This is a genomic window from Leptolyngbya sp. FACHB-60 (assembly GCF_014695775.1).
GTDB lineage: Bacteria > Cyanobacteriota > Cyanobacteriia > Phormidesmidales > Phormidesmidaceae > Nodosilinea.
In genome coordinates, this window is sequence record NZ_JACJOX010000028.1 from 57,672 (window position 1) to 115,342 (window position 57,671).

General features: G+C 52.7%; 53 protein-coding genes (2 of these 53 cut by a window edge). 38 read left to right on the top strand and 15 right to left on the bottom strand.

The features are described 5' to 3' along the window. The 27 genes from H6F57_RS11410 to H6F57_RS11540 all read left to right on the top strand — a co-directional run. Positions 1-930: the 3' portion of a glycosyltransferase gene (locus tag H6F57_RS11410; protein ID WP_199289885.1), read on the top strand. The gene continues 258 nt to the left of window position 1, outside the view; only the last 930 of its 1,188 coding nucleotides appear in the window; its start codon lies beyond the left edge, outside the window; the stop codon is at positions 928-930. Between the two features lie 37 nt (positions 931-967). Beyond that, positions 968-2,086, top strand: coding sequence for a glycosyltransferase family 1 protein (locus tag H6F57_RS11415; RefSeq protein WP_190629847.1), 1,119 nt, complete (start codon positions 968-970; stop codon positions 2,084-2,086). Positions 2,087-2,091: 5 nt separating this feature from the next. After that, on the top strand, positions 2,092-3,333 hold the full coding sequence (locus H6F57_RS11420) for a glycosyltransferase (RefSeq protein ID WP_190629846.1): 1,242 nt from the start codon (positions 2,092-2,094) through the stop codon (positions 3,331-3,333). Then, on the top strand, positions 3,321-4,493 hold the full coding sequence (locus H6F57_RS11425) for a glycosyltransferase (RefSeq protein ID WP_190629845.1): 1,173 nt from the start codon (positions 3,321-3,323) through the stop codon (positions 4,491-4,493). The genes H6F57_RS11420 and H6F57_RS11425 overlap by 13 nt, the downstream gene beginning before the upstream one ends. Before the next feature lie 22 nt (positions 4,494-4,515). Then, positions 4,516-5,922, top strand: a complete 1,407-nt coding sequence (locus tag H6F57_RS11430; RefSeq protein WP_190629844.1) for a hypothetical protein — start codon at positions 4,516-4,518, stop codon at positions 5,920-5,922. Between the two features lie 151 nt (positions 5,923-6,073). Next, positions 6,074-6,682 (top strand): hypothetical protein, encoded by a 609-nt coding sequence (locus H6F57_RS11435; protein WP_190629843.1) that lies wholly within the window; start codon positions 6,074-6,076, stop codon positions 6,680-6,682. Positions 6,683-6,779: 97 nt separating this feature from the next. Then, complete coding sequence (gene crtC, locus H6F57_RS11440) at positions 6,780-7,706, top strand: cyanoexosortase C (RefSeq protein ID WP_190629961.1); 927 nt, start codon at positions 6,780-6,782, stop codon at positions 7,704-7,706. A 275-nt stretch (positions 7,707-7,981) separates the two neighbouring features. Next, positions 7,982-8,686 carry a PTPA-CTERM sorting domain-containing protein gene (locus H6F57_RS11445; RefSeq protein WP_190629842.1) on the top strand — a complete coding sequence of 235 codons (705 nt, stop codon included), beginning with the start codon at positions 7,982-7,984 and terminating at the stop codon, positions 8,684-8,686. A 780-nt stretch (positions 8,687-9,466) separates the two neighbouring features. Then, positions 9,467-12,043: a DUF4347 domain-containing protein gene (locus H6F57_RS11450; protein ID WP_190629840.1), complete on the top strand. Its 2,577-nt coding sequence runs from the start codon at positions 9,467-9,469 to the stop codon at positions 12,041-12,043. Positions 12,044-12,259: 216 nt separating this feature from the next. After that, positions 12,260-12,883: an HpsJ family protein gene (locus tag H6F57_RS11455; protein ID WP_190629838.1), complete on the top strand. Its 624-nt coding sequence runs from the start codon at positions 12,260-12,262 to the stop codon at positions 12,881-12,883. 154 nt (positions 12,884-13,037) lie between these two features. Then, positions 13,038-14,546, top strand: a complete 1,509-nt coding sequence (locus tag H6F57_RS11460) for an NAD(P)/FAD-dependent oxidoreductase (RefSeq protein ID WP_190629836.1) — start codon at positions 13,038-13,040, stop codon at positions 14,544-14,546. 23 nt (positions 14,547-14,569) lie between these two features. After that, positions 14,570-15,712 (top strand): glycosyltransferase family A protein, encoded by a 1,143-nt coding sequence (locus tag H6F57_RS11465; protein WP_190629834.1) that lies wholly within the window; start codon positions 14,570-14,572, stop codon positions 15,710-15,712. A gap of 51 nt (positions 15,713-15,763) precedes the next feature. Next, positions 15,764-16,582 (top strand): ABC transporter permease, encoded by an 819-nt coding sequence (locus H6F57_RS11470; RefSeq protein ID WP_190629833.1) that lies wholly within the window; start codon positions 15,764-15,766, stop codon positions 16,580-16,582. A gap of 12 nt (positions 16,583-16,594) precedes the next feature. Further along, on the top strand, positions 16,595-17,881 hold the full coding sequence (locus H6F57_RS11475; RefSeq protein ID WP_190629830.1) for an ABC transporter ATP-binding protein: 1,287 nt from the start codon (positions 16,595-16,597) through the stop codon (positions 17,879-17,881). 76 nt (positions 17,882-17,957) lie between these two features. Then, complete coding sequence (locus H6F57_RS11480; protein WP_190629829.1) at positions 17,958-18,884, top strand: class I SAM-dependent methyltransferase; 927 nt, start codon at positions 17,958-17,960, stop codon at positions 18,882-18,884. A 16-nt stretch (positions 18,885-18,900) separates the two neighbouring features. Beyond that, positions 18,901-19,968: a glycosyltransferase gene (locus H6F57_RS11485; RefSeq protein ID WP_190629827.1), complete on the top strand. Its 1,068-nt coding sequence runs from the start codon at positions 18,901-18,903 to the stop codon at positions 19,966-19,968. Continuing rightward, a complete protein-coding gene (locus H6F57_RS11490) occupies positions 19,965-20,909 on the top strand; it encodes a glycosyltransferase (RefSeq protein ID WP_190629825.1) in 945 nt (314 codons plus the stop codon). The genes H6F57_RS11485 and H6F57_RS11490 overlap by 4 nt, the downstream gene beginning before the upstream one ends. Before the next feature lie 68 nt (positions 20,910-20,977). Continuing rightward, positions 20,978-21,982: a glycosyltransferase gene (locus H6F57_RS11495; RefSeq protein WP_190629823.1), complete on the top strand. Its 1,005-nt coding sequence runs from the start codon at positions 20,978-20,980 to the stop codon at positions 21,980-21,982. Then, on the top strand, positions 21,979-23,067 hold the full coding sequence (locus H6F57_RS11500; protein WP_190629821.1) for a Gfo/Idh/MocA family oxidoreductase: 1,089 nt from the start codon (positions 21,979-21,981) through the stop codon (positions 23,065-23,067). The genes H6F57_RS11495 and H6F57_RS11500 overlap by 4 nt, the downstream gene beginning before the upstream one ends. 4 nt (positions 23,068-23,071) lie before the next feature. After that, positions 23,072-24,235 carry an NAD(P)-dependent oxidoreductase gene (locus H6F57_RS11505; RefSeq protein ID WP_190629819.1) on the top strand — a complete coding sequence of 388 codons (1,164 nt, stop codon included), beginning with the start codon at positions 23,072-23,074 and terminating at the stop codon, positions 24,233-24,235. After that, a complete protein-coding gene (locus tag H6F57_RS11510) occupies positions 24,225-25,163 on the top strand; it encodes a glycosyltransferase family A protein (RefSeq protein ID WP_190629817.1) in 939 nt (312 codons plus the stop codon). The genes H6F57_RS11505 and H6F57_RS11510 overlap by 11 nt, the downstream gene beginning before the upstream one ends. Next, on the top strand, positions 25,160-26,104 hold the full coding sequence (locus H6F57_RS11515) for a glycosyltransferase family A protein (protein ID WP_190629815.1): 945 nt from the start codon (positions 25,160-25,162) through the stop codon (positions 26,102-26,104). The genes H6F57_RS11510 and H6F57_RS11515 overlap by 4 nt, the downstream gene beginning before the upstream one ends. A gap of 26 nt (positions 26,105-26,130) precedes the next feature. Then, complete coding sequence (locus tag H6F57_RS11520) at positions 26,131-26,889, top strand: methyltransferase domain-containing protein (RefSeq protein WP_199289883.1); 759 nt, start codon at positions 26,131-26,133, stop codon at positions 26,887-26,889. A gap of 74 nt (positions 26,890-26,963) precedes the next feature. Continuing rightward, entirely contained in the window at positions 26,964-27,914 is a 951-nt protein-coding gene (locus tag H6F57_RS11525; protein WP_199289882.1) for a polysaccharide deacetylase family protein, read from the top strand. Between the two features lie 214 nt (positions 27,915-28,128). Then, positions 28,129-29,064, top strand: coding sequence for a glycosyltransferase family 2 protein (locus H6F57_RS11530; protein WP_190629813.1), 936 nt, complete (start codon positions 28,129-28,131; stop codon positions 29,062-29,064). A gap of 6 nt (positions 29,065-29,070) precedes the next feature. Continuing rightward, positions 29,071-30,342: a glycosyltransferase gene (locus tag H6F57_RS11535; protein WP_190629811.1), complete on the top strand. Its 1,272-nt coding sequence runs from the start codon at positions 29,071-29,073 to the stop codon at positions 30,340-30,342. 27 nt (positions 30,343-30,369) lie between these two features. Then, positions 30,370-31,314 carry an NAD-dependent epimerase/dehydratase family protein gene (locus tag H6F57_RS11540; protein ID WP_190629809.1) on the top strand — a complete coding sequence of 315 codons (945 nt, stop codon included), beginning with the start codon at positions 30,370-30,372 and terminating at the stop codon, positions 31,312-31,314. Positions 31,315-31,353: 39 nt separating this feature from the next. Here H6F57_RS11540 and H6F57_RS11545 read toward each other — a convergent pair whose 3' ends face one another. The 3 genes from H6F57_RS11545 to H6F57_RS11555 all read right to left on the bottom strand — a co-directional run bounded on the left by H6F57_RS11545 (position 31,354) and on the right by H6F57_RS11555 (position 34,962). Further along, positions 31,354-32,364, bottom strand: coding sequence for a bestrophin family ion channel (locus H6F57_RS11545; RefSeq protein ID WP_190629807.1), 1,011 nt, complete (start codon positions 32,362-32,364; stop codon positions 31,354-31,356). Positions 32,365-32,646: 282 nt separating this feature from the next. Further along, the gene (gene hflX, locus H6F57_RS11550; protein ID WP_190629953.1) at positions 32,647-34,332 is read right to left on the bottom strand and encodes a GTPase HflX; all 1,686 of its coding nucleotides are present in this window, start codon (positions 34,330-34,332) and stop codon (positions 32,647-32,649) included. A 429-nt stretch (positions 34,333-34,761) separates the two neighbouring features. Next, the gene (locus H6F57_RS11555; protein ID WP_190629805.1) at positions 34,762-34,962 is read right to left on the bottom strand and encodes a chlorophyll a/b-binding protein; all 201 of its coding nucleotides are present in this window, start codon (positions 34,960-34,962) and stop codon (positions 34,762-34,764) included. A gap of 799 nt (positions 34,963-35,761) precedes the next feature. Here H6F57_RS11555 and H6F57_RS11560 point away from each other — a divergent pair. Together H6F57_RS11560 and H6F57_RS11565 are read left to right on the top strand one after the other, a co-directional pair. Beyond that, positions 35,762-36,196 (top strand): CAAD domain-containing protein, encoded by a 435-nt coding sequence (locus H6F57_RS11560; protein ID WP_190629804.1) that lies wholly within the window; start codon positions 35,762-35,764, stop codon positions 36,194-36,196. Positions 36,197-36,395: 199 nt separating this feature from the next. Continuing rightward, positions 36,396-37,694 carry a hypothetical protein gene (locus H6F57_RS11565; RefSeq protein ID WP_190629802.1) on the top strand — a complete coding sequence of 433 codons (1,299 nt, stop codon included), beginning with the start codon at positions 36,396-36,398 and terminating at the stop codon, positions 37,692-37,694. An 82-nt stretch (positions 37,695-37,776) separates the two neighbouring features. On the opposite strand, the gene H6F57_RS11570 is transcribed toward H6F57_RS11565, so the two are convergent. The 7 genes from H6F57_RS11570 to H6F57_RS11600 all read right to left on the bottom strand — a co-directional run bounded on the left by H6F57_RS11570 (position 37,777) and on the right by H6F57_RS11600 (position 44,875). Then, positions 37,777-39,045, bottom strand: coding sequence for a serpin family protein (locus tag H6F57_RS11570; protein ID WP_199289881.1), 1,269 nt, complete (start codon positions 39,043-39,045; stop codon positions 37,777-37,779). A 102-nt stretch (positions 39,046-39,147) separates the two neighbouring features. Next, positions 39,148-40,266 carry a tRNA (guanine-N1)-methyltransferase gene (locus H6F57_RS11575; protein WP_190629800.1) on the bottom strand — a complete coding sequence of 373 codons (1,119 nt, stop codon included), beginning with the start codon at positions 40,264-40,266 and terminating at the stop codon, positions 39,148-39,150. After that, positions 40,263-40,562 (bottom strand): DUF2103 domain-containing protein, encoded by a 300-nt coding sequence (locus H6F57_RS11580; RefSeq protein WP_190629799.1) that lies wholly within the window; start codon positions 40,560-40,562, stop codon positions 40,263-40,265. Before H6F57_RS11580 ends, H6F57_RS11575 begins: the two co-directional genes overlap by 4 nt. A 38-nt stretch (positions 40,563-40,600) precedes the next feature. Next, on the bottom strand, positions 40,601-40,918 hold the full coding sequence (gene clpS, locus H6F57_RS11585; RefSeq protein WP_073608360.1) for an ATP-dependent Clp protease adapter ClpS: 318 nt from the start codon (positions 40,916-40,918) through the stop codon (positions 40,601-40,603). Positions 40,919-41,212: 294 nt separating this feature from the next. Beyond that, a complete protein-coding gene (locus H6F57_RS11590) occupies positions 41,213-42,484 on the bottom strand; it encodes an ATP-binding protein (RefSeq protein WP_190629797.1) in 1,272 nt (423 codons plus the stop codon). 169 nt (positions 42,485-42,653) lie between these two features. Next, positions 42,654-43,664, bottom strand: coding sequence for a thiamine-phosphate kinase (gene thiL / locus H6F57_RS11595; protein ID WP_190629796.1), 1,011 nt, complete (start codon positions 43,662-43,664; stop codon positions 42,654-42,656). Positions 43,665-43,753: 89 nt separating this feature from the next. Continuing rightward, positions 43,754-44,875: a peptidylprolyl isomerase gene (locus H6F57_RS11600; RefSeq protein WP_190629794.1), complete on the bottom strand. Its 1,122-nt coding sequence runs from the start codon at positions 44,873-44,875 to the stop codon at positions 43,754-43,756. 242 nt (positions 44,876-45,117) lie between these two features. On the opposite strand from H6F57_RS11600, the gene efp reads away from it, so the two are divergent. The 4 genes from efp (at position 45,118) to H6F57_RS11620 (ending at position 47,661) form a co-directional block, all read left to right on the top strand. Further along, on the top strand, positions 45,118-45,675 hold the full coding sequence (gene efp, locus H6F57_RS11605; RefSeq protein WP_073608364.1) for an elongation factor P: 558 nt from the start codon (positions 45,118-45,120) through the stop codon (positions 45,673-45,675). Positions 45,676-45,764: 89 nt separating this feature from the next. Then, positions 45,765-46,256 carry an acetyl-CoA carboxylase biotin carboxyl carrier protein gene (accB, locus tag H6F57_RS11610; protein ID WP_190629792.1) on the top strand — a complete coding sequence of 164 codons (492 nt, stop codon included), beginning with the start codon at positions 45,765-45,767 and terminating at the stop codon, positions 46,254-46,256. Between the two features lie 32 nt (positions 46,257-46,288). Next, positions 46,289-47,014: an orotidine-5'-phosphate decarboxylase gene (gene pyrF / locus H6F57_RS11615; protein WP_190629790.1), complete on the top strand. Its 726-nt coding sequence runs from the start codon at positions 46,289-46,291 to the stop codon at positions 47,012-47,014. Next, positions 46,990-47,661, top strand: a complete 672-nt coding sequence (locus tag H6F57_RS11620; protein WP_190795005.1) for a hypothetical protein — start codon at positions 46,990-46,992, stop codon at positions 47,659-47,661. The genes pyrF and H6F57_RS11620 overlap by 25 nt, the downstream gene beginning before the upstream one ends. Here H6F57_RS11620 and cofH read toward each other — a convergent pair. From cofH to H6F57_RS11635, 3 genes are all read right to left on the bottom strand, one after another. Beyond that, positions 47,559-48,770, bottom strand: a complete 1,212-nt coding sequence (cofH, locus tag H6F57_RS11625) for a 7,8-didemethyl-8-hydroxy-5-deazariboflavin synthase subunit CofH (protein ID WP_206753716.1) — start codon at positions 48,768-48,770, stop codon at positions 47,559-47,561. The genes H6F57_RS11620 and cofH overlap by 103 nt on opposite strands. Positions 48,771-48,925: 155 nt before the next feature. After that, on the bottom strand, positions 48,926-49,984 hold the full coding sequence (locus tag H6F57_RS11630; RefSeq protein ID WP_190629784.1) for an NAD-dependent epimerase/dehydratase family protein: 1,059 nt from the start codon (positions 49,982-49,984) through the stop codon (positions 48,926-48,928). Beyond that, positions 49,981-51,039 (bottom strand): Gfo/Idh/MocA family oxidoreductase, encoded by a 1,059-nt coding sequence (locus H6F57_RS11635; protein ID WP_190629783.1) that lies wholly within the window; start codon positions 51,037-51,039, stop codon positions 49,981-49,983. Before H6F57_RS11635 ends, H6F57_RS11630 begins: the two co-directional genes overlap by 4 nt. A 416-nt stretch (positions 51,040-51,455) precedes the next feature. Here H6F57_RS11635 and H6F57_RS11640 point away from each other — a divergent pair, with 416 nt between their 5' ends. The 5 genes from H6F57_RS11640 (at position 51,456) to H6F57_RS11660 (ending at position 56,886) form a co-directional block, all read left to right on the top strand. After that, positions 51,456-52,568 carry a polysaccharide biosynthesis/export family protein gene (locus H6F57_RS11640; protein WP_190629780.1) on the top strand — a complete coding sequence of 371 codons (1,113 nt, stop codon included), beginning with the start codon at positions 51,456-51,458 and terminating at the stop codon, positions 52,566-52,568. A 23-nt stretch (positions 52,569-52,591) separates the two neighbouring features. Next, entirely contained in the window at positions 52,592-54,772 is a 2,181-nt protein-coding gene (locus H6F57_RS11645) for a tyrosine-protein kinase domain-containing protein (protein WP_190629778.1), read from the top strand. A 62-nt stretch (positions 54,773-54,834) separates the two neighbouring features. Further along, a complete protein-coding gene (locus tag H6F57_RS11650) occupies positions 54,835-55,545 on the top strand; it encodes a pyridoxine 5'-phosphate synthase (protein ID WP_190629776.1) in 711 nt (236 codons plus the stop codon). A 114-nt stretch (positions 55,546-55,659) separates the two neighbouring features. Beyond that, on the top strand, positions 55,660-55,992 hold the full coding sequence (locus H6F57_RS11655) for an MgPME-cyclase complex family protein (protein WP_190629773.1): 333 nt from the start codon (positions 55,660-55,662) through the stop codon (positions 55,990-55,992). Between the two features lie 189 nt (positions 55,993-56,181). Beyond that, positions 56,182-56,886, top strand: coding sequence for a hypothetical protein (locus H6F57_RS11660; protein WP_190629771.1), 705 nt, complete (start codon positions 56,182-56,184; stop codon positions 56,884-56,886). A 154-nt stretch (positions 56,887-57,040) separates the two neighbouring features. Here H6F57_RS11660 and H6F57_RS11665 read toward each other — a convergent pair whose 3' ends face one another. Continuing rightward, on the bottom strand, positions 57,041-57,496 hold the full coding sequence (locus H6F57_RS11665; RefSeq protein ID WP_190629770.1) for a divergent PAP2 family protein: 456 nt from the start codon (positions 57,494-57,496) through the stop codon (positions 57,041-57,043). A gap of 14 nt (positions 57,497-57,510) precedes the next feature. Beyond that, positions 57,511-57,671, bottom strand: partial view of a geranylgeranyl diphosphate synthase CrtE gene (gene crtE, locus H6F57_RS11670; protein ID WP_190629768.1) — the end only. 769 nt of this gene lie beyond the right edge of the window; only the last 161 of its 930 coding nucleotides appear in the window; its start codon lies off the right edge, out of view — the gene reads right to left on this strand; it ends in the stop codon at positions 57,511-57,513.

Genomic DNA, 57,671 nt, shown 5'->3' on the forward strand with positions numbered 1-57,671 from the left:
CGAGCCGGGGCCCACTTTTACCCACCCCAAGCGATCTCAAAAACCATCCGTGATTTTAAGCCCGACATCATTCAGGTTGAAGAAGAGGTGTTTTCGCTGGTGGCGCTAGAGGTGGCCTTTTGGGCAAGGCGCTACCGCATTCCGGTGGTGCTGTTTGGTTGGGAAAACCGCGATCGCCAGCTGCCTGCTCCTCGCCGCTGGATGCGGCAGTACGTGTTTAACAGCACCCAAACTATTTTGGCGGGTAACCACGACGGGGCCGAGCTAGTTAAACAGTGGGGCTATCTCAACCCCGTAGAGGTCATGCCTCAAATGGGTGTCGACACCGAGTTATTCTCGCCCCGGCTGCGGCCGCAAAAGCCCAGCGATGCCCCCCTCGACATTGGCTTTGTAGGCCGCATTGCCGCCCATAAAGGAATTGACACCCTCATTGAAGCGGCCCACCTGCTAAGGCAGCAAGGGCTAGAGTTTTGCATTAGCCTGTGTGGCTCTGGCCCGGACGAGGCCCAGTTTAAGCAGCTCGCCCACAACTACAACCTCGACGATGTTGTGGTTTGGACCGGGGGGGTGCGCCACGACGAAGTGCCCCAGGCTATGGCTAAGATGGATGTTTTGGTGTTGCCCTCGCGCACCATACCCACCTGGAAAGAGCAGTTTGGCCACGTGCTGATTGAGGCGATGGCCCTGGGCCTGCCGGTGGTGGGGTCAACCTGTGGCGAAATACCCAACGTAGTGGGTGAACCAGAGCTGGTGTTCCCTGAGGGCGATGCCGCTGCCCTCGCTAGCATCTTGGCTCGGCTGATTACTGATCAGCCTTGGCGACAGACCATGGCTACCCACAGCCTAAACCGGGTAGACGAACACTACAGCCACCAGCGCATTGCCGAACGCTCAATTGAGCTGTGGCGGTCGATTGTGCAGGCGGGCTAGAGACTGTCTTTACTTAGCGTCTTTATTACCTAGTGCTATGCGTATTGCTATTGTTCGCCGCGCCCTAGGGGCCTCGTTTAGCATGGATGTCTACGCCGACGGCCTAGTCGGTGGGCTGCGGCAGGTGCGCCCCCACTGGGACGTCGTCGAGATCATTCCTTCGTTTTTAGAGTATCAGGGCTCGGCGCTGAGTCGGGTGGGCAAATACTACCGCCGCTATGGACAGTTTCCCCGTCAGGTGCGGCGGCACACCGATGTAGACCTGTTTCACATCGTTGACCACAGCGATGGGCACCTGTGCTATACCCTGGGCCGGGCCCAGCGCCCCGTAGTGGTTACCTGCCATGACCTAATTAACTACATTCAGCCTGAAAACATTAGCACCCAGACCAGGGCACCCCTGGTCAGCACCTGGATTTGGCGCTACGCCGTGCAGGGCATTGCCCTGGCTGACCACATTATTGCGGTGTCTGACCACACGGCTAAAGATGTGATGGCTACCTTTGCGGTAGAGCCAACCCGAGTGACTACGGCTCACAATGGTGTTGATCCAGCCTTTCGCCCGTTGCCCCCAGCCGCCGTTGCAGCGGCGCGATCGCGCTACCAGCTGGCCCCTGACACCCTTTGCCTGCTCAATGTCGGCTCTAACCACCCGCGCAAAAACTTGGTTGCCGTGCTCAAAGCCCTAGCGGTGCTGCACCAGCAGGGGCTGCCTGTGCACTTGCTCAAGGCTGGGGCCGACTTTACCGCTGACCAAAAAACCTACCTTCAGCAGCAAAACCTGACGGATTGTGTGACCTACGTTGGTAAACCTGAGCAGGCGGAGTTAGTTAAGCTGTACAACGCTGCCGATATTTTGGTCGCGCCCTCCCTCTATGAAGGATTTGGCATTACCCCTGCCGAGGCTATGGCCTGTGGCACCCCTGTCGTTGTGGCCAATGCCACGGCGCTACCTGAGGTGGTCGGCTCGGCTGGGCTGCTGGTGCCGCCTGAGGATATTGGCGCGATCGCCGCGGCGATTCGGCAATTGCATGAGCAGCCCGACACCTACCAGCACCTGGTTAAAGCCGGATGCGATCGCGCTCAGAGGTTTACCTGGGCGGCCCATGCAGAGCACGCAGCCCTGTTGTACGAAAACCTGGTCAAACCCCACTAAATTCTATGAAGTCGCTCAATATATTAATTTCGGCCTATGCCTGCCAGCCCCACATGGGCTCAGAACCTGGCGTCGGTTGGCATTTGGTTCAAGAATTAGCTAAACACCATCGGGTTTGGGTGCTAACTCGCAGCAGCAACCGGGCGGCCATTGAGGCCGAGCTTGCCCAAAATGCGATCGAAACCTTGACCTTCCTCTACTGTGACCCACCGGGGCTAGCCCAGCGGTTGCCGCCTGCCCAGGTGCCTCACTACTATCTGTGGCAAGTGGGGGCCTACTTTGTCGCCAAGGCCCTGCTTGAAACCGTCAACATCGACTTGATCCACCACGTTACCTACGTTCGCTACTCTACCCCCAGCTTTTTGGCGCTGCTGCCGGTGCCCTTTGTCTGGGGGCCGGTGGGCGGTGGAGAAATGGCTCCCAAGGCGTTTTGGGGCGACTTCAGCCGCCGAGGACAAGCCTATGAGGTGGTGCGCAGTCTGGTGCACCGCGCCGGCGAGCTAGACCCTTTTACCGCCATGACGGCCCGCCGAAGCGCCATCGTTAAAGCCACTACCCCCGACACGGCGCGACGGCTTCAACCGTTGGGGGCGACTAATCTTCAGGTAGAGTCTGAGTCAGGGCTGTCGACTGAAGAGATTGAGCGGTTGAGCCAGTGCTCTATTCCTGCTCCGGTGCCGTTTCGATTTATCAGCATGGCCCGGCTGCTCCATTGGAAGGGGCTACATCTGGGCATTCAAGCCTTTGCCTCAGCCCAACTGCCGCCCGACACTGAGTACTGGATTTTGGGCGAAGGGCCAGAACTAGCTAGCCTACAAGCCTTAGCTAAACGGCATGGGGTCGGCGATCGCGTTAAATTTTTAGGCCGTCTGCCCAGGGCTGAAACGCTGCAACGCCTAGGCCAGTGCCACACCCTAGTCCATGCTAGCCTCCATGACTCAGGCGGCTGGGTCTGCCTAGAGGCGATGGCCGCCGGTCGCCCGGTTATTTGCCTCGACCTCGGTGGCCCCAGCGTGCAGGTGACCCTAGAAACAGGCTTTAAGATACCGGCCCACACCCCTGCTCAAACCATTGAGCACTTGGCAACGGCAATGGAAAAACTGGCCTTTAACCCAGAGCTATGTCAGCAGATGGGCACAGCTGGCCAGCAGCGCGTACAAAAACACTTCTCTTGGGAAGCTAAAGGCCGAGAATTGAGCCAGCAATACGCCGTACTTTGTCACGAGGTCGCCCCATGCGCATCTTAAGTGTTCACAACACCTACCAAATTCGAGGGGGCGAAGACGAGTCTCGTGAGTCAGAGGAACGGCTGCTGCGCGACCACGGCCACGAAGTCGATGTCTACGAGGCATCAAACGATCGCATCGGAGATTTAAACCCGGCCCAGCTAGCCTTAAGAACGATTTGGTCTCAGCCCGCCTACCGAGACATTAGCGATCGCCTGGCTCAAAAACCCTACGACATCGTCCATATTCAAAACTTCTTTCCGCTGATTTCTCCGTCCGCCCACTACGCGGCTAAAGCGGCGGGGGTGCCCGTAGTGCAAACCCTGCGAAACTATCGATTGCTGTGCCCCAACGGCCTGTTTTTTCGCAATGGGCAGGTGTGCGAAGACTGTATGGGCAAGCCCATTCCTTACCCAGGTGCCCTCCACGGCTGCTACCGGGAGAGCAAAGCCGCCAGCGCCGTCGTTACCGCCATGATTGCGACCCACCGAGCGCTCAACACCTGGTCTAGGGCTGTGGATGTGTTTATCACCCTGACCGAGTTTTCTCGGCAAAAGTTTATTCAGGGCGGCTTTGCGCCAGAGCAACTGGTGGTCAAACCCAACTTTGTCGCCCCTGACCCTGGCGTAGGCACCGGCACCGGCAACTACGCCCTCTATGTCGGCCGCTTATCGGTCGAAAAGGGGCTAGATACCCTGCTCGATGCCTGGGAACAACTTGATACCCCCATTCCTCTAAAGATTGTGGGCGATGGTCCCCTCAAAGAGATGGTTGAAAAAGCTGCCTATAAACAGCCCCAAATCGAGTGGCTCGGGCGACAGCTGCTGCCAGAGGTCCATCGCCTCATGGGTGAAGCCAAATGCTTAGTTTTCCCATCTAAATGGTATGAAACCTTTGGCCGGGTGGCGGTAGAAGCCTTTGCTAAGGGCACGCCCGTCGTGGCCGCTAAAATTGGAGCCATAGAAGAGCTCGTGGGTGGCAGCAACACCGGCATTCTGTTTGAACCCGGCAATGCGTCAGACCTGGCCAATCAGCTCAGCCGATTTTGGTTTGCTTCGGCGGCTGAGCACAGCGCTATGCGACGGGCCGTTCGAGCAGAGTTTGAGCAAAAATACACCGCCACCGCCAACTACAAAGCGTTGATAGATATTTACACTAAAGTGTGTTCAGTTGCGCACTAGGCTTAATCGTTAAGAGCAAGCTATGACCTGTCCCTATCTCTATAAAAGTGCTACCCAGTCGGGTGTAGTCAGCAGTGCTACTCTGCTACTGATTGCTTTTTCGACAGTATTTTTTCCGCGTATTATCAGCTCGTTTGGCGCTCCCTCGCCCATTAATTTTATTCACTTTTTAGTCGTTCCTGGTATCTGCCTATGGGCCTTGGTTAAGAGTTCGCCTAGCCGATCCAGTCGCGTTACTGTAAACCTGCTACTGATTGTGCTGTTTGCACTTTTACTTGTTGAATTTTTTAGTGCTTTTATTAACAGTGCCGCGTTTATTAATGTTGGTTTGTCGTACATGCTGCTGGCAGAGCCAGCTATGTTTTTGGCGGGCATGGTCGGATCAGAATTTGCAGAAAAAGATTTTGTTTTTTTTAGAGCGTGGATCATTAGATTTTCGCTGATTAACCTGGCGATCGCGCTCATGCAGGCCGCTATGTTAGCAGCTGGCCTACTGCCGGTTAGTAGCATGAGTGTCCCTCAAGACAATATTCAAGGCGTTTTCTACTTAACCGGCGGCGGTCACAACGTGTCTGCCTCGGTTTCTATGAGCTTTGCTATTTATTACTTGGTTAGTGCTCGCAATCCCTTTGGGGCCAAAAAAGCCCCGATTTGGCTGATCTATACCCTTTTAGGAGCAGGCTTTTTTCAGCTGTTATACGCCGACTCTAAGCAGACAATGTTGGTTATTATGGCAGCCTGGGGCATATTGGCAGCCACCAAGTTTAAAAAAATAGGCACACTGCTAAAGTATGCGATCGCCATTGGAGCCATTGTCTATTTTATGCTGTGGGCGATCGACAACATCTCTCTGTTTAGAGCATTTGGCACCTGGCTAAGACCTGAGATATATGGAAGAGACGGCGTTGCTACACAGCTCAAGATTGCCGCTTTTCCAATCGTTACCTCGCACTACGATTCGCTATTGAACTGGTTTGTGGGGCTGGGCCCTGGCCACACCGTCAGCCGCCTGGGGGGCTGGATTTTGCCCGAATACTGGTCTTTGCTTAGGCCTTTAGGGGCAACTATTCACCCCGCCAGCGGCGAAGCCTGGAATAGGGTCTCCTCTGTGTGGATTGGCTCTGCCTCCAGCATGTTTTCGCCCCTGTTTGGCTGGGCGGGCATTTGGGGAGATTTAGGCGTTCTCGGTCTGGGGGTATACCTGGCCATTGGCTACGTAGTTTGGAAAAAGCTATGCCTCGACGACTTCTCTCGCTTCACGCTGCTGTCGATTATGATGCACGGCTTAATCTTCAGCCAGATGGAAGAGCCAGGTTTTATGCTTCACTGCATGGCCCTTATCTTTCTGCGCTGGAAAGAACTAAAGTTTAAGGCATTAGAGCTTAGACCCCGATACTCCCAGGCACCTGCGATCGGGGCTTTAGGCTAAGCCCCTTAAAAGTGACAGCATAAATATAAATTTTCTGTGCAGCAAGCCCTTACCAACAATAAGCATCCGGTTTTCGCTACTGTCCGTAGAAAGCAGTAAGAGGGCCTCCTCCGTGCCCGCCAGCCAGTAGATCTATCAGTGTTTATTTGTTATGACCAGCCTTTCCGGTTCTTCGGCGTTTGACTCTTTGCCTAGTCCGCCTGCGGTCAACCACATCTTTTTGATCGTTGGCCTGGCCTGCCTTCTTGGCTTTGTCATAAATCTTCTGACCGCTGCCCTTCCTCCCGACCTCATGGCCCTAGAGTGGCGGATTGGCTTTATGCAGCAGGTGAGCAGTCGCAGCGTTTCGCTATTTCTTGGTTTGGCTATGGTCGTCTACGGCAGCTTGACATGGCGGGTCCTGTCTCGCTATCTAGCGCTGGCTTGCCTGGTAGGGGGCATTTTGTTTCTGCTGTCGGGGGTAATTGTTATTCGCGATGGCTTAGTGCTGCAAAACCAGGCCCTTGGCACCATTGAGAGCGAGGCCACAGAAATCAGATCTCAGCTACAAACCGCTCAGGTTAATCCCAATCTACCCCCCGAAGTTACCCCTCAGCGGATTGGAGAAGCCCTGAGCCAGCTCGAGGTGCAGGCCGAAGCACTCAGTCAAAATGCTCGCAGCAGCGCCACTCAGTCAATGATGTCAATGCTGAGTACCCAGGTTGTCACTGGTATAGGGCTGCTAGCGCTGGGCAGGGTTGCCATCAAGCACAATTCCTAGAATTTTGGCTCTCTAAATGCGAAAGAGCTAGGTGAAGACGCAGATAGCGATCGCTCCTCTCCAGCTTCTTTACGGCACCGTAACGTTACTTACAACTATGGCCGCCCCCACCTTAAACCTCAAACCTCACCTACAAACTGCCTGGAGTTGGATAGCTGCTTTAGCTAAAGACTTCCACGGGCGTATTGTGCTATTAGGGCTGACGGTGGGGCTGATTTACCTGCCGGTGTGGTTGGGCTACTTAGTGCCAAGAGCCCTTAAAGGCAAAGTTGGCTGGTTCTTGGTGCTATGTATGTTGGGGTTAGCTGCTGCTGAACTGTGGAACCGCCGTTCTGTTCTTAAAGCCCTAAGAGCTTCTGAAGAAGATCGTCTGCTAGGGCAATTATTGATTGTGGGCGCAGCGGTGCTGTTTCCATTTTGTCGCTTTGCAATTTGGCCTCAGGCCTTTTTGTGGTTGGTAATTTTAGCGGGCATTGCTTGTAGCACCTGGGGAGTCAGCTTTTTTGGTCGGTTCATGGTACCTGCGGCTTTAATTGGCCTCACTACATACCCGCGCATTGGTTTTATTTCTCGCTTTATCTGGGATTTTTTTGCCCCTTATCAGTTTTTAGAAATCAAGATGGCCGAGGTGAGCAGTGCGGCTATGCGGGCCATTGGTTTCCCGGCGGTGCAGGAGGGGGTTTTTATTACCTTTCCGGAAGGTGCAGTAGAAGTAGGCTGGGGTTGCAATGGGCTAGACATGGCTCTCTCTATTGCCGCCACCGGTTTTTTTATGGGAATTCTATACAAGCAAAAGCCACGCCAAATGGCAATGTTAATCGGCATTGCGGTACTCATTTCACTACTATTCAATATTCCTAGACTTATGCTGGTCACCATTGCCCATGTGTATTGGGGTAAATGGTGGTTTGATTTTTGGCACGGTTTTTGGGGTGGTCAAATCTTTGTAGGCGTACTTCTCACCGCTTACTATTATGCCATGATGGCCTTGATCGAAAAATCCGATAAAAAGAGCAGAACATAACACCAGTTCTATTTCTAATGCCGTTGTGTTTTTTATATAAATTTGAATTTTTACTTATTAAAATTATGCTTTATATCCTATACTTGTTTCAGGGAACACAACCGTATAAGTTCAACCTTCTATGGTTTCAAATGCTACCATGAGCTTTGCCAAAGGCTTTTTTGGATGTACCTAAAGTCTTATACATCCATTACTTAACTCAGGAATCATTGCTCTACCGATATTTTGGCTTTCATTCTAAAAGCTTGTCTTGAAAGTAATTCGCACGAACAGCAATGAACAGAAATTTTATCAATTCCGGAATGATGCTGGCCACCGTTTTGGGAGCTGCCGTGGTTGTGGCATCTGCACCCGCACATGCATTTTCTTTTACCTTAGAAGGGAGTGATAATGTCGGCTCAAATCCACTTAAGGTTTTGGTAGATATCACGCAATTGGGCGGCAATATCCAATATAAGGTAGACATTCTGCCAGAAACCGTTAATAGTACGAATAACATTGGTGACCTGCGCGGATTCTTCTTCGATGTTGCCGATGAATCTTTGTTGTCGCTTTTGAAAATTGTTAATAGCAGTCGGGCTATTTATAATGAAACGTTTAGTGCTAATAATGTCATCAACTTAGGGCAAGGCGTCAACTTTAATCCTGATCCTGGCAAGCCAGCTGTTGCTCGCTTTGATGCTGGCTTTCGGATCGGTGAAAATGGTACTGGTGTTAAAGGCGCTGACGATATCCGCAGCATTATGTTTGAGGTTGCCCGTACAGATGGACTTGCTTTGAGCCTGAGTGATTTTGACCGCAAGGTTTTGCGAGTTGGAGTTCGTGCTACCTCTGTTGGCCCTGAAGACGGTGTCCGTGGTGGTAGTAGTGGCAAGATTGTGGGAGAGGTTCCTACTCCTGCACTGCTGCCTGGTTTGATTGGCTTAGGTGTAGCTGCTCTACGCAAAAAGCAAGAGAACGAAGTTGCGGAAGAGGTTTAATACTAAATCCGAATCACATAACCCCGATTCCCAAAAGGCCAAGCCGTAGGGGCGAATTGCATTCGCCTTACTGAGTCGGGGGCAACTAAGCAGGATCTGGTATAACCTCTTTTTGCTTTATCCTGCCTGAAAGTCAATTACTCTCCAAAGTGATATCTCTTCTCAAGAAGAGATATCACTTTTCTATATAGTTAACCTTTCGGTTAACTGGAAAAGTTTTTTTGGCCTCCTAAGTATTTGAGGACGGATTTTGGAGTAGCCTAAAAAGAAAAATGGTAGGTAACTTTACGGAAGACGAAAAAAGTTTGTAAAGTTAAGGTATGGTTGTTGGGGTGATTGAGTAATTAAACGTTCGTTTTTACAGCATACTCAGCACATTGGGTATTGCCTCAAGAGCATATCTACCAATCTTTTTCGGCCGTCTTTTTCTCTTGTTCAACGTTTCTCTGTTTTTGAGCATAGCTAATTCTGGCTTTAAGGCTACGTTGTTTTTCTTTCAAGATATATGAGAGCTGTGTCTTATGTGTCTTGCACACAGGATCTTAGTAGTAAGCCACTCTGCAAACGGCTGATGTATTGCACTATTCCTGAAGTGCTTGCAAAAGCTGTTTCCTAGAAAGATGCTGCCAATTAGATAATGCTTTAGAAGCTTTGGATCATAGCACGCGAGTAACTACAAAACCTAAAACGGAGACCAATTTGGCAACGGAACCTCAATCATCTTGAGGCTCTAGAACAAGGCTTGAGACGGCATTTGCCCCCTGTAGTCTGGAGATATAAATGACGACTCAAAGTGTTCCTTCCCTAGTCAAGGGTATTGTTTTTCTAGATGACTCGGTTGCTGATGCAGACACACTGCTGGAGGGGCTTAACCCTAACCTCGGCGTTATTTTTCTCGACTCTGCCCAAAATGGCATAACTCAAATCACTAATGCCTTGGAATTGTTTTCTGGCTTAGAGAGCATCCATATCATTTCCCATGGTGAAGCAGGCGGTTTGACGTTAGGTTCAACCGATCTCAACAACAACACTCTAGACAGCTACGGCAGCTACCTAACCCAATGGCAAAAGGCCATGACCAGCACAGCAGATATTTTGCTGTATGGCTGCAATGTAGGATTTAGCCCCAGCGGTAAAAACTTTGTCGATCGCTTGAGTCAGTGGACCAAGGCAGATATTGCGGCCTCTGACGATATTACTGGCAGCGCAGGTGACTGGGATTTTGAGCTGGTTACTGGCTCCATTGAAGCAACTCTAGCGGTAGGTGCAGAGGCTCAGGCAAGCTATGCCAGCAACTTGAATATTATTACCGTGACTAGCTCAGCCGACAGTGGAGCTGGTTCTTTGCGGGCGGCTGTTGCCGCGGCCCCTGCCGGTAGCATTATTCGCTTTGCCTCTACCCTGGCTAACAAGACTATTGCCCTAACCAGCGGTGAGATATTTCTTCAGCAGGATATAACGATTGATGCAACCGGAGTTGCCAATCTAACTATCAGCGGCAGCAACAAGAGCAGAATGTTTCAGGTGGGAACATCTCAAAAAGCAGTTAGCGCTACGTTTAAGAACCTTACCCTGATCAATGGTAATGCCCAGGGTACTCAGGTACCCGGCATGGGAGGTGCTGTTAATTCAGCAAATTTCTGCACGGTTACTCTGATGGACTGCCGGCTCAATAACAACAAAGCTGAGCGCGGTGGAGCCTTGCAAACGGGTTCGGGAGCTAAGGTCACTATTCTTGGTAGTAGCTTCGATGGCAACGACGGTACGCTCACCAATAATGGTAAAAGTGGGGGCGCGATTTCTACTAATAGTGCTGGTGGGGCTGGCGGCACAGGATTTTTAACGGTTGAAAACTCCCGATTCACCAATAACCGGGGATTTAACGGTGGCGCTATCTATGACATTTCCACCCCAACCACCATCAGAAACTCTGTGTTCACTAACAACACAGCCATAGGCGAAGGGGGGGGAGCGATCTTCACCGATGGAGCTGGCCCCAGCGGGCCGGGAACCGTGAGCGGCGGCACTATTCGCATTGAGGGAAGTTGGTTTGAAGGCAACAAAGCCAAAAGTGGCGGCGGTGCTCTCTATATTTGGGGCTATGGCAGTGACAAGTTGGTGGTTAAGGACAGCACGCTGGTCGGCAATACCGTATCTTTAGGCGCCACCAATCTGGCTCGTGGGGGTGGTTTAGAGGTCAATGGCGGTCAGGTGACACTGCAAAATATCTCTGTCGCCAACAATGCGGCTGAAAAGCAAGGGGGTGGCCTGTGGGTGCAGACCAGTTTGCCGGTCGATATTACCAACAGCACTTTCTCAAGTAATCGGGTTAACCAAGATGCTGGTGGTGCCATGTTCTTAAATACGGACGCTTTAACACCGGTCAAAATCACCAATTCCACCATTGTCAACAACTTTGCTGGACGCGCTAATGGGGCGCTGTGGATGAACGGCAGCAACAAAGACTCAATTACACTACGTAACTCGATTGTCGCTTTTAATAAAGCGGTTGACACGAGGCAGAACCAAGTCGGCTACACTCCCCGCGATGGCGGCGGCAATATTGAGTTTCCAGCGCCGGTAAATTCTGGCCCGCGTGTGGCTGCCAACAGTCGTATGGTTGATCCACTGCTGGGGCCGCTAATGAAGATTGGCGATGACCTGGTACATCCGCTGCTATCTGGTAGCCCAGCGATTAACACGGGCGTGAAAGGTACTGGCGTACCCACTCAAGACCAGCGCCAGTTTACTCGTGACTCTTTACCCGACGTAGGAGCTTTTGAACGGGGCGGGTTACTAGCTTATGGCGGTAGCGGTAACGATATGCTTTTGGGCAATTCAGCAATCAATAGTTTTTCTGGGAGCAGCGGCAACGATACCCTTTTGGGGCTAGGTGGAGCCGACACGCTAACTGGTGGTACTGGGGCCGATCGCATCGTCTATACCGGGCGATCGCAGGCTGAGGCCTTTAGCCAGTCAACTCTAGCGTCGCTCGATCGCATTGTGGGCTTTGATGCTACCCAGGGCGATCGCATTCAGCTCGACTACAACAACAATTTGCTCACCTCTGAGCGGCCAGTGGGCCTATTTAATGCTGGCTTGAAGACCGGCACGACTTTAGATCAGGCCGCTCTGGCCGCCTACCAAGATAAAAATCAAGCCTCTAGTGGAGCACAAGCCATGGCGGCAAACCAGGCGGTGTTTTTCCGCTGGGGAGCCCGCACGTTTCTATCGGTTAACGACGGTAATGCTGCCTTTTCTAAAGGCACAGACCTAGTGGCCGAAGTCACGGGCCTACGCATGGCCGGGAGTGATTCTACCGCTGGGACTTTAACGGTGACCAACTATTTCGCGTAAAACGACGCTCTTTAACCAGTAAGCCTGCAAAGCCCCGGCCATACGGCCGGGGCTTTGCAGATCAGGGCGGCCTAATTATAAACATCCAGTGAAGTTAGATAAAACTGGGCGGAAACCACCGTCATTCCCTGAATAGGGTTGAAGTAAGCCTGTACCCTGGCAGGGGTGAGCGTGCGCTCCACCCTAGCAAGCATTTATTGATCCGGAGTTTTATCTATGGTTGGTGCTTCAAATCCGCTCTCATCCCCCTCTCTCAGCGGTCAGGCGATCGCCCGTGTTGTCGGTCTGACCTGCATCTTTGGCTTTCTTGTCGACATGACTGCCCTCACCTTTCCCCTAGAGGAGGGGACAGCCTGGCGGGTGGGATTATTACAGCAAATGGGCGATCGCAGCATTGTGCTGCTCATTGGTGTTGCCCTACTGATCTACAGCGCTTGGGAGAACCAAAGCCTACGAAAGACGTTGGGCCTCCTAGCGATGGGGCTAGGCGCTCTTTTTCTGCTGATTTGTATGTTTGTAGTGCGCGAAAGTTTTCTACTTCACTCTCAAGCAATCGACAACATCGGCAACCAGGTTTCGCAGTTACAGACTCAGGTTGAAGCAGGGCGCTCTAACCCGGAAGTTACAGCCAATACCACAGAGGATGATTTTGCCAATGCCCTACGGGCTATTGATACCCAAGCTGAAACCCTGAGGCAAAATGCGAAAACCACCATTACCAGAAGTGCTGTTGCCAGCACCAGTAACTTTGCGGTAGTAGGCATTGGTTTATTGAGCCTAGGCCGCCTCGGCTCAACGGGAAAATATAGGGGCCGAAGCGCTAAAAAGACACGGAAATAAGACGCCTTTCACTTTGCCACAAAAATCGGTGCCAAATCAACCGGCACTAAATTTGTCGGCTCACGTCCTTAGAGAATGACTCTCTTCGCTTACCCATGGCTAGCCTTTTTAAGATTACGATTTAGCAATTAACCAACCTTTTGCAGCGAGCTATATGAATGATTATCCCGTTGTCATTATTGGGGCAGGGCCAGCGGGCTTGACTGCTGCCTACGAACTGCAGAAGCATGGCCTCAAGTCTGTAGTACTTGAGCAGGCAGATCGAGTAGGCGGCATTTCCCGTACCGAGACTTATAAAGATTATCGGTTTGACATCGGTGGTCATCGCTTTTTTACTAAGGTTGACGAAGTTAATGCGCTTTGGCAAGAAATTTTAGGTGATCAATTCATTCGGGTGCCCCGATTATCACGAATTTACTACGATGGTAAGTTCTATGACTATCCTCTTTCTCTTCTTAAAACCCTGAATAATCTGGGTTCACTGCGGAGTCTGCTGATTTTAATCAGCTATCTCAAAGCTAAGTTCAAGAAATATCTACACCTCAATACAGAAGCTGAAACTTTTGAGGAGTGGGTTGTTGACTGCTTTGGTAACCGGTTATATCAAACTTTCTTTAAAACCTATACCGAAAAAGTCTGGGGCATCCCTTGCAATCAGATTCGGGCTGACTGGGCAGCACAGCGCATTAAAGACATGTCGCTTAAGCGAGCCGTAATCAACGCCCTGTTTGGCAGCCAAAATGCTAAAAGCCTTATTAAAGAATTTGACTATCCACGCCTGGGTCCCGGCATGATGTGGGAGCGCTGCCAGGAAATCGTTGAAACCCAGGGTTCTCCCGTTTATCTCAACACTAAAGTGGTGCAGGTTGAGCGAGAGGACCGTCGCGTTACTAAGGTGATTGCCGAGCAGGGCAGTAAAACCCTCGAATTCACCGGCGAACATTTCATTAACTCTATGCCAATCGCAGCTTTTGTTCATCGTCTGCACCCTCTGCCTCCGGGGGAAGTACTGGCCGCAGCGCGAGGGCTGAAGTATCGAGATTTCTTAATTGTCTCGCTGATTATTAACCGCGACCAGCTTTTTCCCGATAACTGGCTCTACATCCACAGTCCTGACTTTCAGGTAGGGCGCATCCAAAACTTTAAGAATTGGAGTCCGGCGATGGTGCCCGACCCCAGCAAAACCTGTCTGGGGATGGAATATTTTTGCAACGAGGGCGATGGCCTTTGGGAAATGTCGGAAGTGGAGCTAGTTGAGCTGGCTACCAAAGAAATTATTGGGCTCAGCCTGGGGGTGAAGCCTGGGGACGTGGAGGATGGCTGCGTGATTCGTCAGCGAAAGGCTTATCCGGTCTATGACGGGGAGTATCGTCAACACCTGCAGGTGCTGCAAGACTACGTGATGACCCTTGAGAACCTGCAAACAGTGGGTCGCAACGGCATGCACCGCTACAACAACCAGGACCACTCAATGTTGACGGCTCTGCTGGCGGCAAAGAATATTTTGGGCGAGGACCACGACCTATGGAATGTGAACGTGGAGCGATCGTACCAGGAAAACTTTACCGATGAAGAGTGGAACCGACGACAACATCCCCAAAAAATTGTAGATGTTCCGGTTCAATCGGCAGTGGCTATTTCCCCATCAACCTTGTCCTCTTAGTTATGAAAGGAAAGGTAATACAGATGGCTATTCAATCAATCGATACTTTACCTTCTAAAAAGCAGCCTCTGGTTTCAGTTATTATCCCTGCCTATAATGCAGAAAAGTTTATTGCCAAAACCTTAGAATCAGTACTGGCTCAGACTTACCACAACATTGAAGTGATAGTAGTGGACGATGGGTCAGAAGACAGAACAGCTCAAATTGTCCAATCATACATGGAGAGAACCTCCCAACTAAAACTACTTAGCCAAAAAAATTTAGGGGTTGCAGCTGCGCGTAATTTGGGCATTCATCAAGCTAAAGGCAAGTTCATCGCCCCTCTGGATGCAGATGATATATGGTATGAACAAAATATAGAACGGCAGGTACATGCTATTTTATCAGCAGAAAAAAATGTTGGGCTTGTATATTCATGGTCAATAGATATTGATGAATTCGGTCAGCAATTGGGTTGCGTACGTGCCTCTCGAATTGCGGGCCGTGTTTATACAACTCTGTTACTCCACGACTTCATCGCTAACGCTAGTTCTGTCCTAATTCGTAAAGATTGCCTTGATCAGGTTGGGGGATATGATCCTACCCTAAAGCAGCAAAATGGCCAAGGCGGGGAAGATTGGGATATCTATTTACGCATTGCTGAACACTACGAATTTCGGGTCATTCCTGAAGTCTTAGTGGGCTATCGTCAGTTAGCTAATAGTATGTCCGCAGATAGCTATCAGATGGCCCGCTCTAGGTTTCTAATTTGGCAGAAAATTAGACAGCAGTACCCCCGCATTCCCACGTCTATTGAACGCTTATCTAACAGTAGTTTCTATCTTCATCTAGCCGATCAAGATTATCGCGCTACTGAATACAGAACCGCACTAGACTGGACAATAAAAGCACTTAAAATTGATCCTTTAACTCCGTTTTTGCGTCTAGGTCTATACAAAACTGTGGTTTTTTTCTTGCTGAGCAAGCTTAGTCGACGAGCTCCATCAGTGAAAGCGATCAAAAGTTATAGGCAGATAAAATCGAAAAACATTCATAGCACTTCTCATGAGACTCTATTTTTGCAACGCCAAAAGCCACTATTTTTCTGCCAGCCTAAGTTTTTTGCAGAGTTGCTGATCCATCAGTTAGCATCTTTCATATTCGGCAGCTCGAAAAAATGGACTTAAAGAAGTGTTTATATTTACACACATAATCTTAAACAGTAAGTTTTACAATTAATGAAAGCATTAGTAATCAAAGCAGGACAGAGCAATAAACAGTATTGGCAAGATTTGTGGCGTTACCGTGAGTTGCTGTATTTTTTGGCTTGGCGTGATATTTTGGTGCGCTACAAGCAAACTACTGTAGGTCTTGCCTGGGCATTGTTGCGGCCATTCATTTCTATGGTGGTGTTCACCGTAATTTTTAGTGGTGTTGCTCAATTGCCCTCTGATGGAGAACCTTACCCTATTTTGGTGTTCTCTGCTATGTTACCCTGGCAATTTTTCTCTAGTGCTTTGACTGATTGTAGTAATAGTTTGATTAATGACTCTAATTTGATTTCTAAGGTTTATTTCCCTCGCCTCCTGGTTCCGATGGGTTCTGTTGCTGTCAACTTTGTAGATTTGCTCGTCTCTGGCATGATCTTACTAGGGCTGATGGCTTGGTACAGCTTTATTCCCACTTGGCATATTTTGCTACTGCCCGTCTTTGTTGTCTTGGCAATTATGATCAGCATTGGAGGTGGCCTGTGGTTTGCCGCCTTAAATGTAGAGTATCGCGATTTTCGCTATGTGGTGCCCTTCATTGTGCAATTAGGTTTTTTTGTATCGCCAGTTGGTTTTAGGAGCAATCTAGTGCCCGATCAATGGCGTTTGCTTTACTCTCTCAATCCCCTAGTGGGAATTATTGATGGTTTTCGATGGGCCATTTTAAGCGAAGCGGATCAACTCTACTGGCCGGGTTTTTTGCTCTCATTAGGTATTGTGCTGGTCGTTCTCTCTAGTGGAGTGTATTACTTCCGGGCTACTGAGCGCAAGTTTGCGGATGTGATCTAAGCAGGTGCAACTATGGCTGATACCGTCATTCGGGTCGAGAACCTAAGCAAGAAGTATATAATTGGCCACCAGACTGCTGGTCACTCTACCTTGCGAGACAAGATTACGGATGGTGCTAAAGCTATTGGCCAACGGCTTATTCACGGTAAGAAGGTGAAAGACACTACCCGAGAAGAGTTTTGGGCTTTGAATGATGTTTCGTTTGAAGTGAAGCAAGGGGATCGGTTAGGTATTATCGGTCGTAACGGAGCTGGTAAATCTACTTTACTCAAAATTCTCAGCCGCATTACAGAGCCTACTTCAGGGCAAATTACTATTCACGGCAGAGTTGCTAGCCTGTTAGAAGTTGGCACAGGTTTTCACCCCGAGCTCACTGGGCGAGAAAATGTGTTTCTCAATGGTGCCATCTTAGGCATGAGCAGGGTTGAAATTCGTAAGAAGTTTGATGAAATTGTTGACTTTGCAGAGATTGAAAAGTTTTTAGATACTCCAGTAAAACGTTATTCGTCGGGAATGTATGTCCGTTTGGCTTTTGCTGTCGCGGCGCATCTAGAACCAGAAATTTTAATTGTGGATGAAGTCTTGGCAGTTGGAGATACTAGCTTTCAGAAGAAATGTTTAGGTAAGATGGATGATATTGCTGACCAAGGTCGAACGATTGTATTAGTTAGCCACAACATGCTAACGATACAGGATCTATGCCAAAAGTCGATCTGGCTTCATCATGGCAAGTTAGTGGATTATGGGAATTCCCAGAAAATCACTTCTAATTATCTTCAAGCTTCTCTTGAAACCTCAACTCAAAGAAGTTGGGAGGATTTAGAAACAGCACCAGGTAATGAAACAGTCCGTTTACAGCGTGTCTGTATACAGCCAATGAGTAATGTACCAAATACTCACATTACTGTTTGTGATCCATTCTTGATAAAGGTTCAGTTTCACAACTTTAAACCAGATGCTTACTTAAATGTTAGTCTGCAAGTTCACAACGAATACGGAATTTTGGTATTTGAGTCTGCTCCAGTCCATGAGACTGGTTGGTTAAACCGTCCTTTTTGCACTGGAATTTTTAGTTACAAGTGCCATATCCCAGGCAACTTATTAAATAATGGCTCTTATCAATTAAATCTTTCTATAACTGAAAATCAAGATATTTTATTGGTAAAGTTAACCAACGCTTTGACCTTTGAAATAGCAGATTCAATGGAAAATCGTGCTGGATGGCATGGTGCTTGGGATGGGGCCGTACGACCTATTCTAAAGTGGGAAACAGATTTTGTCTCGGAGCACAAAGTGTGAAATCTAGATAAAATCTTATAGAATTCATTGATTGTAAAGACAAATTCTAAAGTAACTTACTGGCAAAATTGGGGTAATGAATTATTCAACCAAATTTCACAATTCAGAGCCAACAGGAGGCTTGAATAGGCTCAAGCCATCTTTAGTGTGTCCAGGGTGCAAGCAAAAACTTTACTACAGTGACAAATACAATTGGTGCAGTGCTTGCGGTGAAAGTTTTCCCCAAGTGAGCAAAAATTGGATTAACTTATTCTCTGAGAAACTGCTTAAAGATGACCAAAAATGGGCTTCAAGGCAGCAGGAGATGGAGATCTGGTATCAGAATTTGATCGTTTCTCCAAAACAGGCTAGTTATTGTTTGTTAAATGACTATGTACCATTTGAGCCTACTCTAAATTCTATGTCTGGTAAAGTGCTAGATGTTGGGGGAGGCGTGGGACTAGTTAGGCACTACTTGCCTTCCAATACTCAATACATCGTGCTCGATCCTAGTCTTGATTGGCTCAAGATAGAGTGGAAAACGCTATCTGATATTTTCCCTTGTTTAGCTACACCACCCTCTTTTGTAAGAGGTGTGGGAGAGTGTTTACCATTTTCTAATTGTTCTTTTGATGTGGTGCTTTCTTTTTGGAGCATAAATCATACGAGCAATCCTAAACAGGTTTTTGAAGAGATGGAAAGAGTTTTGCAGCCAGGAGGGAAGTTGTTTATTGTATTCGAGGATATGTCACCCATTTGGAGTGACATAATTGATAAAAAATTTCCTGCTGAAAAGGTTTTTCTTAGCTTTTTTGGCATTGATAAAGAAGCTTCAAAGTTTGCTAGATCGAAGCTCATGGCCCGTCTTTTGCTGGGACTGAAATTCCCACTTCAGCCTGATCATATTCGAATTGAGGAAAACGACGTTTTTAATTGGAGCAAAGATGGCTTCGAGTTAATTGAAAGATCTTGGATTGGCCAGTTTCTAGCCCTTGAGTTTAAAAAGAATTCTTTATGTAAGTGAACTTAAAAGTAGTTTTATGCAAGAATCTAATGCCAACTTCTGTGATACCCAGACTCCAATTAAAAATGGAAAAATTTCAGTTATTATTCCTTGCTTCAAGCAAGCCCACTATTTAGGGGATGCAATTAGTAGTGTTCTAACTCAAAGCTATAAGAACTTTGAAATTATTGTTGTTGATGATGGTTCTCCGGATAACACGCAGGAGGTTGCTTCTCTCTATTCTACAAATTATATTTACCAAGAAAATCAGGGCCTATCTGGAGCACGAAATACAGGATTACAAGAGAGTAAGGGTGAGTACTTAGTGTTTTTGGATGCGGACGATCGTCTTACTCCTAATGCTCTAGAGGATGGCTTGAACTGCTTTAGGTCTCATCCACACTGTGCTTTTGTCTCGGGACACCATCGCTATATCAACATTGATGGATCCTTACTTAACGAACATCCCCCAGAACCTATTGATGGTGACTATTACATGGCATTATTAAGGCGAAACTATATCGGCATGCATGCCACGGTAATGTATCAGCGATCGGTGTTTGACGTTGTAGGAGGATTTGACACCTCTCTGAAGTCCTGCGAGGACTACGATTTGTATTTGAGAATTGTCAGCAGATTTCCTGTCTATCGCCATCACAACGTCACGGCAGAGTATCGTTGGCACGACTCGAACATGACTCATAACTCTAGCCGTATGCTAAATGCGGGATTAACAGTACTGCGATCGCAGTGGCCACAGATTCAGAAAACCCCTCATTATGTTCGAGCCTATTGCGCTGGGTTACGGTTTTGGCGCACTTATTTTGGCCAGCAACTGATTGACCGAACTGTAAATAGTTTTATGTCAGGAGAAATAACGCAGACAATTAAAAGCTTAGAACAGATTCTAAAATTTCTGCCCTTATGGTTGTTGTCTGTTTGGCTTGAACTGCAAGGATTGTTCTACGCAATTATTTTAAAGCTTAAACTACAGAAAACACCTATTCATTTAGAAGAAATGCATCCGAATGAATCAGCCGTAGATAAATTAAAACTTGTGAATAAAACCGTCACTAAACCTCTTTTAAATCCTAAGTCAAAATGAAAGTTAGTGTACTGGTAATAACTTATAACCATATTAGCTTTATTGCAAAAGCACTGGACAGTGTGTTAATGCAAGACGTTAATTTTGATTATGAACTACTAATTAGCGAAGACTGTTCCACAGACGGAACTCGGGAAGTAGTTTTAGCTTACTATAATCGGTTTCCTGATAAAATTCGCCTGTTGCTATCTAAAAAAAACATACGTAGTAACCAAGTTGTCGCCAGAGGAATCAATGCAGCCAAAGGACAATATATTGCCTTGCTCGATGGAGATGATTATTGGATATCTCCTCACAAGCTACAAAAACAGGTTGACTTTTTAGATCGGCATTCTGAGTGTGCTATTTGCTTTCACAATGCCAAGGTTGTTCATGAGGATAGTAGTCAGGCTGTCTGGAACTGGACGCCAGAGAACCAAAAGGAGTTTTCAACCCTTGAAGATATATGGATGGGTAATTTCATTGCCACTTGTTCTACCATGTTTCGGCAAGGATTATTTGGTCGAGTTCCTACTTGGTACGATGATTTTTTCCCCATAACAGACTGGCCTTTACACTTGTTGAATGCAGAACATGGTTTGATCGGATACATTGATGAAGTTATGGGAGTTTATAGATACCACAGCGGCGGTCTTTACTCACCATTCACACAGGTTCAAAAGCTATACAAAACACTTGATTTTTATCAAGCTATAAATTCTGCGTTAGACTTTCGATACGATGAAATAATTAAAACAGCTATTTCTAAGTACTTTTTGGAGTGGGCTGATGAGTTTTTTGCTAGTGGTAATATGGAGCAAGCAAGAGTTTGCTTTAAAGTCTGTGCTACAGCAAAACCTATAAATAAGTACATTTCGATTCGCCGGTTTTTAAGAACCTGGTTTAAGCTGTACCTCTTACCTCGAGTCAGGTCTACCAATCTAGCTCAAGAAAATTATTAGAGTATTTATTCCTTTGGTTTTTAGTCCTTTACCTTAAATGTTGCCTATTAATTTCTCTATAATTAAGTATGAGCAATCAGTCGTTTATAAAATCTACGTTTATTCCTGTTAAAAAATTGGTTCAATGGTCGGTAATGATTCCAACCTATAATTGTGCCCATTATTTGCGGGAAACCCTTTCGAGTGTGCTGGCTCAAGACTTGGGGCCTGAGTTAATGCAGATTGAGGTGATTGATGACTGTTCTACGGCCGATAATCCTGAACTTGTAGTACAAGACTTAGGAAAGGGGCGAGTCGGCTTTTATCGCCAGTCCTATAATATGGGCGTACCCAGGAACTTTGAAACCTGTTTGCAACGATCGCACGGTAGACTCATTCACCTGTTGCATGGTGATGATTATATTCGCCCCGGTTTCTATACCAAAATGCAGCAAGCCTTTGACCAAAGCTCTGAGATTGGGGCTGCCTTCTGTCGCCAGATCTTCATGGATGAGCAGGGGCACTGGCAAAGCTTTTCTAAATTAGAACAACCTCAAAGCGGTATTTTAGACAACTGTTTAGAGCGACTGGCTCTAGAGCAGCGAATCATGACTCCCTCAGTTGTAGTGCGGAGAGAGGTGTATGAAAAACTGGGAGGATTTAATGCCAAACTTTTGTGCGCAGAAGACTGGGAAATGTGGGTTCGTATTGCAGCAAACTACCCCATTTGGTATGAAGTTGAGCCATTAGCTGTCTATCGAATGCATGCTGATTCTAATACAGGTCGCCACGTCAACAGTGGAGAAGATATTGGCTATACTCGGCAGGCTATTGATATGTTCAAAGCCTACTTGCCTACAACTATGGCTGAGCGTGTAGCCCACTCAGCTAGGACGACCTACGCGCTTGCGGCCTTGGATACGGCGTATCACGCCCTAGTCAACGGCAACCTAAGGGCAACTTTGAATCAGGGCCGAGAAGCTCTGCGGTTGAGCCGCTCATTTCCGGTCATTTGCAAGCTAGTGCGGGTGTTGCTGAAAGGGAGTATGGCATATGCCCTAACTCACCTGAAGTCGAGAGAGACCTTGGTATGACAACAGATCATCCTATTCAGGTGGGTTTAGTTGGCTGCGGAGCGGTGTCTCAGCTTTACTATGCCCCTGCACTAAAAGAATTAGAGCGCTTAGGTCTGCTGCGAGTGACGGCCTTGGTTGACCCAAGTGAAGCCAGTCTCAGTGCGCTTAGATCGCAGTTTTCCCAGGCCAGCCAAGCTAAAGATATTGCGGCTTTAACCAGTGATACCCTCGATCTGGCGATTGTGGCTTCTCCGCCGCAGTACCACGCGGCACAAACCATTCAACTCCTCAAAGCGGGGGTATCTGTTCTATGTGAAAAACCAATGGCCAGTACGGTAGCCGAGGCCGAAGCCATGATCGAAGCGGCTGGGCAGGCACGGGGACTGTTAGCAATCGGTCTATTTCGGCGATTTTTTCCGGCTACGCAGACTATCCATAGCGTGCTGTCTTTAGGCCTGCTAGGAGAGCTGGAATCCTTCGAGTGCTATGAAGGAGGACAGTTTAGCTGGCCAGTGCAATCCCCTGACTACTTCAAGCGATCGCTGTCAGGCGGTGGCGTTTTGCTCGACATTGGGGTGCACCTGCTGGATCTACTGATTTGGTGGTTTGGCGAACCCCTCGAGATTCACTATGAAGACGATGCCATGGGCGGTATTGATGTGAACTGCGCGCTAAGCTGCCGGTTTGCACAGGTGAGCGGCACCGTTAGGCTAAGTCGTGACTGTGATTTCACCAATCGCTACATTATTCGAGGGAGCAAGGGCTGGCTGAGCTGGCAGGTAAATGAGGCTAACAGTATTCAACTAGGGTTAGCCAATGCTCCCTGGGCGCTGGAGACAACAATGCACCACCAGGAATTTAGAGCAGGATTACCGCTACTAAAGCACTCTGCCTTTAATTTTGAACAAAGTTTTGCTAGCCAGATTTGCAACGTGGTTGGAGCTATGCGCGGCGATGAGTCTCTGGTCGTTCCTGGAACAGAGGGTATTCGGAGTCTTCGATGGATTGAGCACTGCTATCGCTATCGGCAGTTAATGAGTATGCCATGGTTTAGTCTGCTAGAGGCTACACGTGCTCAGCAGTTAAGCCTTGCTTGTGAGTAATCTAATGTCAAACGTTGCCATTTTGGGAGCTAATGGATTTATTGGCAGTCGTGCCGTTGAAATGCTGCACCTGGGGGGAGGCGCTGCGGTACGACCTATTGTGCGGAATGTGCATTCTTTGGCGCGCCTCTCCAAATTTGATTTAGATTGCCGTGTTGCTGACGGATTTGATGAAGAGGGTTTAAGCAGAGCGTTTCAAGGTTGTGATGTGGCAGTTCACTCGATCGCAGGCGATCGCCGCACCATCTTAGGTACACTAGCGCCAGTTTATCGAGCGGCTGAACAGGCAGGGGTGCGCCGCCTTATTTACCTCAGCAGCGCCTCGGTGCATGGCCAAGCTCCTGCACCCGGAACCGATGAAACTTCGCCTTTAAGCGATCGCCAACCGATTGAGTACAACAACACGAAAGTCCAGGCCGAGCGCAAACTGAGACAACTGCGCGATCGCGGTTCGGTTGAGCTGGTTATGCTTCGACCCGGCATCGTATTTGGGCCACGCTCTTATTGGTTGACAAGCTTTGCCGATAGTTTACTCAATGGTACTGCTTACCTATTAGATGGAGGGCAAGGTATTTGTAACAGTATCTATGTTGATAATTTAGTTCACGCTATCCAGCTCTGTATAACGGCGGCGAAGGCTGATAGAGAGGTGTTTTTAGTTGGCGATCGAGAACAAATAACTTGGTTTGATCTCTACTTACCTATCGCAAAGTCGTTAGGATTTGAATTAGAGAAAATTCCTGGCGCCCAATATATCCCCAAAAAATCTTTACCAATCGATCAAATCGAAAATATTCTGGCGTCTAAACCATCCATTGCCTTTCTATCATTGTTTTCCGACAAGTGGCGAAAGGCTGCTCGGGCCGCGCTAACCAGTCTATCCCAATCAGAACCACCTTCCCCATGGCAGTTGCCAACAATTCAATCAAGTTCTTTGGGGTCCACTACTAGTTTGGAAATGGCTTTACTGTACCAGTGTCAATACAAACTTTCTCAGACTAAAGCTCATAATCTTTTGGGCTACGAGCCAGTTGTTTCCCTGCCGGAAGCCTGGGAAAGATCTGTTGGCTGGCTTAAGTTTTCGGGTTATCCGGTGAGTAGTTCCATGCCAGCATCTGTTTCCTACTCTTTACCAAATTCTATGTCTACGGGCAGCCATGAAAAATAACAACCTGGTTTCTGTAGTTATTATTTTTTTCAATGGCGAGGCATTTTTAGAAGAGGCGATCGCCAGTGTTTTTGCCCAAACCTATAAAGCTTGGGAACTTATACTTGTGGATGATGGCTCCACCGATGGCAGTACGGCAATAGCCAAACTCTATGCTCAGCAATATCCAGAACAGGTGCGCTATTTAGAGCATGAGGGACATCAAAATCGAGGCATGAGTGCTACTCGAAATTTAGGAATTTACCATGCTAAAGGCGATTATATTGGTTTTTTAGACGCAGACGACATTTGGTTGCCCCATAAGCTAGAGCAGCAGACTGAGCTATTCAATCGCTATCCAGAAGCTGGAATGGTATATGGTCGAGCGCAAATTTGGCACAGTTGGTCTGCGCTTGCCGGTGATAAAAATAAAGACTATTTTTATGATTTAGGCGTGTGCTCTAACAGCCTAGTTCAACCCCCTCTATTATTTAAGCAGTTGCTTAAAAACAAGCATCAAACACCTACTCCTTCTAATGCACTAATGCGGCGTGACGTGTTTGATCAAGTCGGTTTATTTGAAGAAATATTTCGTAGTATGTATGAAGATCAAGTATTTTTCTCAAAGATTGCTCTCAGTCAGCCTGTGTACATCGCTGACCAGTGTTGGTCAAGGTACCGTCAGCATCCTCAGAGTTGTAGTACTGCTAACGAAAAAGCCTCGTACTTTAAAACTCGTCAACCGTTTTTAGTCTGGCTAGAACATTATCTAACGACTCAACCTTCCCTAGAAACTGAAGTCCTTCGGGTGTTTCAACGAGAGCTGTGGCAGTGCCATCATCCTCGTCTTGCCATGATCAATACCTACGTTTTATCTAGTGTTTATCGCCTGCTAGCGCTCTTTAGAAATAGGTTGCCGGCTTTCGCGCAACCTCTATTACAGAAATGACTCCACCGCCATTAGTTTCTATCATTACCCCATTTCTCAATGCCGAGGCTTTTTTTGAGGAAATGATTGAGAGCGTCATTGCCCAAACCTACGGGCATTGGGAACTGATGCTGGTGGATGATGGCTCTACCGATAGCAGCACTGCGATTGCCCAGCGCTATGCGGCTCAGTACCCTGGTAAAATTCGCTACTTAGACCACGAGGGCCATCAGAATTGGGGCAAAAGCACCTCTCGTAATTTGGGCATTCAGCAGTCTCAGGGAGACTATATTGCGCTGCTAGACGCGGACGACATTTTCTTGCCGCAAAAGCTTGAAAAACAGGTCGCTATTTTAGAAACTCACTCAGAGGCCGGGATGATTTATGGGCCGACCCTATACTGGTACGGTTGGACGGGGCAGGACGGCGATCGACGGCGCGATCGCATCGCTGCTCTCGGGCTGCAAGCCAACTCTCTGGTTCAACCGCCTCATTTAATGACCCTTTACCTCAGGAAAGGGGGGGTTGTACCCTGTACCTGCGGTCTATTGGTACGGCGTACTCTAGTCGACACCATTGGGGGGTTTGATGAAACCATTCAGCATATGTATGAAGACCAGGTGTTCATTGTTAAAGTTTGCCTGAAAGCTCCGGTTTTTGTTGAACAAGATTGTTGGGATCAGTATCGTCAGCATGATGCCTCAAGCTCGTCTGTCGCTATTCGTGAGGGTGAGTATCATCCTCTGAAGCTCAATGCAGCCCGCCTGAAATTTTTGACCTGGTTAGGAGATTATCTAGCTGCCGAGAATATTCAGGATCAACTATTGATGCGTGCCTATCAACGGGCCCTATGGCCCTACAGTCATCCGCAGCTGGCTAAGATTACGCTTCCGGCGGAGTATTTAGTCAAGCGAGTCTTGGGTAGTCTAGCCACAGCTGTGCAGCGTGTTCTTCCCGTTTGAGTTCACTATTTCTGGAGGGCTGTCTAATGCAAGATGGATTAGCTGCGGCGGATCTTAATCCTACCGAGTCTCCTATCCCTTGGTGGAAACAGTGGTTCATGCCTGCCCTACAGGGTAGCCCCTATGCCGGTCGCGTTCGGTTTGGTAGTTTGCGCCGGGTTACACCAATTAGCCGCCACTTTGGCTACGACCGAGGTTTGCCGGTCGATCGCTACTACATTGAAAACTTCCTCAACCAGCACTCTGCCGACATCCAAGGCCGGGTGCTCGAAATTGGAGATGATGCCTACACACGCAAATTTGGGGGCGATCGCGTCACCCAGCGAGATGTCCTTCATGTCACTGCGAACAACCCGATCGCAACCTTTGTAGGAGATCTAACCAACGCCGAGCAGATTCCCTCCGATAGTTTTGACTGTTTCGTACTCACTCAAACCCTGCACCTGGTCTACGATTTTCGAGCCGCTCTCGATACAATTTATCGCATTCTTAAACCCGGCGGCGTGGTGCTAGTGACCGTGCCAGGTATCAGCCACAAAAGCGTAGACGAGTGGGAAGACTACTGGTGCTGGTCCTTTACTACCGCATCCTGCAAAAAACTATTTGGTGAGTTTTTCCCCCCCGACCATATCGCTGTAGATGCCTTTGGCAATGTGCTGGCGGCGATCGCCTTTTTGGAAGGGCTGTCGTTCCACGAGCTAACAAAAAAAGAGTTAGACTATCGCGATCGCAGCTATGAGCTGCTGATAACCATTCGGGCGGTAAAGCCTACGAGCGCGCCATGACTAGAGTTTGGGGTGCCATTCAGAACGCAGGTACCTGGCTACAAAAACGAGACTCGGCTCAAGCGGTGATTTTAATGTATCACCGCATTGCCTGCCCAGAACTTGATCCCTGGAGGTTAAGTGTTACCCCTCAGCATTTTGCCGAGCATCTGGCCATCATTCGTCAGCAGGCGCAACCCATGAGCCTGCAAGAGTTGGCTGCGGCCCGTCGAGACGGCGACGTGCCGCGACGAGCAGTTGTGATTACCTTTGATGATGGCTATGCCGATAACCTGCACCAGGCCAAACCGTTACTAGAGAAATACAATATTCCCGCTACGGTTTTTGTTACTACAGGTCACCTAAACTCGACTCGAGAATTTTGGTGGGATGAGTTAGAACGCGTGTTGCTAACACCAGGTCGTTTGCCCGAAACGCTTCACCTGACGATTGCCGGTAGACCTAAATTATGGCACTTGGGAGAAGCTGCTAATTACACCGCTGAGGATTTTGAGGGCGATCGCGATCGCCAAGCTTGGGAAGGTTTGCCCAACTCGCGGTTAGCTTTCTACTATTCGGTGTGGGATGCCCTGAGAAAACTACCTGCTGATCAACAGCAAACCCTTCAGGATGAGATTTTGGCTTGGGCCACTACTTCTGCCCAAGCCCGAGCTGACTATTGTGCCCTAACTACTGAAGAGTTATTTAAGCTAGAGCAAGACGGGCTAGTTGAGATTGGTGCTCATACCGTAACACACCCCTCACTTCCTGCACATTCCCTAACGTTTCAGCACAAGGAAATCTACAGCAGTAAAATTACTCTAGAGCAGCTTTTGAAGCATCCAGTCAAAAGTTTCGCTTATCCATTTGGAGATCTGGACAAAACTTCTGTCTCCATAGTTGAAAAGTGTGGATTTGAGCAGGCTTGCTCTACCATACAGCTTAAGGTTTTGAAGGGTAGTGAGGAACTTAAGTTACCTAGGCTTGAAGCAAAAAATTGGACAAGTTCAGTATTCAAAAAAAATCTGGAAATATGGTTAGGATAGCTTCTTGGAGAGGCTATTTATCCTTTGACGACTGAGACGTTAATCACACTGACTTCGCAAATTATTGAAAATAAGTGTAATAGAAAACCCAATTGAGTATGTTCTTGAAAAGTACTCTTATATTTCAGGATGAATTTACTCGAAGACTAATTCTGAGCCTGACCTGGGTTATTAAAAACAAAAACTTATTCGCTGAAAACCTGTACGACGTTCTTTGATCCTCAATACTGAACTTGAACTTTGCATCATGAGTCGCAGTCCTTTAGTTACTGTTATTATTATATTTTTCAATGGTGAACTCTATTTTGAGGAAGCTGTTGAAAGTGTTTTTGCTCAGAATTATGACCAGTGGGAACTCCTACTTGTTGACGATGGTTCGACAGATAATAGTACGGCTATTGCCCAAAAATATACTCATAAATATCCCGAAAAAGTTCGCTACCTAGATCATGATGGACATCGCAATAGAGGCATGAGTGCAACCCGAAATCTAGGTATTACTCAGGCTAAAGGAGAATTCGTTGCCTTTTTAGATGCAGATGATGTTTGGCTTCCCCAAAAGCTCGAGCGACAGGTCGCTCTATTGGAGCAATATCTTTATGTTGGAATGGTAGCTGGCCCAACCCAATACTGGTATAGCTGGACAAGAAAACCCGCAGATCAAAACCGCGATTGCCTAAGAGAGATTGGGGTTCAACCCAATTTAATTTATGAACCACCGTTTTTGCTTTCCCGTCTCCTTCGCAACGAAGCTAACGCTCCTGCAACCTGTGGTGTTCTAATTCGGCGCAGCATTTTTGAAACGGTCGGGTTTTTTGAAGAATCATTCAGGGGACTGTTTGAAGACCGAGCTTTCTTTTCAAAGGTTTACTTAAAGCATTCGGTTTTCGTAATGGATACCCATTTAGATAGGTATCGACAGCATCCCGATTCAACCTGTCACTTAGAGAAAGAAAAAGGACGTTACAGTCCTTACAAGCGCAATGAAGCCCATCTCTCTTTTCTTCAATGGTTAGAGCGCTATTTGATGCAAGAGGCAGTGCAAGATCAAGAGGTGTGGCAAGCCCTAAAGGCGAGTTTTTTGCCCTATAAGAACCTGCCTTTGCACTATGTTTATCAACTTTCTAAACGAGTCATGAGATTTTATTAGCCAACCATGACTAACCTAGTACCCCAAAAGATTTTGCATATTGCTTTAGAGTCGGACAGCCCTGACTTATACCCAGATGCCCCTTATCTGAGCTGGTATGTTGTCTTCTGGTGGCACAGAATTCCCTTAGGTCACGTTGAGCTGACGCGGCAGCAGCTACCCCTATCGGCTAAGCACCTAAAGCAAAAGGCTGTGCGAATAATTGCACCTGCAATTGCTGCCCATTTGCAAGAACACAAACTGGTCTTGCCGGAGATCACTAACCTCATTACACAACCGGTGTTTGATGCTGATGACGTATTGCGACAGTGGGAAGCACCGTTTTTGGCCTGGCGCCAGCAACGACTAGCGCCAGAGTCCACCTCTATTTCGGTAGTTATTTGTACTCGCGATCGCCCTGACTATGTGCAGGAGTGTTTGCGATCGCTCCGGTGTTTATCAGAACCTCCTGATGAAATTGTAGTAGTAGATAATGCTCCGAGTTCTGATAAAACTCAAAAAATCGTGGCGCAAACACCAGGAATTAAATATGTTTTAGAGCCACGACCGGGTTTGGATTTTGCCCGTAATGCAGGCATGCAGCACAGTGCTAGTGAGCTGATTGCCTACACCGATGACGATGTCAAAGTTCATCCCGATTGGATACTGCAACTTCGACGGGCCTTTCGAGAACCTGGCGTAATGGCAGTGACGGGGCTAGTTTTCGCGGCAGAATTAGACACCCGATCGCAGTATGTGTTTGAAAAGCATTGGAGCTTCAATCGGGGCTACAAACCCTTGATTTATGATCAAGCTTATTTTCAAAAATATCGCTTAGTAGGAGTGCCAGCTTGGCGGGTTGGGGCGGGCGCAAATATGGCATTTCGGCGATCGCTGTTTGCCATAACAGGAATGTTTGATGAGCGATTGGATGTAGGGGCAGCGGGGTGCAGTGGTGATTCTGAAATGTGGTATAGGGTGTTAGCAGCAGGATTATTGTGCCGCTATGACCCAACGGCAGTGGTGCACCATTCCCACAGGCGGGAAATGGCCGGGCTCCACCACCAACTTTTCTACTATATGCGAGGGCATGTTACAGAATTATTAATTCGCTTTGAGCGCTATTCTCATTGGGGCAATCTGGTTCGTCTGGCACTGCTACCAGTTTATTTTACTTATCTTCTGATATTTGGCTGGTCTCGAGGAAAATATCGATACAATACTATCCTGACTGAAATTTTAGGCTGTCTTTCAGGATTTAAATTTTACTTCTTGAGCAAGCTAAATAAAATCGAATAATTTTATTTTTATAACAGGTTCTAAGTCATGAATTTTTTAGTCACAGGCGGGGCTGGCTTTATTGGCTCTCACCTTATTGAAGAACTGTTGGCTGCCGAGCATCGAGTTACTGTTATTGATAATTTGTCCACAGGCAAATATCAAAATTTAATGGAAAACTTTCAGTCAACATCTATAGACCAGCTAACATTTGTAGAGAGTAACGCCTTTTCGTGTGATTTAGAAAAACTCAGTAGTGCCTATGACGGCTTGGTTCATTTAGCTGCGACTCCATCTGTTACTCAATCTTGGGAGCAACCTGTTGCTGCTCATGAGAACAATGTCTCAGGAACTATTGCTATGATTCAGATCTGCCAGAAACTAGCTATACCGAGGTTGGTTTTTGCTAGCTCGGCAGCGGTTTATGGCAACCCATGCCAAGTTCCTATATCAGAAAATGAGTTGACTACGCCTATTTCTCCCTATGGCTTACAAAAGCTTTCTAGTGAGCAATACATCACATTATTTTCTAAGCATCTAGGAATTTCGTCTGTAAACCTTCGCTTATTTAATGTATTTGGATTACGCCAAGATCCTAAGTCCCCTTATTCAGGAGTAATTTCAATCTTTGCCAAAGCTATGAGTCAGGGAATGCCAATCTTTATCAACGGTGATGGCTCGCAAACGAGGGATTTTATTTGCGTTAAGGATGTTGCCATTGCGTTCGCTAAAGCATTGACCCTTCCTCTACCCTCTGGCACTACTTTAACCTGCAATATAGGTTCTGGGCAGGCTATTTCTTTATTGCAGCTAATAGAAGAATTACGGAATTGTTTTCCTGAATGGACAGCAGGCACCTCTTTTAACTCGCCCCGTTTGGGAGATATTCAACATTCTCAAGCTGATGTGACTAGGGCTAAGCAGTATCTAGCGTTTGAACCTAGATTTACCATTAGGGATGGTTTGATGGTGCTACGAAAAGCTCTTAACTAACTCATTTGGGTTTTGTGAACCGCTGGCTGTAGCAATAATTTATCCCCTTGGCAATCGGTTCACATTTTCCTCTACCTCCTGACCATATTCTGGGGGGTGGGGCGGTTCCCCAAAGGGGACGCTTCGCGATCGCCCCACCCCCGGCACCAGCGAAATCAAATCCTCAATATTTTGCTGCATGGTATGGCAGATAGTGTCGAGCGGTAGATCGTTAGGGTCATGGCCAAAGGGGTTTTCAATCTCGATGCCGATCTCTTCGATGCCAAACACGGCAAAGCTGATTAGCCCTACCAATAGGGGCGTGCCCCAGCCTACCGAATCCACCATTTGAAAGGGCAGCGCCAGGCAATACAGCATCAGCAGCTGCTTCAGGTGGATGCTGTAGGCCACCGGCATAGGCGTCTTGAGAATGCGTTCGCACCCTCCTAGGGCATCCACCAAATCGTCTAGGGTTTCTAGACAGTAGGTGAGCTGATGACTGTTAAGGGTGCCTCGGGCCTGCTGGGTTTGCAGGTAGTCGGCTACCCAAAAGGCGATCTCCAGCGGCGGGTTGTTCATCTGCCTCAGTTTGGCGAATCGGTCGGCGGCGAGTAGGCCGGCCAGATCGGCATCGGGAGGTTCGCCGCGCAGGTGCAGTTTCATGGCGATCGCAAAGGCGGGCAGCTGGCGCACGACTGCCGTTTTGGCCTCGTAATCTCCTGGCTGGGGCGTTTCAATCGCTACCCACATTTGCCGAGCCAGGTTGCGGGTCAGGTTGACTACGCTACCCCACAGCTTGCGCCCCTCCCAAAACCGCTCGTAGGAGGTGTTGGTGCGAAAGACCAGCAGCAGACCTAGCACGAGGCTAGGCACCAGCGACCCTAAAATAGGCGACGCCAACGGCCAGCCCCAGCTGTTTAGCAGCAAAATGCCCAGAGCAAAGGCCGCGCACAGCAGCACTCGGGGCATGACCGCCGGTATCACTGACCCTCGAACGCGAAACAGCAGCTTAAACCAGTCTTGTTCGGATTCGTAGCGGCGAATGCTGCGTTTGATAGTTTGGTTTGGCACCGGCTCATTCCCCTGCACGATCTCGATTGACCTGGTGATATCGCCAGCGCCACGGTGGTTAGGTCAAGCCGAAGATAGCAATTCTGGAGTGGCGATGGCGAGCCAAATAATGCACCAGTTTTTGGCGTTGTCAGCTTCCCATGTCCTTGGCCATCTAGCCAGCGCTACTGCTTCGGCACTGTAGATGCTCTAGGGTAGGCCTGCTAACTGGCTCACTTTGATCGACGTGAGGGGCTGAGAGGCAACCTGAACCAGAGTGGCCTCCCCTTAATTTTCCTTGAGTTATACCGTGACGGCATAATCGACCAGTTGTAGCAGGCGCGATCGCAGCGTCTCCAGTCCCAACCGCTCGGTGGCGGAGATAAACAGAGCCTGGGGGTACTCCTCCTGGGCGATCGCCAGCTCTTCGCTACTCACTCGGTCGGCCTTGTTAAACACCAGCAGCATCGGCCCCGGCACAATCGGCATATCCTTGAGAATGCGCATTACCCAGTGAATCTGGTCTTGCCAGGCGGGGTGCGACACATCTACTACATGGAGCAGGGCATCGGCCTCAGTGACCTCTTCGAGGGTGGCGCGAAAGGCATCCATCAGCGAGGCGGGCAGCTCTTCAATAAAGCCCACCGTGTCGGTGACCACCAGCTGGGTGGTTTCGTTGGTGGCGGGGTCGGTGATTGCCAGACGGCGGGTGGTAGGGTCGAGGGTGGCAAACAGCTGGTCAGCAGCGTATACCTCAGAATTGGTCAGTGTGTTGACCAAAGTTGACTTGCCCGCGTTGGTGTAGCCCACTACGGCGATCGAGGGCAGGTTGTCGTCCTGACGGCGGTGGCGCAGGCGAGCGCGGTGGGCCTGAAGCTGGTTCACCTCCTGCTGGAGCCGCTGAATGCGCCGCTGAATGGCTCGGCGCTCGGTCTCTAGCTTCGTTTCCCCTGGGCCTCGGGTGCCAATGCCGCCCCCCTGCCGCGACAGGGACTGACCGCGCCCCTTCAGCCGGGGCATTTGGTACTCAAGCTGGGCCAGCTCCACCTGGAGCTTACCGGCACCGCTTTTGGCCCGCTGGGCAAAGATATCGAGAATCAGCTCGGTGCGATCGACCACGCGCAGGCCCACCATATCTTCCAGGTTGCGCACCTGCATGGGAGAGAGGTCGCGATCAAACACGATCAAATTGGCCCCTACGGTCTGGGCCGCTAAGGCTACCTCCTGCACCTTACCGGCCCCCAGCACGGTCTGAGGGTGGGGTCGAGGGCGCTTTTGAAACATAGTTTCCATCACTTCGCCGCCTGCGCTGTCAACTAGGCGCTCTAGCTCTTCGAGCCGCTGCTCAAAGTGCTCAGGGGTTTGATTGTTGGTAAACAGGCCGACGACTAAAACGCGATCGCGCTCATCCTCCACCTGTAGTGCGGTAAAGGCGCGGCTAAACTCGGCCTCTAGACCTTCGGCCAGGGCGAGAAAATCTTGGGCGGCCAGCTCGTCTAGGTCGGTGGGGGCCGACACCAGCCAGCGCTGCTCAGGGTGGGGCACCAGGTGGGCTAGATAAGTGCTCTGGATATAACCAGTAGCACCCCCCCCGCGACGGGTAAAGCCAGTGCCCGTCAACGCCAGCACCGCCAGCACATCTAGCCGCTGGAGGGCCATGGTCGTAAGAATGGCATCGCTAGGTGGGTCAGGTTCAAACTGGGTGGCAATACAGCGAATGCCGCTGAGGCGCTCGGCCCCATAGCGGGGCAGCTCTGAAGGGGGAATTTGAGTCTGCCGCAGCGTGCCTACCCCTACCCGAATCACCTGGCCACGACGATTGACGTAAGCGCACAGGGGGCTGTCGATGTCGGTACTCACTGCTGCCAGTCGCTGGGCAAACTCAGGAGTCACCACACAATCCCCTGGCAGTCGCTGGTGGTAGAGGCGCTGTAGCTGCTTGAGCTGACTGGGCTTGAGGCCCTTTAAATTGCCATAGATGGTTTCGATAAGGTCAACCTGCTCCTAAACCGAAGGTATCTTCAGCCCTGGCAAGGAGGTGCAGTTTTGCCTCTAGGAAACCTAACCTCTCCCCATGTAGGCTGAGGATATAGATTATATAACTTTTAACTTCGGCTTCTCACCTGGGAACGAGTGGAGAGTTCAAACTTTCTTATCATTTTTTAGTCAAAAGCTGTAGCTGGCCGTAGCTAACCGCTCAGCCGACAATCCTTCAGCGGTAACTGTTTAAGCCTATAGCGTTAGTCGGTTAGCTTAGGGCATGGGAAAACCGTTGATAGCGAGAATTAGAGTAGTGAACTGGTCGTATAGCAATCTCTCGCCAACCAGAACGAGCTAAAGCTCAAAAGAGGACGTTAATATAACGTTCTCTTTTGAGCTTTGTCTTTCGAGCGGTAATGTGTGGTAGAACTGTTTCGCTTAAAACAGACCCAGCCAGTGGAAGAACCCTTGGCCAGTGGTCAGTTCAACCAGCAAAGCGCCGAGGAAACCGATCATGGCGAGACGACCGTTCCAGAGTTCAGCACTGGGGTTGGATCCAAATTCAAACTTGGTTCCGAACTCACCATACTCACGATTAAATTGACCGTCGTAGGTGGTTTTGTCTTGGGGATTAGCCATCGGAAGTGCCTCTAGATAATTACGTTACAGTTGAGCAGTTGCCACACCTAACCCCTGTGGGTTAAAGCCCAACGGCTTGCGCTCGAATGCACAAGTTGCTGTGCTCAAAATCCAGCGGTGTGTTGTTACTTAACTTAACGATGCCGACCCGAACCGGCTATCTGTAGCTGGGTAGAAGACTTAGTAAATTATTGTCCCGTCAACAGCGCCCTTAAGTTGCTTGGCCGGTTGAGCTGACAGGCCAATATTGAGGTATCGAGGCCCAACATCAAGGTGTGGGAGGATTTACCGTCGATGACCAAGCATTCTCTGTAGGCCTGACTTGCGACTCTCCAGGACTCTGCTGCCCAAACAACCCTGGCAATTGGATTATGTCTACCCCTTACCCTTTGGGAGACACGGGATTCGCTATAGTACTAAGGCTGATTTTGAGGGCACACATGGCCAGACGATATCGGGCAGACCGTGAGGATGGGCAGAGTTTCATTCGGTGGCCTTCACCTTCAAAGTCAAAGTCTTCCAATTCTCGTTCCGTGTCGTCGTTCGACCCTGATCTTGTGGTTGACCGCCGACGGCTTTACAACTATCTAGATTCGCTAGAGAGCTTGTCGGGAGAGTAATGCCATACTCCCTGGGGCTGTTATCGAGCGGTAGGGGACTTCCCCCCTTAGGAGCATGAAAACCGGCGAGATTCGGTTTATAACTCTTTTTAAGATGCAAAGCAAGTTAAGCGAATTGGTGTATTCTTGTTTCGTAATCTTGACTTCTACCGCTAAACAAGCCCCTGGGATCATTAGCCATGAGCACAGATTTTCAGTCAGACACTACTTATACAGAGTTTACGGAACCAGAAGGCCCTACGGTCATTGTGGACAACTCAGACTCTAGCGCCTCTGCTCTGGGTGACGAAGCCTCTCGACAAATCAAGCAGGTGTGGGAAAAGATTTCTGCACTGTTGGGCAATCTCCCTGACTATGTGACTGAGTTTATCCAGCGTTATCGGCGGCCGATTGTCACCGTTGGCCTGATTGTTGCGGCGTTTATTGCCGTGAAGTTGGTGTTGGCTCTGTTGGGAGCTGTGAATGACGTTCCTCTGCTGGCCCCTACCTTCGAACTGATTGGGCTCATCTACAGCGGTTGGTTTCTCTACCGCTACCTGCTCAAGGCCTCTAACCGGCAAGAGCTGCTGGGCGACATTGCCGCCATTCGCGACCAGGTATTAGGTAAAGGGTAATTAGGTTGTGTGAGTGTCAATGGCAAAGTCTCGACGAGGCTTTGAAGAGCAAATTTTCTTGCATTCACACTTGCTGTCTGCTTTTACACTTCTTCCTTTCGGTTAACTCCCCCTGTGATTCGCGATCGCGCTTTCTATACTGGTTGTAGATGCAACTGGTGGTTGCGCGATCGTTAGAACCCAGGGGTTTCGTTTATTTATGGCGCAGACAAAAACAATTACCCAAGCGGTAGAGCGGTTGGGCTACCGAGTCACGGTAGGGGATGTGGCCGCTGAAGCTGGTCTGCCTCTATTAGAGGCTCAACAGGGGGTATTGGCCCTGGCCTCTGAGGTGCAGGCCCATCTCCAAGTGGCCGAGTCGGGTGAGATCGCCTACGTCTTTCCCAAAAACATTCAGGCGGTGCTGTGGAGCAAGTCTTGGCGGCTGCGGTGGCAGTCGGCTTGGGAGAAAGCGTGGCGGGTGCTGCTTTACCTGATCCGCGTTTCCTTTGGAGTCGTGCTGATTTTGTCGCTGGTGCTGATTGTGGTGGCGATTACAATTATCGCGATCGCAGCCAGCAGTGCCGGTCGTGACGACAACGACAGTGGCGGTGGCGGTGGCGGCATGATATTTTTGCCTCGGGTTTGGCTGGGGCCAGACATTTTTTGGATGTTTGACCCGAGGAGCGATCGCCGTCGTCGGCCCCGCACCAAATCAGAGATGAACTTTTTAGAGGCGGTGTTCTCCTTTTTGTTTGGCGATGGCAACCCCAACGCTGACCTCGACGACCGCCGCTGGCAGAGCGTTGCCCAAGTGATTCAGGCCAACGGTGGCGCTGTGGTGGCTGAGCAAATTACTCCGTTTTTGGGCGACCTGGGCAAGGGCTGGGCCAGTGACCTCGAAGACTTTATGGTGCCGGTGCTGAGCCGGTTTAACGGGCTGCCCCAGGTCAGCCCCCAGGGCGGCATTGTATACCAGTTCCCTGAGCTACAGGTGACGGCTCAGGCGCAGCGTACCATCAACCCACCCCCATTTCTACGAGAGCTGCCTCGCAAGTTTAGCCAGGCCACCTCTGGGCAGATTATGGGGGCCATTGTTTTGGGTAGTGCCAACCTGATTGGAGCACTGGTGCTAGGCAGCATGCTGCAAGACCAAAGCTTGGTTGCTGAACTCGGCGGCGTTGTCGCCCTGGTCAACTCGCTCTACTGGCTGCTGTTGGGCTATGGGACAGCCTTTTTGGGCCTGCCCCTAGTGCGTTACTTTTGGGTGCAGCAGCAAAACAGCCGCATCGCCGCCCGCAATGCCGAGCGCGAGCGGCGGGCTGAAGTCTTGAGCCAGCTCACCGACGACCAGCGCGAAAAGCTGGCCTTTGCCCAGACCCTCACCCTCCAAACGGTGTTGGGAACCGACAACCTGGCCTACACCACGGAGAGCGATCTAACCGATCAGGAAATTGCTCAAAAGGACAAGATTGACGCTGAGTGGCAGCGGCTTTTGGAGGAGCGACAGGGGAAGTAGGGGCGTAGGGGAGTAGGCGAGTGGATGGGTGGATGGGTAAAGCTGATCCACCTACCCATCTACCCGCCTACCCATCCACCCTCTAACGTGGATCGACGATCGCTCCGACAAACAGCAGCGTGCCTGTGTTGCGATCGCGAATTGCCGCTAAGAAGGGCCGATCGACCACCATCTCGAAGGGCGAATCGGGTGGCAGAGCAACAGAGGTGGGCATGATGCCGATCGCGGTGCTGGCGGCGGCTTCGGTGCCTGCTTCGTTGACTTCAATAAAGGTTTTGTGACGCACCTGGTTAATGAACGCATCCAGCTCGGTGAGACCCGAGAAGTCGGCCTGGCCTGCCTCAAAGGCAATGCCCATACCCAAGGCTTGCAGGGCGGGGATCAGGTCGGCTTCGTACTCAAACTGAAATTTGGGCAGCTGAATTTCACCGGGGCGCGATCGCATTTGCCCCATCCAGCTCTCCCAAGTCTCGGGGGCAAGCTGCGCCGATAGGGTAGCCAGGTCGTTGCCGGGGGCGGGCAAGATTACTTCAAAGCTGAGCGTGCCATTGCCGTAGGGTAGACTCACCGCCTGAAACTGATCGGTTTCTACATATAAATAGTCGCCCTGCTGAACCATTAGCGGATGCTGGATAGTTTCGCCGCTGGTCAGGGTAAAAGGGCGCTCCGTCGTGCGGGCGCGGTCGAAGGCTTCGCTCCAGGCTCCTTTGAAATAGACAGCGTTGACCAGCACCAAAAGCTGGTCTGGGGGTAGCTGATCGACAATGGTGGGGATGCGATTGCGGGTGTGCTGCTTGACCCAGTCGTTGATGCGATCGATGGCGGCGGGCTGGCTAAAGTCGAGGGCCGCCACTTCGGCGGCGTAGGCCGTCTGCATGCGCTCTACATAGTCGGGCCGCACCGGCAGGCTTTCGTTCACCCAAAGGGAATTGGCGATGGCAAGGGCTACTTCGGGGTCGAGCTGCGTCAAATACTCAGTTAGAGCCTGGTTGCCCGCGTTAAGCTGCTCGATGTCTAGGCTATGGAGCTTGAGGGTAGCGGCGATCGCCGCCTGAGTTTCGCCGCCGGCGCCGTTGTAGGCCATAGCCAAAGCCAAAGCCACACTGGTCGGTGACACTAGCACATTCTCATCGGGCGTCGCTTGGCGCAACTGCTCAAACAGAGCAAAGCCAAAATCTAAATGGGCCTGGGTCAATGCTCTATCCACGGTGGGGGCTTGGTCTAAACGCGAATTGTCGTAGGGAGTCGGTGCGGGGGCGGTAGGAGGCTGGGCCTGGAGCTGAGCGCAGCCCAGAGTCAGGGCGACTAACCCGATCGACGCAGCCCGGCCAATCCATCGGTGTTCCATCATGGGGGTATCAATTAACGCTGTCCACACCTTGTCATGGGGGCATGGGACAGGATGCGGTGGTTGCAGGAATGGAAACTGAGACAGACTTTGCTGACCTAAATCCTACGGTTGAATCGTTTGAGCGATCGCCACACAATCCTGAAACGCCGCGTTGGTCTTCACCCCCTGCCAATCCATCGACGGAATCGCCGCTTGGTAACCCTGGGCCTGCAAGGCCGCAATCAAACGATCGCGGTTCGGAATATCCATTTGTCCCCGCCGCCCGATTTCCCCGAGGGGGTAGTAGTAGGGTGGCAGATCAATTTCTTGGGCCATAATGGCCAAAAGCTTGGCCTGAGAACTCCAGCCCCAGCGGTTTGCTAAACCCTGCATCTCCGCTAGCATCTCCCCATCGTGGAGTGGCCCTAGCCACATTGGCCCGCTCACCACAGGCAGAGCTTCTGCACAGGGACAATTTACCCGGCCCAGGTGTCGCCAATCTGCGGTTTGAAAGTGGCCGCAACGGTGGCAGTAAGCCACAAAGCCATAGTTGCCCTCCGTCAGCGTCGGCTTACTGACTAGGCGCACCATCACCCGATGCACTTGGCCCGTAAACAGCGAAAAGACTGGCTCTATGCCCAACCCTCGCGCTGCTGCGGTTTGGGCGACATGGCCGATGATCAACCGCAGGCCCTGCTCATGGGCGGCGGGGTGCGATCGCGCGCAGGCTCCATAGGTTCTCAAGCTGCGCTCTGGGTCGTGGCCGCTGGTGGCGCGGCCATCGGTGCTGGTCAGATACAACATTCCCCCTAAGCGGGTGGCCCACAGCCCGGTGCCGGCGTAGGGGGCGGGGCTACCGAAGTTGTCGATATCTACCAGGTCATAAAAGTCGCGCTGCTGGTAGCAGGCGAAGAACACCTGGTTGGCATCCTGATGGGTGATGCGGCAGGCATCGGCGGGCAGAGTCGCCAGGTTTTGAGCCAAAACTTTCGCCAGCTCAGGATTGCCCTCGTTGGCCCAGACCCAGTCGGCCTCGGCTTCCAATCGATAGCGCAGGGGCCGCACACCGCAGCCGGTCATGGCATCTAGCACTCGCAAATGGCCGTGGCGCTGGCGATAGACGGTCGCCGCTAGCACCGCCAAATCACGGGCGATCGCGCTTTTAGGGCGATAAAATGCCTGCCCCACCGCAAACGTCGCCTTGCCTTCCTGCACTAAAGCCGGGGATGACCCTAGGGTCACCGAGCGGCCTCGACAGCCTTGGCGATCGCGCCCTCTAGCGCCAGCTTCTCCAGTTCTGTGAGCACAAAGACTTCCTGCACCGTCTTGCCTTTGCGGGCAATCAGCTTAAACCCACCGCGAATGGGCACCGACACCTTCACCCGCAGCTCGGGGGAGTGGGCTCTGACGTTGGCAATTACCCCCGGAGTCACGGTGCCAATACCGGGCTGTTCTAAAAGCCGTTCGAGGATGGGAATCAGCCCGGGCAAATGGGTGGAGTGGTTCCAGACTAGACGACCGTCCGAGGCTTGTGTCATTGGGGTGTTTTAAGAAAGATTTAAGAAAGTCTATCTGATTATGCTTTTTCGAGGGGGGCCATCGTCAAGCCAGCGCGAGTGAGCTGGGTGTGGTAAAGCTCCGCCTGCTCAAGCGGGCCAACCCAGACCACCGCCTGACCATCGTGGTGCACCTGGTTAGTGAGATCCCAGGCGCGATCGCCATCCATACCAGGAATGTACTTCATTAAGCACTCCGCCACATGCTGAAAGGTATTGACATCATCGTTGAGCACGATGATTTTGTAGTTGGGATACGACTGGCGCGTGGTTTGGCGAGTCTTTGCGGGGGCACTGGCGGGGGCTGAGGAAACCGCTTGGGGCAAAACCGGAGTCATGGGAAGTGAACCTAGCTGAAGCTAAACCTATTGTCCTGTACACCGTTGCCAGAAGCTCATTTGAAACCGGCGAGCGCGAAGACGATCGACCGTTGTACCGCTGTACCGAATCCCAAAATCTAGCTTGTAGCTAGCCTGCGCCGCCTACAAACCCCTTGAGAAAGTTTCAAAAAACTTTTAGGCAGGATTTTCTCCCCTAGTGTATCGAATTCTGGTCGCCCAAATCTGTGGCACCTCATCTCCCCTAAGCGCGAGCTGGCTCTGCCTAGGCGCGGGAACACCGCTAGCCCACCGCTAAAGCGAGAGCATGCGCTCCAGCTTAGGAATCGTCAAGGGCAGGTCGATGTAGGCATCGGCAATGGATGAGCACCCAGCAGACATATCCGGTGGCCGCAAAATCACCACCTTGATCGGCTGAGACACCAGCGGTGGCTTGAGCTGCTGCAAATGGTTTTCTAAAGCTGGGTTGCAGGCTTCGCGATCGCCCACAATCAGCAGCTGGGGCAGGTGCTCTTTGAGCTGCTGATGCACCTCGTTCCAGCTGCGACAGCCGTTGACCTGCCATCCGCAGGCCCTTACATAGGCCACCAGTGCCCGATGGTGATCGAGATCGCTGTCTATCACTATCAGCCGATGGATGCCCGCCCCCATCGGCACCGGCCTAACGGTCGGCAGATCGGTCGCAGAATTACCCTCTGGCCCATGCATCGGCAGAGAAAGAACAAAACAGCTGCCCTGCCCCACCACCGACGTCACCCGCAGGTGTCCACGGTGGAGCTGGGCCAGCTGTCGAGTCAGCGCCAGCCCTAGACCAGCACCCTCGTATTGCCGATCGAGGCCGCGATCGATCTGAGTAAAGGGCTGAAAAATCTGCTCAAGCTGATCCGTTGGGATACCGATGCCCGTATCCTCTACCTTAAATTCGACTAGGGTCTCGCGGCGGCTCACCGTCAGGGTAACCTGACCCTGGGTTGTAAACTTAATCGCGTTTGACAGTAGGTTGAGCAGCATCTGCCGCAGGCGGCGCTCGTCGGCAATACAGGTAGCTGGCCCTGAAATAGTCACCTGGTGGGACAGCGCCAAACCTTTCTCAGCGGCGCGAGGCTGCATCATCGCCAGACAAGCCTGGCAGATCTCCGGCAGCGACACCTGCGACAGCCGCAAATTTTCCTGGCCCGATTCCACCTTAGACAGATCGAGAATATCGCTAATAATCGCCAGCAGGTGCTCGCCGCTGCCATGAATATAGTCCAGGTATTCTGCCTGCTTCGGATTGAGCGCGCCCACCACCTGCCGTGACAACAGCGCCGACAGTCCCAAGATCGAGTTGAGCGGAGTGCGCAGCTCGTGGCTAATCATCGCCAGAAATCGGCTTTTGGCCTGACTGGCGGCCTCCGCGGCCCGCCGCTGTGCCTCAAGCGCCTGGGTGCGGTGAGTCTGTCGCGCCACATCGAGCCAGCCCTGCTCGCGACTGGTCTCGCGCTGGTTGAGCACCTGCTTCAGCTGCTCAAAGGCGGCATCATCTCGGCAAAAGGGACGTAGGTCTTCAAGATCATTGGCGGTCATAGGGTCATAGTTGAACAGGCAAGTATAGAAATGCAGAACGCCGGATCCGGCCCTGGGCCAGATGTTTTTCCATTAAACCCCACCTCATTGGGGCCATACCATTCTGAATACATTTTTTAGGGCAGGGCAGGTCAAACGCGATCGCCTAGCTGGGCCTAGATGTCGCCTGCTAGGCGAAGTGCTGAAACCCTTGGTTAAAGCTGAGCACAACAGGGGCGGCCCGGTCGTCTGGCCACAGCTCGACTCCAGCTGCCACCGTTGTCTCACCCACGATCGCACAGTCATCCCCCAGGGCAGTTTGCAGAGCCTGGGCCTGGGGGATGGGCAGACACAGCACCAGCTCAAAGTCTTCGCCGCCGTAGAGGCACCAGTCGAGGGCCTGCGATCGCCCCACCCAATCGACCAGCGCCCCATCGATGGGAAGATTGCTCTCTCGCAGGATGGCCCCAGCCCCGCTAGCCTGACACAGGTGCAGCACCGCGTTGGCCAGTCCATCGCTGGAGTCCATGGCGGCGATCGCTCCGGCGTCTGCGTCTGCCCCCAGCACCTGCCAGAGGGCGGCGATCGCGTCTAGCCGAGGCTGGGGCTGCTGATGGGCTGCAATCCAGCGACCGCGATCGGACGGGGCCACCTCAGTTCCCCGATCGGGATGCAGCAATAGCTCTAGCCCCGCCCGCGACAGACCGTGGTAGCCCGTCACCACAATCGCCTGCCCTGGCTGGGCCTTGCTGCGGTACAGCGCCCGCTGAGGGTCAACGCTGCCCAGGGCAGTAATGGCTACGCTGACGGCGTCGGCCCGGCACAGATCACCACCAAGCACGACTCCACCCCAGCGGTTTAGGCAGTCTGCCATTCCTTGGTAAAGCCCCTCTACCCAGGCCAGAGGGGTGTTCCCCGGCAAGCTCAGGCCCACGGTAATGCCTTCGGGGGTTGCGCCCATCGCCGCCAAATCTGACAGGTTAGCGGCCACGGCTCGCCAGCCCACGGCCGCGGCAGGGGTAGTGCGATCGCTAAAATGCACCCCCTCCACCAGCACATCGGTGGTCACCACTAGGTGCCGACCGGGGGGCAGGGCCACCACGGCCCCGTCATCGCCAATCATATCCCCAGGGCAGTAGCGAAACAGCCGCTTCAACAGCCCTAGCTCCCCTAATTCAGCAATGGTTTGCGGATTTTCCATGGTGAGCCCAGTCCATTGCCACAGGGATTAAAGCTAGGGAACGGGGTTGAGGGCTTAGGGTTTGGCCTTAAACCTTAAACCCTAAACCCCTAAGACGGCTGCACCAGGTTCTCGGCCCCAGACACCACCCGAATCGACTCAATGCGATCGCCCTGGGTCATCTGGTCGAGCGCCTCTTTGTTCTTCACCACGTAGCCAAACACCGAGTAGCGGCCGTCGAGCAGGTTGAGGCCCGCCGGGGTCATCTCTGGCTCAAACAAAAAGAAGAAAAACTGCGATGACGCGCCGTTGGGGTCGTTGTTGGGGCGGGCCATGCCCAAGGTACCAAAGGCCGAAAAGGGCAGCACGGGCGCGTCTAAAAAGCGGCCCAGTTCCTCTAGGGTGTTGCCGTACACCGGCGCGTCGTCCCCCTTCACCAAGATTTCCAACGGGATCGCTCGGTAAGCCTTGGTCTTGGGGTCAATAAAGCCATCCTCAGGGCCAACGGGGTCGCCGGTTTGCAGCACGTAGTTGTCTTCGGCTCGGGTAAACTCCATGCCGTCGTAGAACCCCCGCTGCACCAGATCCACAAAGTTGCCGCCGGTCACCGGAGCGCTGTAGCCGTCAATCACCGCCTGCATGGTGCCTTTGTTAGTGGTGATCTCTACCGTGGCACGCCCTTTGAGCTGGGGCAGGTTGCTGTAGTCCTCCGGCACCTCAAAGGGAAAGGCCTTCACCATCAGTTCTTCAATGCGGCTGACGTCGTCGAGCATAGCCGACCGCTTGTCCTGCACGGTGGGGCGATCGCGTAGCTCCACCGCCTCCTTGAGGGGCACCAGCTGGGCCTGAATATCGTCAAGGTAGGAAATTGCCGCTGCCCGCTTGCCGTCGGGCACGGCTGCCAGCATTGCTTCGCGACCGCGTATCAGCGCTCGCTCCAGCTTGGACAGGTCTTTGGCCATCGGCCCCCAGCGCTTGCTCCGCAGCCACTCTGACAGGCCCTCTAGGGTGGCCTGCACTGTGCGAATGTCAGGGTTATCGATGGGCAACGAGTAGCGCAGCAGGGCCTGACCGTCAGTAATGGCATTGCCCGGCGGCAGGTAAGCTACCAGCGGCCCGGCGGGCAATGCCAGGGCCGGGGACAGGGAGCCTAGCCATACCCCCACCGCTACGGCCAATCCACATCCCAGCCGCGCCAGGGCGGCCCAGCCTAAACTCTGCCGTTGATTCATCGCACACATGTCCTTAGCAATAACTCCTTGCTCCGCCCCAGGCGGCCGTTCACCATGTAGCGCACTGCGCCCCTAACAATCTTGTCATACTCTGGCGGCCCCCAAGCGGCAACTCTAGCCCCTAACCCAGCCTTAACCAGCAAAGATCTAGCTTTGCTGGTTAAGGCTAAATCCTGCGGGAAATGGCCGCAGGGGGGTAAAATGAATTGCCAAACTTCACGACTGTCCCCGAAGCCAGCGCCATGATTTCCAGCAACGATTTTCGCACCGGTACCTCCATTGAGCTAGACGGCTCCGTCTGGCGCGTAGTCGAGTTTCTCCACGTCAAACCCGGCAAGGGGTCTGCCTTCGTGCGCACTAAGCTCAAGAACGTCAAAGGTGGCAACACCGTTGAAAAAACCTTTCGGGCTGGCGAAACCGTGCCCCAGGCGGTGATCGAAAAGAGAGACATGCAGCACACCTACCGCGATGGCGAAGACCTGGTGTTCATGGATATGGAAACCTACGAGGAAGTTCGTCTCACCACCGGCGAAATCGGCCCCCAGGTGAAGTACCTCAAGGAAGAAATGAGCGTCAGCGTCGTCAGCTGGAATGGTCAAATCTTAGAAGTTGAGCTGCCCAACTCCATTGTGCTTGAGGTTACCCAAACCGACCCCGGCGTCAAGGGCGACACTGCCACTGGGGGCACCAAGCCCGCCATTCTCGAAACCGGCGCTCAGGTCATGGTGCCGCTGTTTATTTCCATCGGCGAGCGCATTAAAGTAGACACCCGTACCGACGCCTACCTGGGTCGCGAGTAGAGTTTTTCCTGGCTCTTTGACGCCTGCGGCCCATGCCGCTGACCAAGCCTGGCCCATTACCCCTTACAAGACCGCATGAGACTTACGCCGTGGAACTAAGCGTCACCGATCTAAGAGAGTTAGTCACCGCCCTGAGCCAGAGCGACATCGTTGAACTCACCCTCAAGAGTTCAGACTTTGAGCTGACCCTGCGCAAGCCAGGGGCGATGGTTTCAGTCGTTGCACCGGTCCCTATGGCTCCCCGGACGTTAGAGGACACAGCACCCAACCCGCCGATGGCCGAGCCGGTTTCGGCATCGCTGCCTGTCGCCCCTGCCACCCCACCAGGCAAGGGCAGCGATCTGCTGTCCATCAATTCCCCCATGGTGGGCACCTTCTACCGATCGCCTGCCCCGGAGGAACCGGCCTTTGTGGGAGTGGGCGATCGCATCAGCAGCGGTCAAACCGTGTGTATCATCGAAGCCATGAAGCTGATGAATGAGCTAGAGGCTGAGATCAGCGGCGAAATCGTCGAGATTCTGGTAGAAAACGCCCAGCCCGTGGAGTTTGGTCAAACCTTAATGCTGGTTCGCCCCGTCTAAATCTTTGCCCCTTAAGCCCAGGCCCCCCGCCTATGACCGTTGACCAACGCATCATTGTGCCCCTGGACGTGTCCTCAGCCCCAGCCGCCTTGGATCTAGTGGATGCAATCCCTGAGGTGAGCTTTTGGAAGGTGGGTCTGGAGTTGTTTGTCAGCAGCGGGCCGGGCCTGATTCAAGAACTTAAGGCGCGGCAGAAGCGCATTTTTCTCGACCTCAAGTTTCACGATATCCCCAACACCATGGCTGGTGCCTGTGCGGCAGCGGGGCGCTATGGAGTCGATCTGCTGACCATTCACGCGGCGGCGGGCCAAACCGCGATGGAGGTAGCGCAACAAGCGGCGATCGCCGGAGCTGAGTCCGTCGGCGTAGAGCCACCTCTGGTGCTGGCTGTTACCTTACTGACCAGCATCGACCCTCAAACCCTAGCCGTTGAGCTAAAAATTCCCCTTGACTCGAATAGCTATGTGCTGCAAATGGCTCTACTCGCCAGAGACAGTGGCCTGAGAGGTGTGGTCTGTTCACCCCAAGAGGCCAGCCAGCTGCGGCGCTTTTTGCCCGCTGATTTTGTCTTGGTGTGCCCTGGGGTACGCCCCGCCTGGGCCGACAGCCAAGACCAGCGCCGCACCATGACCCCGGTTCAAGCCTTCAACGCTGGGGCCACCTGCCTGGTGATTGGCCGACCGATTACCGCCGCCCCCGATCCCGCCGCCGCCTTTGCGCGCATCTGCGAAGAATGTTCTACCGCGATCGCCCCCTAGTCCGCCAAGCGGCTCTGGCTGCGGGTACCGTACTGCTGCTGGCGCTGGGTAGAGATCTTCAAGCTCAAGAGCTGCCTGAGCCTGAGCCTAACTATCTCCGACCTACCGAACCCTGCCCAAGCGACATCCAAGTGCTCGCCACTCAACTTTTGGCCGATCTGCCCAGCTATGCCAACCGGGTGTCAATCCGCAACCTAGATCTATCCACCAATCCCATCCAACCTGTGACCACCATCTTGGTGGCCAGCGCCCCTGACTTCACTCCCCTAGATCTGTCCCAGCTATCTCCCGTTGGGGCTGCCAGCGAGCGTGAACCCGATGCAGACTTGCAGCAGGTGTTTTTCACCACCCTAGAGCGGCAGTACTGGCAAGAACGGCCGATATCCCTGCAACATCACCACTGGTTGTTTCTCGCCTCCACCCAGGACGGTTGGCACCTGGCCCTGCTGTTTTCTAGCCTAAGCCCCTATCCAAGCAGTGGCTCCTTAGGCTCCAACGCTCGCCCCCCCCCCCCCCCCCCGGAGAGCAGCGACGGCATTGTGGGTCAGGCGGTGAGGCTTTGGCTACGCGACTGTCGGGCGGAGGCAGTGTTTCCCCCGGGCACCGAGGTCGAAAGCGTTTCCCCAGACCCATCGACAAATCCGTAGAGGGTGTCGCGCTGGCGGGCCGGGCGGTTGCAGGTGGCGATCGCCCCGCGCAGCTCTGCCACGGTCATACAAGTTCCCCCCTGGGCCCCGGCCATGGTGGTGATGTGCTCTTCCATTAGGGTGCCGCCGATGTCGTTGCAGCCCCAGGTCAACGCCTCGGCAGCACCGCTCAGCCCCAGTTTCACCCAACTAGGCTGATGGTTGACAATCCAGTTGCCCAAATAAATGCGCGCCACTGCCATCAGCAGCAGCGCATCGGCTAGCACTGGCTGGTCGCGCCCCACTCGGCGACGCAGGGGTTTGGGAGCCTCCTGCCCCACAAAAGGCAGCACAATAAATTCAGTCATCGCCGCCGAGTAGCCTGCCCCTAGGGACTGGCGCTGGAGTTGGCGCAGCTTTTCCAGGTGAGTGATCTGCTGAACCGGGGTTTCAATGTGGCCCGAGAGCATGGTGCTGGTGGTGGGCAGTCCTACCTCGTGGGCTAGCCCAATAATTTCCAGCCAGGTGGCGCTGTCAATTTTCTCAGGGCACAGCACCCGCCGCACGTCATCGTCAAGCACCTCGGCCGCCGTCCCAGGCAGTGACCCCACGCCAGCATCCATGAGGGCCAGTAGCACCTCGCGATAGCTCATTCCGTCCTGGCGGGCGATGAACTCCACCTCCTGGGGTGAGAATGCGTGCAGGTGTAAAGCCGGGAACGAGCCCTTGATGGTGTCCACTAGCTTCAGGTAGTAGTTCAGGGAGCGGCCGTTGATTTTGGCCTCGGGGTTCAACCCGCCCTGCATACAAATTTCGGTGGCTCCCACGGCAACGGCCTCGGTGGTTTTTTCGAGCATGAGGGCTACATCGAGCCAGTAGGCCCCCTCATCCTCAGCATCACGGCGAAAAGCGCAAAAGCTACAGTGCTGCTCACAGATATTGGTGAAATTGATATTGCGGTTGACTACGTAGGTGACGGTCTCCCCCACCTGTCGCTGGCGCAGGGTATCAGCCGTGTCGCGAATCGCCGCCAGGGCCGCTCGATCCTGCGGCTGCAAAAGCGCTACACCCTCAGTCGGGGTAATATCGCCACCAGCCAATGCCTTGGCGAGAATCTGCTCAATTTCCATAGCTGCCAGCATCCACCGTTACAACATCACTTCTTTATTGTGGCGATATTGTGGCGATGGACTGGGTTTCTAGCAGGCAAATTTATTTCACCATCAAAAAGCCCGTGTTTCTAAGGCTGGAAACACGGGCTTTTTTGTCCTAAGGCTGACAATTGTTAGCCTTGGGCAACAGGCTCTAGGGTGGGGGTGGCAGGAGCCTTGGCCAGCATGTCGCTCAGTAGGCACTGGTCGCTGACGCTGCGATCGAGGGCGGTCTCCAGGGTGTAGCGGGGGCTCCAATTCAGCGTTTTCTTGGCCTTGGCGTTGGTGTAGCGAAAGGGTTTCAGCCGCGCATCGAGACTGGCGGGAATCAGCAGCCCCGGCAGGCGAGCCTTGCCCTTGAGCAATTGCTGGTTCACAAACCACGCCAAACTGGAGACGCCGCGCATCATACCCCAGGGCATCGGAATTACCTGGGGTGGGTTGTCGGTGCGCTTCACCAGGGCCTTGGTGAACTGGCGGCGGGTGGGTAAATTGTCATCCACCACGTTGATCACTTCGCCAGCAGCGGCAGCGCTGCCCACCGACAGCACGATGGCCTCAGCACAGTTTTCGACATAGGTGACCGGAATTAGGGCCTTGGGGCCGATTAGCAGCCACTTGGAGCCAAAGTCGGCCCCGTGGCAAGCGTTCCACAACGCCTCGCGGCCGTAGATCATGCCGGGGCGAATTAGGGTGACAGCAGCACCGTTGGTGTTGCCCCACTCACGCATCATGTCTTCTTGAATTAGCTTGGTTTGGGCGTAGGCGTCGCGATATTCGGGTTCAGACTCAATGGGAAAGGCTTCGTCGATCACCCGATTGGCCGAGGGTTTGAAGTAGTCGTACACCGAGAAGGTGCTGGTAGCTACCAGCTTCTTGACAGCGGCGGCGGTCATGGCACCCAGCAGGTTTTCGGTGGTGAGCACGGTGCCCGCAAAGCGATCGTAAAAATCGCCGCCCTTGACCGCCGCCAGGTGAATCACACAGTCAACATCGCTGAGGGCTTCGGCGATGCCGCGACTCTGGCGCAGGTCAACGCGCACTAGCTCCACCGCAGGATGGTCAGCCCAGGCCAGCTTTGAGGTGTCGGTAGCGGGACGCACCACGGCCTTGACGGCATAGCCCTGTCGCACCGCCTCGGCCACCACGTACTTGCCTAAAAACCCTGACGCTCCAGTGATAAACAGCTTCATACTCGGTTCTCCTCTGCAAGTAGGGTCTCAATCAGCCGGTTAGTCTTATCCATATCTTCAAAGCTCACCGGCATGGGCTGATCGTGAAGAATGGCGGCGTAGGTTTGGTCGAGCAGGCGGTGTAGCCCTTCGTAGGCGGTGCGCTGCATGACCTTGTTGCGGAAGTTTTTGACGCTGGAGCCCATTAGATCCCACCCGTTGACGAAGTGGTTGATCAGCGGTGAAAGTTGCTCACCCCCAGCCCGAGGAATCACGGTGCGCAGGTAGGGCTGAAACAGATCGGTTTCGGCGTAGCCCTGGCTGCCCCTGACAAACAGGGTAAAGCATTCGGGTTTGGTATAGCAGCTAAACCGCAGCCGGGCGTGCTGCTGGCCGTTGAGCAAAATGGCGTCGAGGTCGTCGTATTTAAACAGATCACCACCGCCGTGGTTGCTCCAAGCCGCAGCGACCCGCTCTACCTCGGGCATGAACCGCAGTAGCAGATAGGCCATGTGGGTAATGACATCGTGCACGACCCCAGCGGGCAGCTTGTGTACGGGGTTGGGGAGGTTGCGATCGGCAAAGCGCCCGCCGGCCTCGCGATAGCCTAGGGCCACGCGCACCTCAACCTCTTGCACCTCGCCCAAGGTACCGTCTTTGACCATTTCTTCGATTTTGAGAATGGCTTCGTTAAACCGGTAGTTATGGTTTTCGATCAGGTGCAGGTTTTTCTCCTGAGCCAGGTGCCAGAGGGTTTTGAAATCTTCGTAGGTGGGTGTAATCGGCTTTTCGCAGATGACGTGGGCCTGGGCATTGAGACAATCAGTGACCAGCTTTTGGTGAGTATTCGGCGGGGTCAGAATATGAACCACATCGGGCTTGGTTTCTGCCAGCATGGCCTGGTAATCGGTGAAGGCTTGGCCAGCATGAAATGTCTCAGCGGCATACTTAGCGGCGGCGGCAGACAGATCGCACACCCCAACCAGCTCGCTGTGGTCAGAACTATCTAGAAAGCTTAGATGTTGTTTAGAAATAACGCCGGTGCCAATCACCGCAGCCTTTAGAGATTTACCCATTGAAGATACCTGTAGCAAACCAGCTAAAACTAATCATAGAGATGTATCTAAACGGAAAAATTGAGCTACGCAGGGCTAAGTGTACCCGCCCCTAACTGCTGTACAGACTATACGGCTGAACTCAAGAACGTGGGAAAAGTAAGGAATATTGCCAAAAAATTCAGATCTATGGCTACACCGTAAAGCTTTTACAAACTGCCATGCATAAAAACTGAAGCTCGGTTGTCGCACCCCCAGAGAGATATTGGCAGCGCGCCTAGTGATTGGCAATCTGATTTGGAAGGAGCGGCAGAGGAGCAAATTCAAAATTAACGCCATTCTTCGGACGAGGCTGCGCTGAACCCTGGCCCACCGCTAGGAAAATGGGTCAATATTGGGTATTCGTCCATTGCGATCGCGTCCCCAAGGTTAAAGCTATGGTTTTTTGTGGTTCAGCTCAATGCTGGGGCGCTCTGACGGGCCTTTGGTTGGCGATCGCGCTCGCCCCAGCGATCGCCCAGCCACCGCCAGCGGCATTACCCGCTCGCCAACCAGAATCTAGCCTAAGGTTGGAATCCGAGAGCCTGGACACTGCCTTTGACGACTACCGTCTAGGGCCTGGAGACGGCATTTTTGTTGGAGTGCAGCGGTTTCCCGACCTAAGCTTTCCGGCAACCCTAGACATTCAGGGCAATGTGGTGTTGCCCTTAGCCGGCACTGTCAACCTCGTTGGGCTCACTCTGGACGAGACCCGCGAAACAATTTTCAACCTCTACAACCAGTACGTGGTCAATCCCGATGTGTCGGTGATTCTCACCACCCAGCGCCCGGTGGAGGTAACGGTGGTGGGCGAGGTGCCCCGTCCAGGCTTCTACCCCTTGCAGGCTCCGCAGCTATCGGTGGCGCTGCTGACCGCAGGGGGCTCTACCACCCTGGCGGATCTGCGTTTGGTGCAGGTGGATCGGCCCTTAAAGAGTGGCGACGTACTCTCTCGCACCATAGATTTATTCACGCCGCTCCTTCAGGGTGAACCCATTCCCCAGGTGAGGCTCCAGGACGGTGATGTAGTCACGGTGCCCCGGCTGGCCCCAGAGGATGTGGAGAGCTACGATCGCGCCCTAGTGGCCAGCTCAACCCTAGCCCGGCCCGAAATTACCATCCGCATACTCAACCGAGCTGCCGGGGCACGCGGCGGGGAAGCTCGCTTTGGAGCCATAAATCTACGTAACGGCAGTCGTTTTTTAGATGCCCTGGCCGTGGCGGGGGTCAACCCTGATGTGGCCGCCTACAACCGCATTGCGGTGCTGCGATTTAACCCCGAAACCGGCTTGGCCGATACGATCACGGTAAATGCGGGAGCGGCAGTAAATGGCGACCTGAGCCAGAACATTCCCCTTCAGGAAAACGACATCTTGGTCGTTGACCGCAACCTGCTGGCGCGGGTCAGCTATGCTCTCAATACCTTTACCCAGCCCTTTCGCGATGTGTTGGGCTTCTTGCTCTTTTTTGACTCACTGACCGATTCAGCAGACTCGTTATTTAGACCCTAGGGTCTTAGACCCTGAAAACGGCGATGGTTTCTCCTTTTATTAAGCGCTATCTGCTGGCCCTAGACCGCTACAAGTGGCCTGGTCTGGCCACCCTGCTTGGTGTTTTGGGAATTTCGGCGGTGGTGGCTATGCAGCCCCCTCCGCCCCCGCAATACCGAGCCGAGGGGGTGCTGGTACAAAACGCCCCGGTGGTTGCCCTAACCGCCACCGGAACTGAGGTGCAGCAGCGGGGCCAGGGCATTATTTCGGAGGAATTTTTGCTGGCCGACGTGCTGCTTCAGCAGGTGTCCCAGGAGCTAGAGCGGCGAGGGATGGCGATGGATCCCGAAACCTTGCGCTACCGTACCACCGTCAAACTGGAGGGGGAAGAAAACCTGGTGCAGCGGGTGACAGTGACCTTTCGTGGAACCGACGAAGAGCAGGCCCAACTTGCCCTCAGTCTGCTGTTTGAGGCGATGGTAGAGCTGAGTCGAGTTACCAACCGCGCCAGAATTCGAGCCATTGTGACAGCGCTAGATGAGCGCCTGCCCGCTGTAGAAACCGACCTCCGAGCCGCCGAACAGGCCCTCGAAGCCTACGATCGCACCGAAGGCCCAGCCATTCAAGCCGCCCTCGACGGCAGCCTGCTAGGGGCAATCTCGGGTGGGCAGCAGCAGCAGCGCCAGAACCAAATCACTTTGGCGGGCCTAGATTCCCAGATTCAAAGCCTGCAACAGCAGCTGGGGCTGACGCCGGGGCAGGCATTTACCGCTTCGGCCCTGAGTGCTGACCCGATTATTGCCCAGCTGCGATCGCAGATTTTAGAAAGCGAAACTCAGCTCAAGCTGCTGTCGGCCACCCTGCGCGAGTCGCATCCCACCATTCAGGACCTGCGCCAAAATCTAGCCGCCTACAACGCTCTGCTGGCCGAGCGCGCCCAGGAGGTGATTGGAGGGCAAGACTTGGCTGCCCTGCCCAGTGTCAGCGAAGTGCGCCAAAACAGTAGCCTCGACCCGGCCCGCGCTGCCCTGGCCAACCAGTTGGTGACCCTCAGCGCCCAGCGGGCCGCCCTGGCCAGCCAGCAGCAGGTGCTCAGCCAAAGCGATGGCCAACTGCGTCAGCAGTACTCCAGCCTGCCCAACAAGCAGCTGGAGCGCAACCGCCTCGCCCAGCAGGTCGCCCTCAACCAGGCCCTCTACGACCAAATTCAGGCCAAACGCATTGATGCCCAAGCCGCCGAGGCCGAGACTGCCAGCAGCCTCACCGTCGCCCAACCGCCCACCACGACGCTCCAGGCTGACCCACCCACCAGCCCCGTCGTGGTTATGGCTGTGGGCGGCCTACTAGGGGTTGTCGCCGCCGGAGCCGTGGTCTTTCTGCTTGATCTGCTCGACAGTACCGCCCGCACTCCCGACGATCTCCAGGGCATTTTGAGCGATCAGGATGTGCCGATGCTGGGGTTAGTCCCGGCCCTGGCCGCCACGTCTTCCCAGGGCTGGCCGATTCTCTACCAGCCTCACACCCCCGACCTTGAGATTTACGAGCGACTGCGCAGCAGCCTGCGGCGGGCGGGCAGCCTGTCTGAGTCTGGAACACCCCCGCGGGTGGTGCTAGTAGTCAGCAGCCGGTCGGGAGAAGGTAAAACCACCAGCGCCTTTAACCTGGGCATTGCCGCCGCCCGCGCCGGACGCCGGACCCTGATTGTCGAAGCTGATCTGCGCCAACCCTCCTGCGGTCACCGGCTGGGGGTCAAGCTCAATCCAGCTGCCATCTCTGAGCCGCTGCACTACTATGCCGGGCGGCAGCAGGAGCCAATTCAGCTCGCGCCCTGGGTCGAAAATCTGTATCTGGCTCCCAGCCCCGGCCCCCAACCCCACCCGGCGGCAATTCTCGAGTCGAGCGAGATGGGGCAATTTTTAACCGATGCCCGCGCTCGGTTTGATCTGGTGCTGATCGACGCGCCGCCCCTAGGCAATAGCAATGACGCCCTGCTGCTCGGGGCCACCAGCGATGGGCTACTGCTGGTGACTCGCCCCGGCTACACCGACAAAGCGGTGCTAGAGGCTCTGTTAGAACAGCTGTTAGAAAATGAAGACCTGCCGCTGCTGGGTGCGATCGTCAATGCCGCCGATCGCACCACCGCCGCGTCTGCCACCCTTTCCACCACGGACAGTGCCGCCGTCACCCCCGGCCCCCAGCCCCTAATTCGCTCCATCGACTTTTAGCTGGGAAGCCCATAGGGTAGGATCATAGGCTGTAGCGTCTAGGAATGTTGAGGAGCGATCGCTTGCCTACCCTGGGAGTCAACATCGACCACATTGCCACGATTCGCCAGGCCCGCCGCACCGTTGAGCCCGACCCCGTGGCCGCAGCAGTGCTGGCCGAGCTAGCCGGTGCCGATGGCATCACTGTGCATCTGCGCGAAGACCGTCGCCACATGCAAGACCGCGACGTGCGTCTGCTGCGGCAGACTGTGCGCACCCACCTAAATTTGGAGATGGCCGCCACCGACGAAATGGTGGCGATCGCCCTCGACGTCAAACCCGATTACGTCACCCTGGTGCCCGAGCGGCGCGAGGAAGTCACCACCGAAGGCGGCCTAGATGTGGCTGGTCAACGCGATCGCATGAAAACTGTGGTCAGCACCCTCCAGGACGCAGGCATTCCCGTCAGCCTGTTTATTGATGCCGCCACCGACCAAATTGAGGCTTCAGCCCAGGTGGGTGCCCAGTTTATCGAGCTGCACACCGGCCCCTACGCCGAAGCCAAAGCAGAAGCCGACCTCCACCGCGAACTCGACATTCTCGCTCAGGGAACGGCACAGGCGATCGCCCACGGCCTGCGGGTCAACGCCGGCCACGGCCTCACCTACTGGAACACCCCCCCCGTCGCTCGCATCCCCGGCATGGAAGAGCTCAACATTGGCCACAGCATCGTCAGCCGCGCCGTGCTCGTCGGACTAGAGCGCGCCGTCCGCGAGATGAAAGCGCTGATTTAGAGACGAGTTAGGTACCAGGTTTCAGGTCTCAGGTCTAGGGTAAGGCCAAGCCTGAACTTGAAACTTGCACCTGAAACCCTACACCTAAAACCCTACACACCAAAGGAGACCCCCATGACCACCTACTACTACGCCGTTGCCAGCCAAAAGTTTCTGCTCGAAGAAGAACCCCTAGATGAAGTCCTCAAGGAGCGCCGCCGCTACTATCAGGAGCAAGAGCAGGAGGTGAATTTTTGGCTGGTTAAGTCCCCCGCTTTTCTAGAGGCTCCCGAACTGGCCAGCATTAAAGCCCGCTGCCCCCAGCCCGCTGCAGCTCTAGTTTCTACCAGCAAGCAGTTCATTACCTGGGTCAAGCTGCGGTTTGATTATGTAGGCACTGGTGAGTTTGAGGCCCCCTCCGCTGCCATTCCCGATCCCCTCGCATCTTTAGATGCCGTAGCGTCCTAAGCTGAAGGCAGGCGCGATTGCGATCAAAACCTAGAATCTCTGCCCCGCGATCGCCGCTTTAGGCTAGAATCGCTGGCAGATTACGGCGGTAACTAAAGAGCAATGGTAAAGGGTTTGAAACGGAGCAGCGCACAGATATCGCTTAGTTGGATAACACTACCCCGAGCGGGAAGCATTGCCCTAGGGTTATTGCTAGCACCGCTAGCTGGGTTGTGGACTGCTGCCCAGGCCCAGTTTCCGCCTTGCCCGCCCCCGTCCGCCAACGAGTATCTGCTGCTGGTCCGCAGCAACACCGAGGCCGAGCGCGCGCGGGTACAAAACCTGCTGCCCTCCAACAGCACCGTCCTAGTTTGCGATTACCTCAACGACACCGTTGTGCGAGCCGGGGGGTTTACCAACCTCGAAAATGCCAATGCCTGGGCCCAGTACATGACCGAGGTAGAGGGCTTCCAGGCCTTTGTGGCCCGTCCAGCTACCACCGCAGCCCAGCCTGCCCCCCCCACGGGTGGCCCAACTCCGCCTGCGAACAGTGAGACTCCTCCTGCGAACAACACCCCACCTAGCAGTGGTACCCCTGCCACGGGTACTCCCCCAGCTACGACGCAGTCAGCACCGACTGCCTATGCCCCCCAACCGCTGGGCACAGGCTTTGCGGTGCTGGTGGACTACCAGTACCAGCCTGAGTCGGCGATCGCCATTCAGCGGCAGGTGGGCCAGGCCGTGGGCCTAGCGGTGCATCGCCAGCGTTCCTATCTACTCATTGCCCACAGTCCAGATGTGGCCGGGGCCGCCTCTACCCTGTCAGTGCTCACCAGTCTCAACATCGCCGGCTTTATCGTCGATAGCCAGGAAGTAGTAATGCTGACTCCAGCGGTGGCTCTCACCGCTCCTTAGGATTTCTCTCTAAAGAGCACTCAACCTTAGTCGCCAGTGGCTGAGCGGATTCGTTTGTCCTATGGCCTAGTAAACAGGTGTTGCCAACGCGAAGCGTTCCTAGGGGAGAAAGCAACCGCCTGTTTTCTTGGGCGCAACCTAGGCGAGCGTCGGCTCAATAGGCAGGCGCGGCCAAACAGGATATCATGGCTCCTAAAATTGACCCGGCAATCACCTGAAAAGGCGTGTGTCCCAGCAGTTCCTTCAGCCGATCTTCTCTGATTTCGGGCTTTTCTTGAAACAGCTCATCAATGATTTGGTTGAGCACCTTGGCCTGCTTGCCCGCCGCTTGGCGCACTCCCGCCGCGTCATACATGACAATTACCGAAAACACAGCGGTGGCCGCAAATATTGGGCTTGCCCAGCCTAAGGTTTGACCGATGCCGCCCGCTAGGGCTGTGACCAGGGCCGAGTGGGCGCTGGGCATACCACCAGTTTCTACCATCACTCGCAGATTAAGTTTGCGGTGGCGCACCAACTCAATGACAGCCTTGAGCCCCTGGGCTGCAAAGCAGGCAATTAACGCCACCACGAGCACATGGTTGTTGAAGATGTCGCTAAAACTGTCCATCGGCGCAGGCAAACCTAGTAGGTACGGGCAACAATATAATCGGCGATCGCCAGCAGAGGCCGGTTCAGTTCCCCAAACCCGGCCAAACTTTCCTTCGCCGCCTCAATCAGCTGGTTGGCTTGGCGACGCGATTCTTCAATGCCCCAGAGGCTAGGGTAGGTCACCTTTTGGGCAG

Excerpts from the sequence above, each read along its gene's own strand:
- H6F57_RS11590 (WP_190629797.1), bottom strand. The coding sequence starts at position 42,484 with ATGACCGCCAATGATCTTGAAGACCTACGTCCCTTTTGCCGAGATGAT.
- H6F57_RS11600 (WP_190629794.1), bottom strand. The coding sequence starts at position 44,875 with ATGAATCAACGGCAGAGTTTAGGCTGGGCCGCCCTGGCGCGGCTGGGA.
- H6F57_RS11450 (WP_190629840.1), top strand. The coding sequence starts at position 9,467 with ATGACGACTCAAAGTGTTCCTTCCCTAGTCAAGGGTATTGTTTTTCTA.
- H6F57_RS11565 (WP_190629802.1), top strand. The coding sequence starts at position 36,396 with ATGGCGCAGACAAAAACAATTACCCAAGCGGTAGAGCGGTTGGGCTAC.
- H6F57_RS11560 (WP_190629804.1), top strand. The coding sequence starts at position 35,762 with ATGAGCACAGATTTTCAGTCAGACACTACTTATACAGAGTTTACGGAA.
- pyrF (WP_190629790.1), top strand. The coding sequence starts at position 46,289 with ATGACCGTTGACCAACGCATCATTGTGCCCCTGGACGTGTCCTCAGCC.
- H6F57_RS11455 (WP_190629838.1), top strand. The coding sequence starts at position 12,260 with ATGGTTGGTGCTTCAAATCCGCTCTCATCCCCCTCTCTCAGCGGTCAG.
- cofH (WP_206753716.1), bottom strand. The coding sequence starts at position 48,770 with ATGGAAATTGAGCAGATTCTCGCCAAGGCATTGGCTGGTGGCGATATT.
- H6F57_RS11570 (WP_199289881.1), bottom strand. The coding sequence starts at position 39,045 with ATGATGGAACACCGATGGATTGGCCGGGCTGCGTCGATCGGGTTAGTC.
- H6F57_RS11415 (WP_190629847.1), top strand. The coding sequence starts at position 968 with ATGCGTATTGCTATTGTTCGCCGCGCCCTAGGGGCCTCGTTTAGCATG.
- H6F57_RS11425 (WP_190629845.1), top strand. The coding sequence starts at position 3,321 with ATGCGCATCTTAAGTGTTCACAACACCTACCAAATTCGAGGGGGCGAA.
- H6F57_RS11555 (WP_190629805.1), bottom strand. The coding sequence starts at position 34,962 with ATGGCTAATCCCCAAGACAAAACCACCTACGACGGTCAATTTAATCGT.
- H6F57_RS11500 (WP_190629821.1), top strand. The coding sequence starts at position 21,979 with ATGACAACAGATCATCCTATTCAGGTGGGTTTAGTTGGCTGCGGAGCG.
- H6F57_RS11640 (WP_190629780.1), top strand. The coding sequence starts at position 51,456 with ATGGTTTTTTGTGGTTCAGCTCAATGCTGGGGCGCTCTGACGGGCCTT.
- H6F57_RS11665 (WP_190629770.1), bottom strand. The coding sequence starts at position 57,496 with ATGGACAGTTTTAGCGACATCTTCAACAACCATGTGCTCGTGGTGGCG.
- H6F57_RS11470 (WP_190629833.1), top strand. The coding sequence starts at position 15,764 with ATGAAAGCATTAGTAATCAAAGCAGGACAGAGCAATAAACAGTATTGG.
- H6F57_RS11430 (WP_190629844.1), top strand. The coding sequence starts at position 4,516 with ATGACCTGTCCCTATCTCTATAAAAGTGCTACCCAGTCGGGTGTAGTC.
- H6F57_RS11490 (WP_190629825.1), top strand. The coding sequence starts at position 19,965 with ATGAAAGTTAGTGTACTGGTAATAACTTATAACCATATTAGCTTTATT.
- H6F57_RS11535 (WP_190629811.1), top strand. The coding sequence starts at position 29,071 with ATGACTAACCTAGTACCCCAAAAGATTTTGCATATTGCTTTAGAGTCG.
- H6F57_RS11645 (WP_190629778.1), top strand. The coding sequence starts at position 52,592 with ATGGTTTCTCCTTTTATTAAGCGCTATCTGCTGGCCCTAGACCGCTAC.
- crtC (WP_190629961.1), top strand. The coding sequence starts at position 6,780 with ATGGCCGCCCCCACCTTAAACCTCAAACCTCACCTACAAACTGCCTGG.
- H6F57_RS11495 (WP_190629823.1), top strand. The coding sequence starts at position 20,978 with ATGAGCAATCAGTCGTTTATAAAATCTACGTTTATTCCTGTTAAAAAA.
- H6F57_RS11460 (WP_190629836.1), top strand. The coding sequence starts at position 13,038 with ATGAATGATTATCCCGTTGTCATTATTGGGGCAGGGCCAGCGGGCTTG.
- H6F57_RS11580 (WP_190629799.1), bottom strand. The coding sequence starts at position 40,562 with ATGACACAAGCCTCGGACGGTCGTCTAGTCTGGAACCACTCCACCCAT.
- clpS (WP_073608360.1), bottom strand. The coding sequence starts at position 40,918 with ATGACTCCGGTTTTGCCCCAAGCGGTTTCCTCAGCCCCCGCCAGTGCC.
- H6F57_RS11655 (WP_190629773.1), top strand. The coding sequence starts at position 55,660 with ATGACCACCTACTACTACGCCGTTGCCAGCCAAAAGTTTCTGCTCGAA.
- H6F57_RS11635 (WP_190629783.1), bottom strand. The coding sequence starts at position 51,039 with ATGGGTAAATCTCTAAAGGCTGCGGTGATTGGCACCGGCGTTATTTCT.
- H6F57_RS11515 (WP_190629815.1), top strand. The coding sequence starts at position 25,160 with ATGACTCCACCGCCATTAGTTTCTATCATTACCCCATTTCTCAATGCC.
- thiL (WP_190629796.1), bottom strand. The coding sequence starts at position 43,664 with ATGGAAAATCCGCAAACCATTGCTGAATTAGGGGAGCTAGGGCTGTTG.
- H6F57_RS11480 (WP_190629829.1), top strand. The coding sequence starts at position 17,958 with ATGAATTATTCAACCAAATTTCACAATTCAGAGCCAACAGGAGGCTTG.
- H6F57_RS11510 (WP_190629817.1), top strand. The coding sequence starts at position 24,225 with ATGAAAAATAACAACCTGGTTTCTGTAGTTATTATTTTTTTCAATGGC.
- H6F57_RS11435 (WP_190629843.1), top strand. The coding sequence starts at position 6,074 with ATGACCAGCCTTTCCGGTTCTTCGGCGTTTGACTCTTTGCCTAGTCCG.
- H6F57_RS11630 (WP_190629784.1), bottom strand. The coding sequence starts at position 49,984 with ATGAAGCTGTTTATCACTGGAGCGTCAGGGTTTTTAGGCAAGTACGTG.
- H6F57_RS11525 (WP_199289882.1), top strand. The coding sequence starts at position 26,964 with ATGTATCACCGCATTGCCTGCCCAGAACTTGATCCCTGGAGGTTAAGT.
- H6F57_RS11505 (WP_190629819.1), top strand. The coding sequence starts at position 23,072 with ATGTCAAACGTTGCCATTTTGGGAGCTAATGGATTTATTGGCAGTCGT.
- H6F57_RS11520 (WP_199289883.1), top strand. The coding sequence starts at position 26,131 with ATGCAAGATGGATTAGCTGCGGCGGATCTTAATCCTACCGAGTCTCCT.
- H6F57_RS11420 (WP_190629846.1), top strand. The coding sequence starts at position 2,092 with ATGAAGTCGCTCAATATATTAATTTCGGCCTATGCCTGCCAGCCCCAC.
- efp (WP_073608364.1), top strand. The coding sequence starts at position 45,118 with ATGATTTCCAGCAACGATTTTCGCACCGGTACCTCCATTGAGCTAGAC.
- H6F57_RS11475 (WP_190629830.1), top strand. The coding sequence starts at position 16,595 with ATGGCTGATACCGTCATTCGGGTCGAGAACCTAAGCAAGAAGTATATA.
- H6F57_RS11620 (WP_190795005.1), top strand. The coding sequence starts at position 46,990 with ATGTTCTACCGCGATCGCCCCCTAGTCCGCCAAGCGGCTCTGGCTGCG.
- H6F57_RS11445 (WP_190629842.1), top strand. The coding sequence starts at position 7,982 with ATGAACAGAAATTTTATCAATTCCGGAATGATGCTGGCCACCGTTTTG.
- H6F57_RS11540 (WP_190629809.1), top strand. The coding sequence starts at position 30,370 with ATGAATTTTTTAGTCACAGGCGGGGCTGGCTTTATTGGCTCTCACCTT.
- H6F57_RS11485 (WP_190629827.1), top strand. The coding sequence starts at position 18,901 with ATGCAAGAATCTAATGCCAACTTCTGTGATACCCAGACTCCAATTAAA.
- H6F57_RS11465 (WP_190629834.1), top strand. The coding sequence starts at position 14,570 with ATGGCTATTCAATCAATCGATACTTTACCTTCTAAAAAGCAGCCTCTG.